Origin of the sequence: Nonomuraea sp. NPDC052116, assembly GCF_040680035.1 — a bacterium.
GTDB lineage: Bacteria > Actinomycetota > Actinomycetes > Streptosporangiales > Streptosporangiaceae > Nonomuraea > Nonomuraea angiospora_A.
This window is the reverse complement of the sequence record NZ_JBFAWA010000007.1, coordinates 280,250-336,575: the sequence shown is the minus strand read 5'-3', so window position 1 is coordinate 336,575 and position 56,326 is coordinate 280,250. Positions and strand designations below refer to the sequence as shown.

Genomic DNA, 56,326 nt, shown 5'->3' with positions numbered 1-56,326 from the left:
CACCCAATACGCCGGACCACAGGAGCGCCTGATGCGGGGTGTCGAAAATCTCGGCCGCCCCGCTTCCGGTCCTCGGCCTGGCGGCCCTGCGGTCTGGGTGGGGTTGCCACCGGTCATGGGGGTTTGTGCGCTCTCAAGCGCGCCCCGACGAGTCAATGGCGCTTCGCGTGCGCCGGGCGAGCAGGGCCAGCAGGGCGGTCATGACGAGTCCGAGCGCGGCCAGCGACAGGCGGTCGGTGGTGTTCTCGCCGTTGGCGATCACCCCGAACACGGTGTGCGCCACGAGCGCCCCACCGGCCAGCGCCAGGCTGTGCCGGTCGTGCCATCCGCCGTGTGCCGTCCATCGGCGCAGCAGTACCGCTGCCACCACCGCCAGGAGTGCCGCAGCCACCATCGGGATCGCCACCCAGCCGCCTTGGGTGAAGGCCGGGTGCCGGGCGCCGCCGAAGGGGAACAGGAGCGCGAGATATCCGAACGCCACCACCCCGGCCAGGCACGCGACGGCCGGCGGCGCGGGAACCGTCCGGGGCGCGGCGGGCGGTACGTCCGTCGGGCGGGGGACGAACCGCAGCCCGATCACCGCGAGCACCGCGATGGCCAGCACGAACGCCGCCAGCACCGCCGGCGGCGCCTGGTAACCGGGGTCGATGAAGGCCGTCGTCCACCGCAGCAGCAGGGCGCCCAGCACGAACACCACCCCCGCCACGACCAGCCCGGTTCGCCCCAGATAGGGACGATGGCGGAGATCCGGGATGATGAGATCCACCAACAGGATCGGCAGCGCCACGCTGAAGACCGCGTGGTAGGGGATGTTCAGCTCGGTGTAGGCGCTGTTGAGGCCGAGGATCCTGGGTGCCCAGTCGGCCACGCCGTAGATGGTCGGGCTGGTGAGCGCCTGCAGCGCCAGCCCTTCCTCCACGATCCCGTACGCCGCCCCGAGCAGCAGGATGGCGAGCCAGCCCCGGCCGGTACGGCGTACCAGCTCGCGGATCAGTACGGTGCCGGCGCCGTAGATCGGCACCCACAGCAGCAGCAGCCACGCCTGGCGGAGGGGCGGATTGCCGAGCGTGAGCTCGGCGACGACCGGGGTGAGCCCGGCCAGCAGGAGCGCGGCCCACCGGCCGCGTGCTCGTGAAGTGACCATGCGCCTACCGTCTCCTGCGGCGGGCGCGGGGCGCTGCTGCCGCCAGGCCGGTCCATGGCCTCTTCGGTCGCTTCCGGGTGGTGACTTTGGTTGCCATGGCGGGGCGGCGATGGTGACGTTGGTTGCTTACCAGGTGTAAGGGCGGCGGATACGATCTGCGGTTGTGTTCGCAGCACAGGGCCAGGACGGGGGCCGCCGGGACGGCGAACCCTGGAGGCATGGAGAAGCCGCAGACGATGGCGGCTCGGGACGGGACCGCGCAGCCGGGAGTGGCTGGGGATCGGGGGCGGGTGAGCGGCCGAGGGCGGGGCGGTCGCCGCGTGATTGGGCGGTCGGGGCCGGTGGCATCGTGCTCGCCGTGGCCGGGGCCGGGGCGGTGGTCTGGGGGGATCTGGTCCCCGGGACGCCCGGCTGGTACCAGTGGGCCGACGTGGCCGGCGGGGCTCTGGCGTGCGTGGGGCTGTGGCTGTGCCGGCGGTGGCCGGTGGCCGCCTCGCTGGTCGTCATCGCGCTGTCCGTCCCGGCCGCGGCCGCGTCGGTGGCCGCGGGGATCGCCGCGCTCGTCGCGGCGCTGTACCGGCGACCGCCCGTGGCCGTCGCGGTGGGGGTGGCGTGGGTGGCGGCGACGCTGGTCAGGTTCGCCTGGCGGCCGCCGGGGCTGGCGCCGTACCCGGTGTGGGCGCTGGTCGGCGTGCTGTTCGGCGGGGCGATCACGGGCTGGGGCATCCTGGCCAGGACCCGGCGGGAGCTGCTGGCGTCACTGGCGGAACGGGCCCGCCGCGCCGAGGCCGACCAGCGGCTGCGCGCGGAGGAGGCCCGCCGCGCCGAACGCCTCGGCATCGCCCGCGAGATGCACGACGTGCTCGCCCACCGGCTGTCGCTGCTGGCGGTGCACGCCGGGGCGCTGGAGTTCAATGCCGGTGCCAGGCCGGACGAGGTCGCCGAGGCGGCCGGGGTGATCCGGACCAGCGCCCACCAGGCCCTGCAGGAGCTGCGCGCGGTCATCTCCGTGCTGCGCGAGAGCCCGTCGGCCGAGCTCCCGCTGACCGGGCTCGCGCCGCTGGTGGAGGAGTCGCGGCGGGCCGGGATGCGCATCGAGCTGCATGAGCACGACGTACGCTTCGCCGACCTGCCGGAGACGACGCGGCGCACGGCGTACCGCGTCGTGCAGGAGGGGCTGACCAACGCGCGCAAGCACGCGCCCGGCCGGCCCGTCACCGTCGTGGTCTCCGGCGCGGCCGGTGAGGAGCTGACGGTCGAGGTGCGCAACCCGCCGGCCGCCGGGCAGGCGGCGGCGGAGCTGGCCACGACCGGGGGCGGAGCTGGGCTGGCCGGGCTGGAGGAACGGGTATCGCTGGCGGGCGGGCGTCTGGAGCGGGGACGTACCGAAGGCGGCGGGTTCCGGCTGGCGGCGCGGCTACCATGGCCACGTGAGCGGCCCCATGAGTGAGCCGGTGAGCGGGTCTGCGGGTCCGCCCGTGAGTGGGTCCGCGAGCGCGCCCGGGGGTGCGTCCGCCGCGATCCGGGTGCTCATCGTCGACGACGACGCGCTCGTCCGTACCGGGCTGACGTTGATGCTCAAGGGCGCGCCCGCCCTCCAGGTGGTGGGCGCGGTGGCGGACGGCGCGCAGGTCCAGGCCGCGGTCGGCGAGTACTCTCCCGACGTGGTGCTGATGGACATCCGGATGGCCGGCCTCGACGGCATCGACGCGACCCGCAGGCTGCGCGCCCGCCAGGACGCGCCGGAGGTCATCATCCTGACCACGTTCGACGCCGACGAGCACGTGTTCCGGGCGCTGCGCGCGGGAGCCAGCGGGTTCCTGTTGAAGGACACGCCGCCCGAGGGGATCGTCGAGGCGATCCGGCGCGTCGCCGCCGGCGAGCCCAGCCTGTCGCCGAGCGTCACCCGGCGGTTGATCGCCCACCTGGTGCCCGAGGAGGACAACCGGCGGCGGGCAGACGCCCGGCGGGTGCTGTCGGCGCTCAGCGAGCGCGAACGGGAGGTGGCGCTCGCGGTCGGGCAGGGCAAGACCAACGCCGTCATCGCCGGCGAGCTGCACATGAGCGTGGGCACGGTCAAGGGCTACATCTCCCGCATCCTCACCAAGGCGGGCCTGGACAACCGGGTTCAGCTGGCTCTGGTCGTCCACGACGCCTCGTAGGACAGCCGGCTCGTGCCGCCCTGGCGGTCGCAGGTCTTGCCGTCCCCAAGGCGGCTCCAGGCCAACGGGTGCCTGTTGTCGAAGATCTCTCGTAGGGCATCATGGCGCGATGAGCGTGCGCTACGACGACGTGATCGGCCCCCTCCGAACGGCATATGACGGTGGCGCCGAGCGACGTGAGGTCGGCGGCAAAGCCCCGTGGAAGCTGGCGGAGCGGGAGGCGTTCCTGAGCCGTCTGCGGGGCGACCGTCGCGGGCGACTGCTGGAGGTCGGCGCCGGAACGGGCCAGGACAGTGCGTACTTTCAGGAAAACGGCCTGGAGGTCGTGGCCGTCGATCTGTCGCCCGCCATGGTGGCTCTCTGCCGGGAGAAGGGCGTCGAAGCCCATGTCATGGACTTTCTGAGCCTCGATTTCGCGCCGTGTTCGTTCGACGCGGTGTACGCGCTGAACTGCTTGCTGCATGTGCCCAACAGCGACCTTCCAGCGGTACTGGATGCGATCCACACGCTGATGCGGCCCGGTGGCCTCTTCTTTCTCGGCGTTTATGGCGGAGGCAGCGTGACGGGTGAGGGTCCCTTCGAGGAGGATGATCATCATCCTCCTCGGTTCTTCTCTTTCCGCAGCGATGAGCAGCTCCAGGAGTACGCACGCAGGACTTTCGAGGTGGTGGATTTCCACGTCGTGGGATCTGACGAACTCCGGTTCCAGTCGCTGACGTTGCGGCGATCTGGATGATCAGCTTTGGGACTATGAGAGGAATCCGCAGCGTGTTGGCCAGAGCGATCGCAATAGGCGCGTTGGTGATCGCCGGATTGTCTGATCCGGCAGTGGGAAGCGACTTCCGCCTCGCGTCCGGCGAGCAGGCCGGTACGGCTGCTGCCGCCTTGTCGCGGGTAAATGTCCCTTCCCTCGGCACGCCCGTCGGCAAGCCTCTCAAAGGGCACACAGCCCAGGTGGAGGCGGTGGCGGTGGGCAAGCGCAGTGACGGCACTCCGGTCATCGTCTCCGCCGGCTACGACAAGACCGTGCGGATCTGGGACTTGGACACCGGAAAGGCCCTTGGTAAGCCCCTCAAGGGCCACAAGGGCGAGATCTACGATGTCGCCGTCGGCAGGCGCAGCGACGGGACCCCGGTCATCGTCTCCGGTGCGGCCGATGACATACGGATCTGGAACCTGAACACCGGCAAGCCGATCGGCAAGCCCCTCAAGGCCCGGAACGGGCTTGTCTGGGCGGTGACGACCGGCAGGCGCGGCGATGGCACCCCGGTCATCATCTCCAGCGGTGACGCCCTGACCAGGGACGTCGAAATCTGGAACCTGGACACGGGAAAACTCATCGGCAAGCCGTCCGTCAACCCCTTCGCGTTCACGGTCACCCAACTGGTGACCGGCAATCGCAGCGACGGCACCCCTGTGTTCGTCACGGGCGCGACCAACGGCAGGGCGCGCATCTGGAACATGAACACGGGCAAGCCCCTCAGCAAATCTCTCAGCCGATGCGGCACCTGCCTGGTGGAAGGGCTGGCCGTAGGCAAGCGGGGCGACGGCACTCCGGTGGCCGTCACCGTTGACGTCCCGGGCTCTCCGGCCGAGGAGGACAGCACTCCCAAGAGCTCGATCCGGATCTGGAACCTGGACACCGGCAAGCCCATCGGAGAATCCATCACTGCCCAGAGCGACACCACCATGGAGGTCGCGGTCGGGCAGCGAGGCGACGGCTCCCCGGTCATCGTTTCCGGTGACGGCGGCGGCCTGTCGGTGTGGGACCTGGACACGGGAGCTCGCGTCGGCGGGCCCTTCACCGGGCACACTCGCGCGATATTCGCGTTGGCGATCGGGAAACGCAGCGACGGCACCCCTGTCGCCATTTCGAGCGGCGCCGACAGGACCATCCGGATGTGGAGTCTGGGCGCTTGAGGATCCACGGCACAGCGATGAAGGGCATGTGATGGATGGTCAGCGGTTCGCCGAGATCGCGCGAGCGGCCTTCGGGAAGGGGCGCCGACCGGCAGGGGTCGAGCGGCTCAGGGGCGGGAGCAAGAAGGGTGTTTACCGGCTCGCGTTCGACGACGACGGGCCCGGCGCGATCGTCTACGTCTGGTCCCAGGAGGAGGACTTCTGGCCCGCCGCGGCGAACGCCGACGCGGAGACCCCGTTCGGCCATGCGTCCGGGCTGCGGTTCTTCGAGGTCGCCCATGGGCGGTTGAGCGGCCTCGGGGTGCGGGTGCCTGAGGTCTACCTGGTGGACCGTCCGGGCGACGTCGTGGTGGTCGAGGACGTGCGCGGCGGGACGCTGGAGGCATTGCTGCGCGACGACCCGGCGCGGGCGGGCCGGGTGATGGATCGGCTGGCGGAGAGCCTTGAGGTCATGGGGCGGGAGCGGGCCCCGTGGGTGGGGAAGATCGAGGGGACCCGGCGGCGATCCGCGGTCGAGGTCGTGCTGGAGCACGCGCTGCGGGACCTGGACGAGGCGGCCGTCCGGGTCGGGCGGATCGGCGCGGTCCGGGAGGACTTCGAGAGCGCGCTGCGGGAGATGGCCGCGGGCGTGCGGCCGCGGGCGGATCACGGGCTCATCCACGGGGAGCTCGGGCCCGATCACGTGCTGGTGGACGACCACGACGCGCCGGTGCTGATCGACATCGAAGGCACGATGTTCTTCGACGTCGAATGGGAGCACGTCTTCCTGCGGATCCGGTTCCACGAGCATTACGAACGGCTGCGCGTCCACGGGCTGGACGAGGGCCGGATGAGGCTGTACGAGCTGGCCCAGCATCTGTCGCTCACCGCCGGGCCGCTCCGGCTGCTCGACGGCGACTTCCCGGACCGGGAGTTCATGCTGGGGATCTCGAAGTTCCACAGCGGGGAGGCGCTGGAGTTCCTCGCGAGAAGGCGATGAGTTCCGCGGTCCGGAGCAGTCTTAAGGGCATGCGGAAAATCATCTACTCGATGCTGATCTCCCTCGACGGCTACGTGGAGTCCCCGAACGGCGACATCGGCTGGTCCGCGCCCGATGAGGAGGTCCACGCGTTCATCAACGACATGTCCCGCGAAATGGGCGGATCCCTGTACGGCCGGCGCCTCTACGAGAACATGTCCGCCTACTGGCCCACCGCCGACCAGAGCCCCGACGCCCACGCGCTCGAGGTCGACTTCGCCAGGATCTGGCGGGCCATGCCCAAGTACGTCTTCTCCAAGACCCTCGACCAGGTCGGCTGGAACAGCACGCTCGTCACCGGCGACCTCGAGGAGGAGGTGACCAGGCTCAAGCGGCAGGACGGCGGCGACCTCGACCTGGGCGGGGCCACGCTGGCGGCCGGCGTGCTGCGGCTCGGGCTGGTGGACGAGTTCCGCATCTTCGTCCACCCGCTCGTGCTGGGCGCGGGCAAGCCGTTCTTCCCCCAGCTCGACGCCTCCATCAGGACCCGGCTGCTGGAAACCCGGGCGTTCCCCTCGGGGATCGTTTACCTTCGCTACGAAGTCACGTAGCCTGACAGGAAACCCTTAGGAAGGTTTCCTATCGATTATGCGCGCGCTGCCCGCCTTAGCGGCCCTGCTGCTGATCACGGCCTGCGGCCCGGCCCCGACCCAGGAGGCCCCGGTCAACGCCGAGGACGTGATGTTCGTGCAGATGATGGTGCCGCACCACCGGCAGGGCATCGAGATCGCCAAGGTCGGGGCGGAGCGCGCCACCACGCCGGAGCTCCGGACGCTGGTCGCGGCCATCGCCGGCACGCAGCAGAGCGAGGTCGAGCGGATGCTGCGCTGGCTGCACTCCTGGGACCAGCCGCTCTCGCCCCCGAGCGGCGCGCACGACCACCACGGAGGCATGCCCGAGACCGACGTCAAGCGGATCCAGGCGCTGCGGAAGTCCAAGAGCTTCGAGCACGACCTGCTCAACCTGCTCATCGCGCATCAGGACGACGCCGTGCAGCTGGCCGCCGCCGAGGTGGCGGGCGGGGCCAACCCGGCCGTTCAGCAGTGGGCCGGGCAGGTGCGGACCTCGCGCAAGGGGCAGATCGAGATCATGATGAAGCTGCTGAAGCGGTGAGGAAGTCCCGGAGGGCTCGCTCGTAGCGAGCCTGGTCGACGTTCCAGGAGCCCACGTGGCCGCCGCCTTTCGTGCGTACGAGCGTCACCAGGTCCGGCCTGAGCTCCGCGAACCGCAGCGAGGGCTCGACGGGCACGCTGGTGTCGTCGTCGTCCACGAAGAGCAGGATCGGCTGCCTGAACTCCTTCGCGTGCCGCACGTGGTCGAGATCGTCGAGCGAGATCCCCGTACGCCGCTCCACCACGAACTTGCCCACCGAGGCCAGCCAGCCCGGCACCCCTCGCTGCCGCGCCCCCAGGTCGATGGGCGCGTTCCAGTCCATGACCGGGCTGTCCAGGATCAGGCCCTTGATCGGCTCGCCGGGTAACATCCTGGCCGCCATCGGAGCGATGCCCCCGCCCATCGAGAACCCGTACAGCACCACTCCGGTCGCCCCCTGGCCGCGGGCGTAGGAGATGGCCGCGGCGACCTCGCGCCACTCGGTCGCGCCGAGGTGGAACGTGCCGTCCTCGCTCGCCGGCGCGCCCTCGTCGTTGCGGTAGCTGATCGCCAGCACCGGGATCCCCAGAGAATGGAGGACGGGTAGGAAGCGCAGGGTCTCGGAGGCGTTCGCGTTGCGGCCGTGCACGGCGATCACCCAGGTCCTGGAGGTGCCGGGGGTCCGCCAGGCGGGGAAGTCGCCTAACTCGCCGCGGATCGACACCTTCTCGTACGGCAGGCCGAGCGCCGAGCGCGGGTCCTCGTGACCCCAGATCCAGCGGTCGAGGTACGCGTGGACGCCCGGCGCGAGCGTGCCCCGCCGCACGCGGGTCACCTCCCTGACGACCGTGGCGCCGGCGACGGAGACCACCCGCCCCAGCGTGGCGTTGGCGTCGCGCCAGGTCAGCCCGTACGTGCCGGGCGCCGCGGTGTCGGAGCCGCCCTTCAGCGTGACCTTCGAGCCGTCGAAGGCCACCACCTCCAGCGGGTACGATCCCCCGTGCGAGGGGTCGATCACCAGCCCGGAGTAATACCAGCCCGCGCCACCCAGCCCCACCAGCGCCAGGACCGCCAAGACGGCCGCGATCCACGCCAGCACACGTCTCATGACGAAATCATAGACGCCCACACGAATAAGTGATTAGATCACTTGATATGTCCGAGGTAACGCGGCCGACGCTGTCCGACGCTCTGACCGAGCGCATGCTGGAGCTCATCCGTACGGGAGGGCACCGGCCGGGCGACAGGCTGCCCTCGACCAGGGAGCTCTCCCAGCGTTTCGCCGTCACCACCCCGACACTGCGTGAGGCGCTGCGCAGGCTCGAGGCCACCGGGGCCATCGAGATGCGGCACGGCTCCGGCATCTACGTCGGAACCGACATCGAGCGGGTCGTCCTGCCCAACCCCAACATGCGCGAGATGCACGCCGCCCAGCTCCTGGAGCTGCTCGGCGCGCGGATCGTGATCGAGCCGCCGCTCGCCGCGATGGCCGCGCACAACGCGGACTCCGAGGAGCTGGCCCCGCTCAAGCGGGTGCTCGAAGAGGCGGGCAGGCACCTGCGCGGCCACGACGCCCTCCTGCACGACGCGAACATGTCCTTCCACCGGGCGACGGCCCGGCTGGCCGGCAACAGCGTGCTGCACGAGGTCGTCGACTCGCTGCTCACCGTCCACGGACCCGAGCAGCAGGAGATCCTGCAGATCTTCGACGACCGGCGCCGCGACTACGACGAGCACCTGGCGATCCTGGAGGCCATCGAAGCACGCGACGCGGCGCAGGCCGAGGAGCGCATGCGGGCCCACTTGGTGGACGTCAAGACGGTTATAGAGCACAGGTTGCAATCCCCCTGAAGAAACAAGGAGGCCGGTCCATGTTCCGGTCACGTGTGGTCACGCTCGGCGTGGCGGCGCTCGTCCTGACCGCCTGCGGCGGAAACGGCGCCGAGACGCAGAAGAAGAGCGAGCTGACCCTGTACAACGACAAGGGCGCCTGGACGAAGTACTTCGACCAGATGGGCGCCCTGTCCAAGCAGAGCATCGGCCTGGGCATGAAGCCGACGGGATATACGGACTCGGCCCAATACCAGGCGTTCATCAAGGCGTCGTTCCGCACGAACGTCAAGCCTGACCTGTTCACCTGGCAGACCGGGGGGATGCTCGAAGAGATCGTCAAGCAGAAGCAGGTGGCCGACACCACGGACATCTGGCAGCAGGCGATCCAGGCCGGCGACCTGTCGAAGGACCTCGCGCCGTACTACACGATCGACGGCAAGCAGTACTGCGTGCCGATGAACGTCGCGTACTGGGGCATGTTCTACAACAAAAAGATCTTCGACAAGTACGGGCTCACCGCGCCGAAGACGTGGGACGACCTGGTCAAGGTGGCCGACACGCTGAAGAAGAACGGCGTCAAGGCCTTCTACCACACCAGCGTGCTGTTCTCCTTCGTCTGGTTCGAGCAGCTCATGGCCGGTTCCGACCCCGACCTGTACGACCGCCTGTCCACCGGCAAGGCCAAGTACACGGACCCGGGCGTGGTCCAGGTGATGGAGAAGTGGAAGTCCCTCATCGACGCCGGATATTTCATCAACCCTGGCGATAAAACGGACCCGGGTGACGTGCTGAAGAACGGCAAGGCGGCGATGGTCTCCTTCGGCACCTGGTTCAACACCAGCATGACCCAGCGCGACATGAAGGCCGGCGAGGACTACGACTTCTTCGTCATCCCCAACGTCAACCCCTCGCTGCCCAAGACCTCGATGATCTTCGAGAGCGGCCCGCTCTGCTCGCTGACCAAGGGCGCCGACCCCGCCGCCAACCAGAAGTACCTCAAGTGGTGGACCACGTCGGAGGCGCAGGAGAAGTGGGCGAGCAGCAGGGGAGACGTGAGCGCCAACCCCAAGGTGAGCATCTCGGACAAGGCGCTCGGCACCGTCACGAAGGACGCGGGCAGCGGCCAGTACCGCCTGGTCAACCGGTACTTCGAGGCCACGCCGCCGCCGGTCCTGACGGCCGCACTGGACGGGTTCGGCAAGTTCGTGACGGAGCCCGGCAGCTACAAGGAAGTCCTGGAGACCATCCAGAAGGCCGCTGACGAGTACTGGAGCACCCATCAGTGAGCGAGGGAGCGCCGCCGCCTGGACTGAGGAGCGGCGGGAGCGAAGCGACCAGAGCGACGAGGGAAGGCGGCGGCTCCGGAGCGACCGAGCCCGCCTCCGCGGAGTGGAGGCCATGAACACGCGTGCTCCCATACTCGGGCGGTTCGGTTACGGCTATGTGGCGCCCGCGGTCCTGCTGGTCGCGGGGCTGCTCTACGCGCCGTTCGTGTGGACGGCCTACCTCAGCCTCACCCGCTATGACGGCCTGGAGCCGGCCCAGTGGATCGGCGCGCACAACTTCGGCAAGCTGCTCGACGACCCCGCCCTGCTCACCTCGATCCGCAACACGCTGCTCTGGGTCATCGGCACCATGGTGCTGCCCGTCGGGCTCGGCCTGCTGGTCGCGGTGCTGTCGTACGACATCAAGGGCGGCGTGTGGTTCCGGGTGCCGTTCCTGCTGCCGTACGCGCTGAGCGGCGCCGGCCTGGCCATGGTGTGGAGCCCGATCCTTTCGCACGACGGCATCGCCAACAAGCTGCTCGGCGTGGACACCGCGTTCCTGCAGGACGCGCCGGTCAACACGCTGGCGATGCTGCTGGTCTGGACGTGGCAGCAGCTCGGCGTCAACATGCTGCTGTTCGTGGTGGGGCTGCAGTCGATCCCGAAGGAGCCGATCGAGGCCGCCCGGCTCGACGGGGCCGGCGGGTGGCGGCTGTTCAGGTACGTCATCTGGCCGCTCATGAGGCCGCTGACCGCGGTCGTGGTCGGGCTCGCGCTGGTGGCCAGCCTGAAGACGTTCGACATCGTGTGGGTGCTGACGCAGGGCGGGCCGGGGCGCAACTCGGAGACGCTGGCGGTGACCATGTACAAGGAGACGTTCGTGGCCAGCGACTACGGTTACGGCTCGGCCGTGGCGGTGATGCTAACCGTCGTCACGGGGCTGGCGTCCTACCTCTATCTCAAGCGGCAGGTGTCCCAGTGATCCGGCGTGCCGTCCTGGTCGTGCTCGGGCTGGTCTGGCTCGGGCCGACGTACCTGCTGCTCGTGAACGCCGCGCGCCCGGCCGCCTCGTACGATCCGGGCCGGGCGTGGGCACCCTCGTCCGACTTCGCGCTGTTCGAGAACTTCGCGCGGGCGCTCGACAGCGCCAACCTGACGCAGAGCCTGGCCAGCACCGCGCTCTACGCCGTCGTCTCGCCGCTGCTCGGCGTGCTCATCGGGGCACTGGCCGGGTACACGATCGTGGTGCTGCGGCTCCGGCACGGGTTCTTCTGGTTCATCCTGATCTTCGGCGGCACGGTCTTCCCGTCGCAGATGCTGCTGGTGCCGCTGTTCGTCGGCTACAGCGACGCCGGCCTGTACGACAGCCGCCTCGGCATGATCCTCATCTACACGGCGATCAGCGTGCCGTTGGCCGCCTTCGTGCTGCGCAACTTCTACACCGGCGTAGCGTTCTCGATCTTCGAGGCGGCCAGGATGGACGGCGCCTCCACCTGGCGCATCTTCTGGGGCATCTACCTGCCGATCTCGCTCAGCGCGCTGACGGCGGTGTTCATCCTGGAGTTCACCTTCGTCTGGAACGACCTCATCTTCGGTCTGACCCTGTCCCAGACCGAGGACGTGCGGCCGGTGATGACCGCCATCGCCGGCCTCATGACCGACGTGTACGCCGGGACGCCCGTGCCCGTCGGCCTGGCCGCGGGCCTCGTGGTCTCGGTGCCGACCGTCGTGCTGTTCCTCGCCACCCAGCGCCTCTTCGCCAGGGGCCTGTCTCTAGGGAGTGTTTGATGACGAGCCGGTTGCTCCAGCGGAGCCTGGGCAGTCCCGACTATGACGGGATCAGGCAGGCGCTGCGCGACGACACCTCGACACCGGTGATCAGCGTGCGCGGGCTGGAGGTTCGGGTCGCGGTGCTGCCGCTGTTCACCCATGACGGCCGCCAGGCGGTCAGGGTATCGAGCACCGAGCCGCTGACCCACGTGCTGGTGGGCGTGGACAGCGCGTCGGGCAGCGACGTGACGCTGCTGGTGCCCGAGGTGGACGCGCCGCGCGCGTTCACGCTGGAGTGCCGCGACGACGCGGGGGTGGTCGGCACCGCGCAGGTCACGGTGACCCCGCAGCGCAAGTGGAGCGTGTTCGTCGTCCACCACTCGCACCTGGACATCGGCTACACCGACCCGCAGGGCACCGTGCTCCGCCACCACCTCGACTACTTGGACGCGGCGCTGCGGCTGGCCGAGGAGACCGCGTCCTGGCCGGACGACGCGAAGTTCCGGTGGTCGGTCGAGTCGTCGATGCCGGCGTTGAAGTGGCTGGCCGCGCGGCCCGCCGAGATGGTGGAGTCCTTCGCGCAGAAGGCCCGCGAGGGCGTGATCGAGGTGACCGCGCTGCCGTTCCAGCTCCATACGGAGGCGTGCTCGACCGAGGAACTGCACCGCCAGCTCCGCTTCACCACCCAGCTGGAGCAGAAGTACGGCTTCGCCACCAAGTCCGCCATGCACACCGACGTGCCGGGCGCGGTCGTCGGCCTGGTGGACGCGCTGCACTCGCACGGCGTGCGTTACCTGGCCGCGGCGCACAACTGGGCCGGTCGCTCCGTGCCCTACCTGCACGGCGGCGACAAGCTGACCAGGCCGTTCCGCTGGCGGGCGCCGAGCGGCAACGAGATCATCGTCTGGTTCACGGACACGCCGCACGGCATGGCGTACATGGAGGGCAACACGGTCGGGCTGACCGACTCCTACGAGCTGGCCGACGACCTGCTGCCGCGTTACCTGTCGGCGCTGGCCACGCGCGGTTACCCGTACGGGCCGGGGACGTTCGGCTGGCAGGGGCCGGACGCGCCGAAGGAGCCGTACGAGCTGGACGTGCTGCACCTGCGGGTGCAGGGAGCGCACGCCGACAACGCCGGGCCGTCGATCGTGCCCGCGTCGATCGCGCGCCGGTGGAACGAGGAGTGGGCCTACCCGCGCCTGCGCTCGGCCGTGAACAGCGACTTCTTCGAGCACGTCGAGGAGCGCTACCACGACCGGCTGTCCGTGCACGAGGGCGACTGGACCGACTGGTGGGCCGACGGGCTCGGCTCGGGCGCGCGCCCGCTCGGCTACGTGCGCCGGGCGCAGTCGGCCCTGCGGGTCGCCGAGACGCTGCACACGCTGGCCGGGGTGGACGCGACCGAGCAGGTGGACGCGGCCTACGACAAGGTCGCCCTGTTCAACGAGCACACCTGGGGCGCGGCCAACCCGTGGGAGGACGCCGAGGAGGCGGGCGACTCGGGCGGCCTGCAGTGGACGCGCAAGTCGTCCGGCGCCTACGACGCCCAGGACGACGCGGCCGACCTGCTGCACGCCGCGGTCCGCAGGTTCGGCGCCGCGCTGTCGGAGGCGGGCACCGAGGGCGGCGCGCTGGCCTCGTTCGCCGTCTTCAACCCCGGCACCTGGACGCGGACCGACGTGGTCCGCGCGTTCCTGCCGAGGGACGTGGTGGGCGTGGACGTGCCGATCGCGCTGGTGGACTCGCGGACCGGGGAGACGCTTCCGCACCACGAGGAGCTGGTGCACCCGGACGATTGGCCGACCCGGCCCATCGGGCGGCACGTCCACGCGGTCGTCCCCAACGTGCCCGGCTACAGCTACGCCCGCCTCGACGTCGTGCCCGGCGTGAACCAGGCCCCCGAGCTGGTCGAGCTGGACCCGAGCGGGGTGATCGAGAACGAGTTCTACCGGGTGGCCTACGACGTCCGCGAGGGCTACGTCGGCTCGATCTTCGACAAGCGGGCCGGCCGCGAGCTGGTCAACGGCGACGCGGCGGCCGGCTTCGGCCAGTACGTCTACGACCAGTACGCCACCGCCCCGCATTTCAACCATTTGTCGGGACACGTCGGAGCGCACGACCGCACGCTCCTCGGCGACCGGGCCATCGGCAGGGGCGCCACGATCACCAAGGTCCAGCGCACGGCCGTCGGCGAGAAGCTGGTCGTCGAGCTGCACGGCAAGGGCGTCGACTGGATCCGCACGACGATCGAGCTGCACGCCGGCGTGCCCAGGGTCGACCTGACCTACCAGCTCGCCAAGCAGGGCACCCCCGCCAAGGAGGCCGTCTTCCTGGCCTTCCCGTTCGCCACCGGGCCGGCCACCGCCTGGGAGCTGACCGGCGGCGTCGGCGGTCCTGACGTGCCGCGCGTGCCCGGCTCGGCCGAGTACATGCTGCCGATCAGGCACTGGATCGCTTTCGAGGACCCCGAGCTGACCGTCGCGTGGGCCACGCTGGAAGCGCCGCTGGTGCAGCTCGGCACCATCCACATGCCGTACGCGCCGTTCCCGCCGACCCTCGACCAGGAGGACGGCACGGTCTATTCGTGGGCGCTCAACAACATCTGGGACACCAACTTCCCGGCCCAGCAGCAGGGCGAGACCACGTTCCGCTACGCCGTGACCTCGGAGGCCGGGGCCCAGGGGCGGCGGCTCGGCGCGGCGGCGGCCTCGGGGCTGACCGAGCCGTTCGTCGGCGCGCTCGTCACCGACAGCCCCGACGCCACCGAGACGTACGTGTCCGTCGACCACCCCGACGTGCTCGTCACGTCCCTCGGCCGGGCAGGTGAGGAGCGCGTGGTGCGGCTGCAGTCGCTGGCCGCCGAGCCGGTCGAGGTGACGGTCGGCCTGCCGGGCCTGCGCTCGGCCCGCGGGCTCGACGTGCCAGATGAGGTGGTCAACGAGACGGTCAAGGTACGGCTGCCCGCGTGCGGGGTGGCCGTTGTTTGGGGGACGTGTTCGTGAAGATCGTTGACATCAGGGCCACGACGGTCGCGGTCCCGCTGGAGGCGCCGCTGCGGCACAGCAACGGCGCCCACTGGGGCCGGTTCGTGCGCACGATCGTCGAGGTCGAGGCCGACAACGGGCTGGTCGGGCTGGGCGAGATGGGCGGCGGGGGCGAGAGCGCGGAAGCGGCGTTCCGGGCGCTCGTGCCGTACCTGAAGGACCATGATCCCTTTCAGCTGGAGGCGCTGCGCTTCAAGATCGCCAACCCGACGGCCTCGCTCTACAACAACAGGACGCAGCTCCTGGCGGCCATCGAGTTCGCCTGCGTCGACCTCATCGGGCAGCACCTGGGCGTGCCCGCGTACGACCTGCTCGGGGGGCGGATCCGCGACGCCGTGCCGTTCGCCTCGTACCTGTTCTTCCGGTACGCGGCCAAGGGGTACGGCGAGATCCGCACGCCCGACCAGCTCGTCGAGCACACCAGGCAGCTCAAGGCCGACCACGGGTTCACCGTGCACAAGCTCAAGGGCGGCGTGTTCCCGCCGGACCACGAGCTGGAGTGCTACCGGGCGCTGGCCGAGGCGTTCCCCGACGACCGCCTCAGGTACGACCCGAACGCCGTGCTGTCGGTGGCCGAGGGGCTGCGCTTCGGCCGGGCCATCGAGGGGCTGAACAACGACTACCTGGAGGACCCGGTCTGGGGGCTCGAAGGGCTCAGGGCCATCCGCGAGCAGGTCAGGGTGCCGCTGGCGACGAACACCGTCGTCGTCAACTTCGAGCAGCTCGCCTCCAACGTCATGCGCAGGGCCGCCGACGTGGTGCTGCTGGACACGACGTTCTGGGGCGGCATCAGGCCGTGCGTGAAGGCGGCGGGGGTGTGCGAGACGTTCCAGCTCGGGGTGGCCGTGCACTCCTCGGGCGAGCTGGGCATCCAGCTGGCGACCATGCTGCACCTCGGCGCCGTGCTGCCGAACCTCACCTACGCCGCCGATGCGCACTACCACCAGCTCAGGGACGACGTGATCGAGGGCGGGAAGCTGGCGTACTCGGAGGGCGCCATCGCGGTGCCGTCCGGCCCCGGGCTGGGGGTGCGCCTGGATCCCGAGCGGGTCGCCCAGTACGCCGAGTTCTACCGGGAGACGGGCGGCTACCCGTACGACCGGGACCCCGGGCGGCCCGGCTGGTATGCCACTGTGCCGAACGAACGGTTCGCCGACCCCACCGTGTCCCTTGATATAGCTCCATAATTGGGCGATATGTCGGAAGAAACCCAGCCGGCCCCGCCGGCTGACAATCTCGTCACCACCTCGCACACGCTGCCGTCCGGGCAGGCGTACACCGCCACCACCGGCACCATGGTGCTGCGCGAGGAGGTGATCGACGACGGCAAGTTCGGGGGCCTGCGGCCCAAGGCCGAGATGTTCGTCACCTCGTACACGCTCGACGGGGCCGAGCCGCTGAGCCGGCCGGTCACGTTCGCGTTCAACGGCGGCCCGGGATCGTCGAGCGTGTGGCTGCACCTGGGCGTGCTCGGGCCGCGCCGGGTCGTGATGGGGGACGCGGGCGCGCTCCTGCCTCCCCCTTACGGGCTGGCCGACAACGAGGAGAGCCTGCTGAGCGTGAGCGACCTGGTCTTCATCGACCCGGTCTCGACGGGCTACTCGCGGGCGGCCGAGGGCGAGAAGCCGGAGCCGTACCACGGCTTCACCGGCGACATCGAGTCCGTCGGGGAGATCATCCGGTTGTGGACCACCAGGAACGGGCGGTGGATGTCGCCGAAGTTCCTGGCGGGGGAGTCGTACGGGACGGTCAGGGCGGCCGGGCTGGCGGACCACCTGCAGTCGCGGTACGGCATGTACCTCAACGGCGTGATGCTGATCTCCTCGGTGCTCGACTTCATCACCGGGGATTTCAACCAGGGCAACGACCTGTCCTACGCCCTCTATTTGCCGACTTATGCCGCTATTGCGCACTATCACGGGCTGCACGGTGACCGGCCGCTGCCCGATGTGCTGCGCGCGGCCGAGGCGTACGCCGCGCGCGACTACCCGTGGGCGCTGGCCCGCGGCAACCGCCTCACCGGCGAGGAGCGCTCGGCCGCCGTCTCCACGGTCGCCGCGCTGACCGGGCTGAGCGAGGACTACGTCGACCGCGTGGACCTGCGGATCGAGCACATCAGGTTCTTCACCGAGGTGCTGCGCTCGCGCCGCCAGGTCGCCGGCCGCCTCGACGGCCGGTTCACCGGCTGGGACCCCGACTCGGGGCGCGAGCACTTCTCCGCCGACCCCAGCATGAACGCGATCATGGGCCCCTACAGCGCCGCGCTCAACCACTACCTGCGCGCCGAGCTGGGCTACGCCAACGACCTGCCGTACGAGGTGCTCACGTCGCGGGTGCACCCGTGGTCGTTCAAGGAGTTCGAGGGCGCCCACGTCGCGGTGGTCGACAAGCTGGCCGACGCGATGCGCGCCAACCCGCACCTGCGCGTGCACGTGGCCTGCGGCTACCACGACGGCGCGACGCCGTACTACGCCGCCGAGCACGCGTTCGCGCACCTGCCCGTGCCCGCGGAGCTGGCCGCCAACGTCGAGTTCAGGTACTACGAGGCCGGCCACATGATGTACGTCCACGAGCCGAGCAGGCTCCGGCAGTCAGCCGACCTGGCCGCCATCGTGCTCGGTCAGCAGGGCTGAGGCCCGGGCCAGGCGCTGTTTGAGGTTGTCGCGGAGCGCGGCGAAGCGGTCGGGGTTGTCCCGGACGACCGCCCGCTGGAGCTCCGCGTCGGCCGTGAACCAGGCCGCCACCAGGCCTGACGACCACTTGCAGGTCGTGTCGGCGGTCGCGGTCTGCTTCTCGTCCTCGCTGACGGCAGGCTTGTCCAGATCCCAGCGGCTGTCGGCGATGGCGGCCTCGGGAGCCGGGTAGGACTCGCCCGCCTGGCCCATGCACGTCTCCCAGCGCTTGGCGGCCGCCGTCACGGACGGATCCTTGGCGGCCTGCTCCAGCGTGAGCGAGTCCTGGAGAGCCAGCCATGGCCAGTCGGCCTTCGTCGAGCCCTTGTCCAGGGTGAGCGTGGCCCGGTCCAGGCAGCCGCGGTCGGCGGCGGTGCCGTACAGGCGGTGCCGGGCGGGTTTGGGGAGCTTGCCGGCCCAGGCGCCCGTGGTGTCGGGCGAGGGCGGCCGGGCGAGGTGGTAGCCGTAGGTCCTGGCCGCCTCGATGTCGGCCACGCCGTAACGGCGGGAGTTGCCGGGGTCCACCGCGGCGATGGCGGCGGCGTCCTCCGCGGGTGGGTCGATCGTGATGCCCTGCTTGCGCATGCACTGCACGACGAGTTGGTTGTGGGCGTTGCCCAGGACGGCCCGCTGCTCGGGAGTGGTCTTGTAGGCGTCGAACGGCAGCACCAGCTCCGACACCGAGGAGACGCCTTTCACCGGCGCTCGCGGCGCGGGCTCGTCGGCGGCGCAGGCCGTGACCGTGGTCAGCAGCAGTGCGCCCGCGAGGAGTCCGCGACAGCCGGTTTCCGGCGGCCAAGCCCGGAAACCGGCACTCCCGTTACTGCTCAGCGGCACCAGATGTCGAGCGCGCTGGCGCGGTTGTTGCCGATGGCGTTGTTCGCCAGGAAGCCGTCGTTCGAGTTGTGCATGAACGTGCTGTGGGCTCCCGTGTACCCCGGGTGCTGCCAGAGGGTGGCGCTGCAGCCGATGCGGTTCCTGACAGAGCTGGTCTCGTTGTCCATGGTCTCCCAGGAGTTGCTGAAGTCCCAGTTCAGCCAGTTGTTGTCGGCGAAGTCCGAGTCGTCCTCGATGAAGTCACGCCAGTGGTCGACCTGACCGCGGTTGTAGTCGAAGCTGGCGTACAGGCAGACTCGACCGCCGTAGCAGGTCGAGCGGGGGCTGGCCACCGCTGCGGTGGCCGGCACGACCGCGGTGAACAGCGCGGCCGCGGCGACGATGCCGGCGGCCTTTCTCGATAGCCTCACAGGTCTCTCCTCGGTGAGTCGTTTCGACCTCGTAACCTAGCGTGCAAGATCGAACACGAGCCGCTATGACTCGCCGCACGATCAAGGGCTCCGCGCCCGGATCGGGTCGCGTGCCCGGCACGCCGAGGACCACTGGTATCAGTGGTACGACCTGCAAGTTCGTCGCGTTGACACAACACTTGCCAGCTTTGGTACGCCCCCAGGGGAACCTGTGGGCTATTCGGGAAGGGCGGCCGGATTCTGCGCGAGCAGGCCGCCGTCCACCCGGTGCTCGGCCCCGGTGATGAACGACGAGCGCGGCCCCGCCAGGAACGCCACCAGCTCGGCCACCTCCTCAGGGCGGCCCACCCGGCCCAGCGGGTGGGAGCGGCCCCACTGCGCGACCTGCTCCTCCTGCGACAGGTCGCCCCGCCACAGGTCCGCCGCCCAGCGCAGCATCGGGGTGTCCACCGAGCCCGGGCAGACCACGTTCACCCGGATGCCGTCGGCGGCGTGGTCGAGCGCCATGGCCCTGGTCAGGCCGTTGAGCGCGGCCTTGCTCGCGGTGTAGGCGGCCACCTGCGCCTGCGAGGAGAACGCCTGCACCGACGACATGATCACGATCGAGCCGCCGCCGCGGGCCCTCAGCTTGGGGACGGCCGCCTTGCAGGTGAGGTAGACGCCCTTGAGGTTGATGTCGAGCACCTCGTCCCAGACCTCCTCCGGGGTGTCCTCGACCGTGCCGTAGCGCTGCACGCCCGCGCAGGTGACGACGACGTCGAGCCCGCCGTACCTGGTCACGGCCAGGTCCACCAGGTCGCGCATGTCGTCGGCCCGGCGCACGTCGGCGACCACGCCGGTGACGCTCTCGGTGTCCAGCGCCGCGTCCTTGTCGACCCCGCAGAACACCACGGACGCCCCGCCGTCGGCCAGCCGGTCCACCACGGCCCGCCCGATGCCCATCGAACCGCCCGTGACCAGCGCGACCTTCCCGCTGAACTCACTCATGCCAGAACCTCCGCGCGCAACCTCAACACCTTCGTCTCGTGCGGGCCCAGGACGAGGGCCGTGCCGTTGTCCACCGCGGCGGCCAGGCCGTCGGTCGGCATGCTGGAGAACGGTTCGAGCCCCAGCGTGTACGCCCGTCCCCACCAGGGATAGCCGGTGGACGCGCCGAGCTCCTGCCACATCCACAGGTACGGCAGGAGAGTCGCATCCCACTCCACCCGCATACCGATATCCCCCGAAATTTCGTACCAACCCTCGTCGAAGCCCGTCAGGTAGACGATGTCGCTCGGCGACCCCGGCTCCTGCACCACGCTCAGGTCGGTCTCACCACCGCCGTCGGCCGGGACGACGGGCCACTCCCATGGCCCGCCTGCCCGGACCCGGCGGCCCGCCGGATTTATCGCGCTTTCGTGGGGGATCACCTTGACGCCTTCCGGCAGCCTGATCCGGGCGCCGGGACGCAGGAACGGCAGGCCGTACACGATGTGCTGCCCCCACATGGCGTGCAGCGGGAGCTCGGCCTCATTGGTGGCCCGGCCCTCGATCTCCAGCGCCGCCGTTCCCGACCTGAGCCTGAAGACCTTCTCCATCCGGTACGGCAGCCGCCGTGTCCGTACGCTGAGCCGTACCGCGACCTCCTCCTCGGAGTCGGCCACGACCTCGCAGCGCCACGGCAGCCCGGAGACCTCCCCGTGCTGCGCCAGCCGCGCGCCACGATACTCGCTGGGCGCGCCGCCGTTCGGGAAGATCTCCTGCCAGCCGCCCTCATAGTGGTCGATGAACTGGGCGACGTCGTCGGCCGCACCCTGGAGGTGGTCGTGCGGGTTGCGCAGGCCCTGCGGGGAGAGCCAGACGAAGTCCGTGTCGGTGGGCTTGTGCAGAAATTCCAGCACATCGCCGCCTTTGTCCGGCAGGACGGTCACGCGCAGCCGCTCGTTCTCCAGCACGACCGCCCGCAGCCCGTCGATCGTGACGGGCCGCAGGCGGGCCGCCCAGTTACGCCTCACTGGAAGGTCACATCCAGGAATCTCGGCCGGTAGATGGTCACGTCCCGGTAGTGGTCGGTGTTCACGAAGCTGTTGACGTTATAGGAGATCACGAGACCGTTGCCCGCGACCTCGGGATGAGCGTGGGCGTTGTAGGTGAAGATGTTCCCCTTGGTCTCGGGGGTCGTGTAGACGTGCTGCTTGCCGGTGAACGGGCCGAAGGGGGAGCACGAGGTGTAGGCCACGATGTTGGGGCTCAGCACTTCGGTCGTGTCATGCGTGATCAGGACATATCCGGATCCGACCTTGGTGACGCTGTACTCGTTCGCGACGCCGCTCATGACGCGCGCCGAGTCGGCCTCGTTCGGTGACCAGGTGCCGTCCGCCTTCAGGAACTCCCACGTGCCCAGCAGGCTCTGCCCGCTGACCCTGGCGACGTGCATGTACTTGGGCGAGCCGAGGTCCTCGACGCCGTACACGTAGGTGTATCCGCCGTCCTTGAGGATCGCGGAGGCCCACGCCACGCCGTGCCCGGACGGCAGGTCGGTGACGCTGACGGGCGCGTTCAGCCGGCCCGGGGCGAACCTGGCCACCACGTTCCGGTACCAGCGCCAGTCCCACGCGCCGGTGCCGTAGCGCTCGTACTCCTGGTAGGTGACCTCCACGAGCCCGCCGGCCACCGTCGCGTCGCCGGCCCAGTACCAGTGGTTCTGGTCACGCGGAGGCATGACGGCGGTCGGCGCGGCGGCGGTGCCGTCGTGGATCGTGGACAGCTTGCCGTCGCGCTCGACGGCGAAGGAGTTGTTCAGGAAGACCGTGTCCCCGCCCTCCCCGACCACGGGCGGGCGCGAGCCGTCGGTGTTCACCCGGCCGAGGAACGTGTCGGAGAAGATCCACAGCTCCTTGCCGTTCGGCAGCTTGACCGAGTAGGTGCCGTCGGCGCCCGTCCAGTCGTCAAGCCGGCTGTTGTCGTTGCCGTAGTTGGTGAAAAGGCTGGTCAGGCGGGCGTCGGTCGTGGTTGCCTTGACGGTCGGGCCGCACGCGGCCTTCGGTGCGGCCGGCGGCTGCTGTTGCTGGACCACCGAGGGGACGGGTTTGGGCGGGGCGGCCCAGGCTTGCTGCGGTACGGCCGTCAGGCCGGCCAACGCGATGGCGAGGGGTGCTAAGGCGGAGCGGAATCGCGTCATCACTCGTCCTTGGGGAGGGAAGTTCCCTACAGTTCTAGTCATTAGATCACTTACTGTCTAGGGCCCTCTCACACTCGGCCGAATCGGATCGTTGGAGTTCGGAGGTGATCCTCAGCGAGCTGCACTAGGGTGAGTCACTTCCTGAAATATCCGTAAATATCCGTTATGGAGGTCGTATGCCGGTCACTCGCCGAGATCTGCTCAAGGTCGGCGCCGGAGCCGCGGCGGCGGCTCTGGCAGGCACGGAGACGGCGGCCGCCGCCTCCGCAGCGGGCCGGTTCGACCTGGCGGCGCCCGCCGGCCAGCTGATCTGGAAGAAGGCGCTGTACGACGAGACCGTGCTGCAGTCGTTCGCCTTCGACAACACCCACGGGCACATCTACCTGGCCCAGCTGAAGAACGGCTCGGGTTCGGCGGCGGCCGGGGATCTCTGCGTGACCAAGCTGAGCCTGTCCGGATCGGTGCTCGGCCACATGTACCTCAAGGGCTTCGGCCACGGCGTGCAGATCGGCGTGGAGCCGTCGGGCAGTTCCGCCTACCTGTGGACGGAGACCGACGCGGTCGCCGACGGCTCGGGGAACGCGTGGGGGCGGCGGCTGGCGAGGTTCAAGTTCGTCAACGGCCAGACGCTCACGCCGTCGTCCTCGGCGCTCACCAAGTACACCCTGATCTCGGGCGCGACCAGCACCACCTGCGCCATCGACCCGTCCACCAACCGGCTGATCATGCGCTGCCGGGTCGGCGGCCAGGCGCGGTTCGTGGCATACTCGCTGGCGGCGGTCAAGGCGGGCACGGCCAAGAAGCTGTACGACGTGGCGCAGCCGTCCGGCCTGGGCGTCTTCCAGGGCTACACGGCTTACGGCAACTACCTCTACCTGCTCGACGGCACGGCGTACGGCGCCTCCAACCCCGCGCCGGGCAACACGTACATCACCTGCGTCGACCTGCGCACGGGCGCCAAGGTGCAGCGCTCGCTCAGCCAGGCGGGCAAGTCCCTGGACTACCGCGAGCCGGAGGGCATGGCGATCCAGATCGTCTCGGGACGGCCCAGGCTGTGCCTCGGCCTCGCCTCGGGCGCCGCGGGAGCCCGCAAGGCCAGCATCTTCTACAAGTCCACCCTCGTCTGAGCAACAGACCGCCTCCGCGGCGGCGGAAACCGAATGGCGCGACAGCAGGCGGACATACACTGCGTGTATGAGCGCGATGCGTGAAGAACTTCACTCGCTGGTCGATCAGCTTCCCGATGATCGGGTGCAGCCGATGATCGCGCTCGTCCGTGAAAATCTTCTGGCGAGCCGCCGGATTCAGGCGGCCGCGGCCTTGGAGCGGATCCGGGCCAGGATGCGCGGTGTGACAGGTGTCGACGAAGAACTGGACCAGCTCCGGGAAGGGTCTAGTGGCTGACGCCTACCTCGTCGACACCGGAGTGTTCCTGCGCTGGTTCGTCGATCAGCCTGGCTACGAGCATGCCCGCGAGATTCAGGACGCGTTTCTCCGCGGACAGGTCGCGGTGGAGACGGCGGATTTCGCGCGAATCGAGGTAGCTGGGGTTCTTCGAAAAAAGGGACTGCTCTCCGGTCGGCTCACACCCGAAGAATTCGTGGCGGCCGTGCGCCTGATCGACGAATTCGGGGTGAAGGTCCACGCGGTGGACGCCGACGTGCTGGAACGGGCGGCGGATCTCGCGGTGCGGCTCACCCTTCGCATGTACGACGCGGTCTTCGCGCAACTGGCCGTCGATCAAGGCATTCCCCTTCTCACCACCGACGTCAAGCTCTGTCATGCCGTGGAGGGCGTCGTGGAGACGACCATTCTGCGCGGTGTCGCGGCCGGCTGAGCGGCGGAAAATGTGGTGACCGCGCCGGAAGGGGCCCGGTAACCTGCCGGGATGGGCCACGTCGAAGTAGGACATCTCACGTACGTGCTGCCCGACGGGCGGCCCCTGCTCAACGACGTGTCCTTCCGGATCGGCGAAGGCGTCAAAGCGGCGCTCGTCGGGCCCAACGGCGCGGGCAAGACCACGCTCATGCGGCTGATCGCCGGCGACCTCCAGCCGGTCGACGGCAGCGTGGCGAGCTCCGGCGGGCTGGGCGTGATGCGGCAGTTCATCGGCAGCGTGCGCGACGGGAGCAGCGTGCGCGACCTGCTGCTCGGCGTCGCCCCGCCGGCGGTGCGCAAGGCGGCCGAGCGGCTCGACGCGGCCGAGCTGGTCATGATGGAGCGCGACGACGAGAAGACGCAGATGCGTTACGCGCAGGCCATCAGCGACTACACCGACGCGGGTGGCTACGACATCGAGGTGTTGTGGGACACGTGTACGGTGGCCGCGCTCGGCGTCCCGTACGAAAGAGTGAAATATCGGGACGTGTCCACGCTGTCCGGCGGCGAGCAGAAGCGGCTCGTCCTGGAGGCGCTGCTGCGCGGCCCCGACCAGACGCTGCTGCTCGACGAGCCCGACAACTACCTCGACGTCCCCGGCAAGGAGTGGCTGGAGCAGCAGCTCAGGGAGACGCCCAAGACCGTGCTGCTGGTCAGCCACGACCGCCAGCTGCTGGCGAACGCGGCCGACCGCATCGTGACCGTCGAGTCCGGCAACATCTGGATCCACGGCGGCGGGTTCGGCACCTACGCCGAGGCCCGCAAGGCCCGCAACGAACGCCTCGACGAGCTGCGCAGGCGCTGGGACGAAGAGCACGCCAAGCTCAAGGCCCTGGTCAACATGCTCAAGAACAAGGCGAGATACAACGACGGCATGGCCGCCCCCTACCACGCCGCCCAGACCCGGCTGCGCAAGTTCGTGGAGGCGGGCCCGCCCGAGACGCCCCCCAACGACCAGAACATCAAGATGCGCCTCAGGGGCGGCCGCACCGGCAAGCGCGCGATCACCTGCGAGGTGCTCGAGCTCACCGGTCTCATGAGCCCGTTCGACCTGGAGGTCTGGTACGGCGAGCGCGTCGCGGTCCTCGGCTCCAACGGCTCGGGCAAGTCCCACTTCCTGCGCCTGCTGGCCGGAGAGCCGGTCAACCACGAGGGGGTCGCCAAGCTCGGCGCCCGCGTGGTCTCCGGCCACTTCGCCCAGACGCACGCCAGGCCCGACCTGCTCGGCCGCACCCCGGTCGAGATCGTCATGACCGAGCACGCCAAGCTCAAGAACGAGGCCATGAAGACGCTGGCCCGCTACGAGCTGGCGGGGCTGATCGCCGAGCAGCGGTTCGACACGCTCTCCGGCGGGCAGCAGGCCCGGCTGCAGATCCTGCTGCTCGAACTGTCCGGGGCCACGTTGCTGCTGCTCGACGAGCCGACCGACAACCTCGACCTGGCCAGCGCGGAGGCGCTGCAGGCCGGCCTCGACGCGTTCGACGGCACGGTCGTGGCGGTCACGCACGACCGCTGGTTCGCCGCCGACTTCGACCGCTACCTGGTCTTCGGCTCCGACGGCACGGTCTACGAGTCGTCCGAGCCGGTTTGGGACGAGGCCAGGGTCGTACGTCCCCGTTAAAGAGTTGGTACGCCTGGCGCGTGTCCTCTGCCAGCCGTGCCCATGCACGGGTTATCACGGCAAAGTGATCCCGCGCAGCCGAACCGTCAGCCTGCTCGCACTCTGCGCACTCGGGGCGATCTGCCTCTCCGGGTGCGCGAGCGAGAAGCGACCCGTGCAAGAGCTCAAGCCCCTTGCGCTCAAGGAGCAGGTCTCCAATATCGTCAAATCCGCCGATGGGTACGCCGTCACCTGGGCGGGCGTGCTCAGCAACGCCAACCCGTGGCACTTCGGCGAGCACGTGGTGGCCACGATCGTCGGACACGACGCCAAGGGCACCGAGGTGGTCAGGATGGACCAGCCGCTCGACGCCGTGCCGCCGGGCGGTTCGCTGGCCTTCACCGGCCAGGCCACCGCATCCGAGAAGCCGGCGAAGGTGACGATCCAGTACCGTCCCGCGCGCTGGCGGGCGGCGGCGCGGATTCCCTCCGCGTTCCAGCGGTTCCCTGTGAGCCGAGTCCAGACATTGCCCCAGAAAGACGGCTCATACCTTATTACTGGATATGTCGGCAATCCCTATCAAATGTCGGCCAGCAGTCTCGTCGTGAACGCGTTGCTGCGCGACAAAGCGGGCAAACTCCTCGGCGGCGGGAGCACATTCGTGGACGATGTCAAAACCGGAAGTCCGCCGCGATTCATCCTCACCGTGTCGGGGCTGCCCCAAGGGACGAAGGTCGCGAGGACCGACATCACAGCCAGGACCTGGGGCTCGACCGGCCGTCCCTACGAGGAACTGGCGCTCGCCGGAGCCGCGCCGGTCCATACCGTCAAGCCGGTGACCGAGCCGTTCTCGGTAGACCGGAGCACACAGGTCGTGTCGGAGCATAAACAATGAATTGGGTAAAATCCAAAGGCGTTGTTATACCGACACCCCGAAAGCGGTAGAACTACTAGTTACCAATCAATTACCTTCGGTCATATGAATGACCGCGTCCTGGTCGAAGCACTCCGCGCCCGTGACCCGGGCGCGCTCGCCGCGCTCTATGACACGTACGCGGAGAGCGTCTACCGCTACTGCTGGTCCCTCCTGCTGAACGCGGACAGCGCCCAGGTGGCGCTCCGCGACACCCTCATCGCGGCGGAGGCGCACGCGGGCGCGCTGGCCGACCCGGACAGGCTGCGCACCTGGCTGTACGCGCTGGCCCGCGCCGAGTGCCTGCGCCGCCGGGCCGCCGCGCCGCCGGGGTCCGCCGAGGCGCTGGCCAAGGCGCCGCCGCCGCATGACGCGGCCGACGCCGACCTGCGGGTCATGGCCTGGAACGCCGTCCAGAGCCTGCCCGTCGCCGACCGCGAGGCCCTGGAGCTCACGTACCGGCACTCGCTGCCCGCGCCGGAGCTGGCCCAGGTGCTGGGGACGCGGCAGGTCGAGCAGGTCCTGGAGGGGGCGCGCGAGCGACTGCGCGACGCGATCACCGCCGAGATCCTCGCCTTGAAGGGCCCGTACGACTGCCCGCAGCGGGCCGCGATCCTGGCCGGGTTCTCCGGCGAGCTGACCCAGGAGATGCGCGAGCGCCTGGTCCGGCACCTGCGGCGCTGCGAGACCTGCGCGCCGCACCGCACCCGCGAGGTGTCGCCCGCCAAGGTCCTCGGGCTGCTGCCCCAGCAGACCCTGCCCGACACGCTCCGGCTGCGGGTGATGAGCTGCTTCGTCGACCCCGAACTCCTGCCGTACCGCCGTTACGTCGCCAGGCGTACGGGCAACCTGGGCGCCGCCGGATTTCCCGTTCCCGCGGACAGGAACGCTCGAGGGTGGCCTAAGGCGCTGGCAGGCGCGCTGGCGGCGGTCGCGGCCGTGGTGGCGATAGCGCTGATCTTCCATCAGCTCGAGACCGAGGAGGGCGGGGTGTCGGGGGTGGCGACGGCCGCGTTCCCGGCCACGGGCGAGCCGCCCGCCATCCGCCTGCCCTGGCGCTCCTCCGACCCCCCGGACGTGGCGGTGACGGGCGATCCCGTCCTGGACAGCAGGACCACCCGTCCGATCGGCGTCACCGGCGTCCCGATGCTGGTGCCGTCCGTCGCGCCGGTCCGCGACACCGTACGCTCCTCGTCGGAGGCCGACGTGCCCGCGTCCCACGATCCCTCCGACCCTCCTCCGCCGTCGGACTGGCAACCCCCGACGTACGTCCCCCCGCTTCCACCGTCCCCGCCGACGCACCGGCCACCGGCGGGCGGCCCGCCCCATGAGGACGACCCGCCACCCTCCACCCCCGGCACCCGCACCCCCTGCCCCACGCCGACCCCCACCCCGGTCCAAACCCCCACCCAGACCCCCACCCCACCCACCACGACCACTCCCACCGAAGCCCCCTCACCCACCACCACTGGCTGACCGGTCCGCTGGGGGCTTGATGCCGCCCTCGCCTGAAACCGCGAGCCGCGATCACGTTACGTGAGTGAATTGCCGGGAACTGTGTGCATAGAGTAACCATGTGTTTCCGGGGGGACCAATGCGCGCATTCCGGGCCGGGCTCCTCGTGTGCTGCCTGGTCGTCGCTCTGTGCCCGCCTGTCGTGGCCGATCCCGTCCCCTCCTCGCGGGAGGTGCGCAAGGCCCGGCAGGCCGCGCAGGACCGTTCGCGGGAGCTGGGGGCGGCCAGCGCCCACCTGGCCACCGCGCAGGCGCGGTTGGACGGGATGGCAGCCGCGGTGGAGCGGCTGGTGGAGGCGTACAACGGCGAGCTGGTCAGGCTGCGGCAGGCCGACCAGACCTACGCGCAGGCCAGGGCGCGGCTGGCGTCGGCGGACGCGGAGGTAGAGCGGGCCAGGCAGGCCGTCGCGCTGCTGGCGGCGCAGAGCTACGGCGGGCTGGGGCTGATGACCCCGGTCGTCAGCATGATCGTCGATCAGGGCGACAGGGAGGGCGTCCTGCGCAGAGCGGGCCTGCTGGCGCAGATGAGGAGCGAACAGTCGGCGATCCTCGGCAGTGTGCGCGACGCGCAGGAGGTGGCCGCCATCCTGCGTACGCAGGCCGCGAACGCCTACGCCGCCCACCGGGTCCTCTCGGAGCGGGTCGCGCTGGCCAAGACCGTGGCCGAGCAGGCGGTGGCCCGGCAGCGGCAGGAGACGACGGAGCTGCAGGCCCGTACGGTGGTCCTCCAGCGCCGGGTGGACGCGGCGCGCACCCGCGCGGAGCTGCTGGCCAGGCAGCGGGCCGCGGCACTGCAGAGCATGGCCACCGGGGGCTCGGCCATGGGGGACGTGGCGGCCGACTGGGCGCTGACCCAGCTGGGCAAGGCGTACGTGTGGGCGGCCGCGGGCCCGGACACGTACGACTGCTCAGGGCTCGTGATGCGGGCCTGGGAGAAGGTGGGCATACAGCTGGACCACTGGACGGGCACCCAGTGGACGTCGGGCCCGCACGTGCCGCTGGACCAGCTCAGACGGGGCGACCTGCTGTTCTTCGGCTATGTGAGCAGCGACCCGGGCACCATCCACCACGTCGGGATCTACGTCGGCAACGGTCAGATGGTGCACGCGCCGCAGACCGGCGACGTCGTACGGGTCGCCTCGATCTGGCGCGGGGACCTGGTGGGCGCCACCAGGCCCCGCTGAGGGGGTCAGTGGTGACCCTCCTCCTTGGCCCGGCGGAAGGAACGCTCGATCTCGGCCTCGGCCTCGATGCGGCCGACCCAGTTGGCGCCCTCGACGGACTTGCCCGGCTCCAGGTCCTTGTAGACCTCGAAGAAGTGCTGGATCTCCAGGCGGTCGAACTCCGACACGTGATGGATGTCCTGGATGTGGTGCATCCGCGGGTCGGTCGAGGGGACGCAGAGGACCTTGTCGTCCCCGCCCTTCTCGTCCGTCATCCTGAACATGCCGACCGCCCGGCAGGTGATGTAGCACCCGGGGAAGGTCGGCTCCTGCAGCAGCACCAGCGCGTCCAGCGGGTCGCCGTCCTCGCCGAGGGTGTGCTCGATGAAGCCGTAGTCGGCGGGGTACTGCGTGGAGGTGAACAGGAGCCTGTCGAGCCTGATCTTCCCGGTCTCGTGGTCCACTTCGTACTTGTTCCGATTCCCCTTCGGAATCTCAACGACGACGTCGAACTCCACCGCGGTCCTTTCTCATGGGCCGATTCCGCTTCACCGGGCAGTGCCTGGTTCGGCTTCGTCTCCCGCACTCAAGCCCCCGGGGACCCCCGGTTGGGCGTTAATGTCTCGTAGGCGAACACAGGAGAGAGGCAGACGACGTGGCGCGGCACGACCGGTGGGTGATGTTGACCACTCTCGCCGTGCTGCAGGCCCTGACGATCGTCATCGGCGTTTACGCGATGACCACCGACTTCAGCCTGGGCGCGTTGACGAGGCAGTCTCCACCGACCAAGCCGACGGCGTCCCCGCCGGAAGGGTCTTCCTCCGTCCCCGTGGTCACCTCAGGGCCTGTGCTGGCCCAGCTTTCGGTGAAGTCAGGGGGCGGACCTCTCCCGACTAAGGGTACTTTGACGCGCCAGCTCACCAGTGCCCTGGGTGACGAAGCGCTCGGCTCTCACGTGGGCGCGGTGGTGCTCGACGCGGCCACCGGCGAACGGATTTTCGCCGCCAACGCCGACGTCCCCATCGTCCCGGCCTCGACCACGAAGATCGTCACGTGCTCCGCGGCCCTCGCCTCCCTCGGCCCGGACACGCGTCTGTCCACCAGGGTCGTCCAGGGCGCGAAGCCGGGCACGGCCATCCTGGTCGGGGGCGGCGACCCGATGCTGGCCGGCCCGTCGGCGAAACCGACGTACCCGAAACAGGCGAGCCTGGCCACCCTGGCGGCCCGCACGGCCGCCACCCTCAAGTCGCAAAACGTTCGAAAAATCACCCTTTCGTACGACACCTCGTTGTTCGTCGGTTCGGCGATCGCGCCCGGCTGGAAGCCGAACTACGTTCCGGACGGCGAGGTCGCGCCCGTCTACGCCTTGACCATCGACGAAGGCCGCCAGAATCCCCGTTTCCATCAGCCCCGGGTCTCCAACCCGCCCCAGTACGCCGCCGCGGCCTTCGCCAAGTTGCTGGCCAAGCAGGGGATCACGGTCTCCAGGTCCGTGAAGCCCGACAAGGCCCCGGCGGGCGCCCCCGAGCTGGGCCGGGTGGACTCCGCCCCGATCTACTCCCTCGTCGAGCACACGCTCACCCGAAGTGACAACGACATGGCCGAGGCCCTGGCCAGGCACGTGGCCATCAAGGAAGGCCAGGAGGCGTCGTCCGAAGGGGGCACCAAGGCGGTTGTGGCGGTGCTCCAGCGGCTTGGGGCCGCGCAGGGGATCTCGCTCTCCGACGGCAGCGGCCTGTCCACCCGCAACCGCATCAGCCCCAGCGCCCTGGCCAAGCTGATCGCCATGGCCGGCTCCACGAGCCAGCCCAACCTGCACGCCATCGCCTCCGGCATGCCGATCGCGGGCTTCTCCGGCACGCTGGGGAACGGCCGGCGGTTCACGGGCAGCGACAGCAGGGGGCAGGTGGGGCTCGTACGCGCCAAGACCGGCACGCTGAACAACGTCAACACGCTGGCGGGCATGGCGACCACGAAGGACGGGCGGCTGGTGACCTTCGCGTTCATGGCGGACCGCGTCCCGGTCACGGCCGAACCCGTACTCGACCGCCTCGCCGCCATCGTGGCAAGGTCCTGATCGCCCTCCTTCGCGTGCTTACGGCGATCCTTCGGATCGCGGCTCAGTCGCTGGGGTCCGGTGTCTTCCCTCGTCGCTCGGTCGCTTCGCTCCCTCCCTCCTCAGTCCAGACACCGGCGCTCCTTCGCAGGTTGGGCATCGAGCACGTACGGTGGACGGTATGCAGGTGATCGACTGGGATCTGGCTGTCTCGACCGGCACGCGCCTGGTGCGCCCCGGTCCTCAAGTGAGCCGGGAGGAGGCCAGGCAGGCCGTCACCGAGCTCCGTACCCTGTCGCGTGAGGCCGAGGGCCACGTGCGCGAGTTCACCAAGATCCACGCGGAGGCCGCGCCGCAGGCCGCGACCATCGTCGACCGGCCCGGTTGGATCAAGGCGAACGTCGAGGGCTTCCGCGTGGTGCTCGAGCCGTTGACGGAGCGCATGGGCAGCGGCGACAACCAGCCGCCCGCCATCGTCACCGCCGTGGGCTCCCGCATCACGGGCGTCGAGGTCGGGGCCGTCCTGGCCTTCCTCGCCTCGCGGGTCCTCGGGCAGTACGAGCTGTTCCTCCCGCCCGACCCCACGGGCCAGGAGCCCGCGGGCCGGCTGACGCTCGTCGCCCCCAACATCGTCCACGCCGAGCGCGAGATGGGCGTCGACCCGCACGACTTCCGCCTGTGGGTGTGCCTGCACGAGGAGACGCACCGGGTGCAGTTCACGGGCGTGCCGTGGCTGCGCGAATACGTCCGGTCGCAGATGACCGAGTTCCTGCTCGCCTCCGACCTCGACCTGCCCACGCTGCTCGAACGCCTCCGCAGCGCCGCCGACACGGTGGCCGACGTGGTGCGCGGCGGGGAGGGCAACCTCATCGACGCCATCCAGTCGCCGGGGCAGAAGGAGATCCTCGACCGCCTGACGGCCGTGATGACCCTGGTGGAGGGGCACGGCGACTACGTCATGGACGCGGTGGGCCCGTCCGTGGTGCCCTCGGTGGGCGACATCCGCGCCAAGTTCGCCCAGCGCCGGGAGGGCGGCTCCCGCCTCGACCGTACGGTGCGGCGGCTGCTGGGGATCGACCTCAAGATGAAGCAGTACGCGGAGGGGTCGGCGTTCGTGCGGAAGGTGGTGGACCGGGTGGGGATGGATGGCTTCAACAAGATCTGGACCTCTCCCGAGACGCTTCCGACGACGTCGGAGATCTCCGACCCGGACGCCTGGATCAGCCGCGTCATCGGCACCCCGGCCCTCCCGGCCTGACCCTCCCACCCCGGCCCCTTACGCCAGCGACCGCCCAGCGGACTGCGAAAGCGGCCGGCGGTGGGCGGGTGGCGCAAGTGCCTCGTGATGCAGGTGCGTGAGGCCGACGTCCCGTGCCCTTGGGGTGCCGCGCCGGCAGGGCGTGGCGCAATGAAGCTCGGAGCCCTGCGACGGCGGGTGGCATGGCACAGGCGGCGGACGGCAGGTGGCGTAGGCAACGGGCAGCGCGAGCGGCATGGCGCAGGCGGGCGTCGGTGGGCAGCGGGCGGTTGGCGGCCTGGTGTGGTGTGGGTGGCGGTGGCGGGGGGTGAGAATGGCACCCGTGGGTCCACATCCAGCCGTTGCCGACGTGCGCCGGGCAGTGCGTGAGGCGCTGGCCGACGTCGAGCAAGGCGCGCTCGTGCTGGCCGCCTGCAGCGGCGGGGCCGACTCCCTGGCGCTGGCGGCGGCGCTGGCGTTCGTGGCGCCCAGGACGGGCCTCAGGGCAGGGCTGCTCACCGTGGATCACCAGCTACAGCCCGGCTCGGCCGAGCGGGCCCGGACGGTCGCGGACATCGGGGTCCGCCGGCTGGACCTGAGCCCGGCCGAGGTTCTCACCGTCACGGTCGGCACCGAGGGCGGCCCCGAGGCGGCGGCGCGGGACGCGAGGTACGCTGCGCTGGCCCAGGCGGCCGACCGGCTCCAGGCGGAGGCGGTCCTGCTCGGGCACACCCGCGACGACCAGGCGGAGACGGTGCTCCTGGGCCTGGCCAGGGGGAGCGGCGTCAGGTCCCTGTCCGGGATGGCGGCACGCAGCGGGCGCTACCGCAGGCCGTTCCTGAACATCCCCAGGGCCACCACCGTCAAGGCCTGCGCGGCCATGGGGCTCGACCCCTGGGACGATCCCCACAACGAGGACCCCCGCTACACGAGGGTCCGCGTGCGAAGGAGGGTCCTGCCCGTCCTCGAGGCGGAATTGGGCCCGGGGGTGGCCGAGGCGCTCGCGAGGACCGCGGGGATGGCGCGGGAGGACGCCGACGCCCTCGATCAATGGGCCGAATCGGCGTACCAAAATTGCGCTCTTAGCGATATTCCGGGATCGGTGACACTGGCCTTGCCAGAGCTGGAGAAGCTCCCCGACGCCGTCAGGCGGCGGGTGCTGCGGCGGGCGGCCATCGCGGCGGGAGCGCCGTCAGGGGCCCTCTCGGCCACGCACGTGCTGGCCGTGGATCGGCTGGTCACGAACTGGCGCGGGCAGAAGGCCGTGGACCTGCCCGGGGGTCTGTCCGCTGTCCGGCGGTATGGCACCCTGATACTCGCCATCAGTCCCATCGCATAAGGAACCACAGGTGGACGCTGCCGACATGGGCCATGACCTGGAAAATGTCCTCATTCCCGAGGACGAGCTCCAGGCCAAGATCAAAGAGCTTGCCGGGCGGATCGACGAGGACTACGCGGGTAAAGACTTGCTGCTCGTTGGCGTGCTGAAGGGCGCCGTCATGGTGATGGCCGACCTGGCCAGATCCCTGCACGTGCCCGTGCAAATGGATTGGATGGCGGTGTCGTCGTACGGCGCGGGCACGAAGTCATCCGGCGTCGTACGCGTGCTGAAAGACCTCGACACCGACATCTTGGGCCGCGACGTGCTGATAGTCGAGGACATCATCGACTCCGGCCTGACCCTGCACTGGCTGTTGGAAAACCTGAAGTCGCGTAATCCCGCCTCACTTGAGATCTGCACCGCGCTGCGGAAACCCGACGCGGTGAAGGTGCCGATCGATGTGAAATACGTGGGGTTCGACATTCCCAACGAGTTCGTCATCGGTTACGGCCTCGACTACGCCGAGCGATACCGGAATCTGCCGTTCATCGGCACACTGGCCCCACACGTTTACAAGTAGCAATCTGGACCTCGGCCGGGAACACCGCGCACCGTGACGTACGTTGATAGGGCAAGACCGGTGCAGCGGGCGGGTCCCCCCGTGCGCTCTGCCGGTGTACCTTCAGACTCCTGGAGGGTGACCGCGTGTCCCCCTCGGGTAGTCAGAAGTCGCGGTGCCGGATGCCGCGGCCCCGGGCCAGCCCGGGGTTCCAGGCCATGGTCAGGAAGGGACGGGCCCGCAAGGGGTTCCGCATCGGATGGATCTCAAGCGATTTACACGTGGGCCACTGCTGTGGATCCTGGGCATCGTCGTGCTGCTCCTACTCGTCACTCAGCTTTGGAGTGGCGGCGGAAATTACAAGCAGGCCGACACGTCCCTGGTTCTCCAGCAGATTCGCGCCGGAAACGTCAGCAACGCCAAGATTGTCGACAAGGACAACCGGATCGAGGTGACGCTGACCAACCCGATCACGGTCAAGGCCGGCGACTCCCCGACGAGGCTGATCCAGTCCGACTGGGTCACGGGCTACGGCAGCAAACTGACCGACGAGCTCCAGGCTCAGGTCGACGCCGGCAAGACCAAGAGCTTCAACACCGAGGTGCCCCAGGAAAACTTCCTGGTCAGCATCCTGGTGAGCTTCCTGCCGATCGTCTTCATCGTGCTGATCTTCCTGTTCATCATGAACCAGATGCAGGGTGGCGGCTCGCGAGTGATGAACTTCGGCAAGTCGAAGGCCAAGCTCATCACCAAAGACACCCCCAAGACGACTTTCGCCGACGTCGCAGGTGCCGACGAGGCCATCGAGGAGCTCCAGGAGATCAAGGAGTTCCTGCAGGCCCCGGCCAAGTTCCAGGCGATCGGCGCCAAGATCCCCAAGGGCGTGCTGCTGTACGGCCCGCCCGGCACCGGTAAGACCCTGCTGGCCCGTGCCGTGGCCGGCGAGGCGGGCGTGCCGTTCTACTCGATCTCCGGTTCCGACTTCGTCGAGATGTTCGTCGGTGTCGGCGCCTCGCGGGTGCGCGACCTGTTCGAGCAGGCGAAGGCCAACGCCCCGGCGATCATCTTCATCGACGAGATCGACGCCGTCGGCCGCCACCGCGGCGCCGGCCTGGGCGGCGGTCACGACGAGCGCGAGCAGACGCTCAACCAGCTGCTCGTCGAGATGGACGGCTTCGACGTCAAGGGCGGCGTGATCCTCATCGCCGCGACCAACCGGCCCGACATCCTCGACCCGGCGCTGCTGCGCCCGGGCCGTTTCGACCGGCAGGTCACCGTCGACCGCCCCGACCTCGAGGGCCGCAAGGGCATCCTCAAGGTCCACGGCCGCGGCAAGCCGTTCGCCCCCAACGTCGACCTCGACGTCATCGCGCGCCGCACCCCCGGGTTCACCGGCGCCGACCTGGCCAACGTGATCAACGAGGCCGCCCTGCTCACCGCGCGGGCCGACCAGAAGCTGATCACGATGGACGTCCTCGAGGAGTCGATCGACCGCGTCATGGCAGGGCCCGAGCGCAAGTCGCGGGTCATGTCCGACAAGGAAAAGAAGATGATCGCCTACCACGAGGGCGGTCACGCGCTGGTGGCGCACGCGCTGCCCAACTCCGACCCGGTCCACAAGATCACGATCCTGTCCCGCGGGCGCGCACTCGGTTACACGATGACGCTGCCGATGGAGGACAAGTTCCTGGCCACCAGGTCGGAGATGATGGACCAGCTCGCGATGCTGCTCGGCGGCCGCGCGGCGGAGGAGCTCGTCTTCCACGAGCCCACCACCGGCGCCTCCAACGACATCGAGAAGGCCACGGCGGTCGCCCGCCGCATGGTGACCGAGTACGGCATGAGCGAGCAGCTCGGCGCCCGTAAGTTCGGCACCGGCCAGGCCGAGGTGTTCCTGGGCCGCGAGATGGGCCACGAGCGCGACTACTCCGAGAAGATCGCCTCCACGATCGACGAGGAGGTCCGCCGGATGATCGAGACGGCGCACGACCAGGCGTGGGACATCCTGGTCGAATACCGCGACGTGCTCGACAACCTGGTGCTCGAGCTCATGGAGAAGGAGACGCTCTCCCGCGAGCAGGTGCTGGAGATCTTCGCCTCGGTCGTGGTCAGGGCACACCGCCCGTCCTACGCGGGCTACGGCAAGCGGCTCCCCTCCGACCGTCCGCCGATCCTGACCCCCAAGGAGCAGTCGGCCAACGGCTCGCTCACCGCGGGCCACCAGGACGCCCTCCCGTCCGGGGACAGTGTGTGACTCAGTACGACGTCGACCTGGGCCGGATCGAGAAGGCCGTACGCGAGATCCTCTACGCCATCGGCGAGGATCCCGACCGTGACGGCCTCCTCGACACGCCGGCCCGGGTCGCCCGCGCCATGGCCGAGCAGTACTCAGGGCTCGGCCAGAAGCCCGAAGACGTCCTGACCAAGGTCTTCGACGTCGATCACGACGAGATGGTGCTCGTCCGGGACATCGAGGTCTACTCGACCTGCGAGCACCACCTGGTCCCGTTCCACGGTGTGGCCCACGTGGGCTACATCCCCAACGACCGCGGCCAGGTGACGGGCCTGTCGAAGCTGGCCCGGCTGGTGGACGTGTTCGCCCGCCGCCCCCAGGTCCAGGAGCGCATGACGTCCCAGATCGCCGACGCTCTCATGCGGGTTCTGGAGCCGCGCGGAGTCATCGTGGTGGTCGAGGCCGAGCATCTGTGCATGACGATGCGCGGCGTACGCAAACCGGGCGCCAAGACCGTCACCTCGGCGGTTCGCGGCGATTTCCGCACGAGCGACAAGACCCGATCTGAGGCGATGGCGCTGATCCTGGGTCGTTGATGACCGAACGGGGACCCACGATGTCAACATGTGTGGGGGAGCGCCTAGGCTTGGCCCATGACTAGCGTGCCCATCAGCGTGCCGGGAGGTGCGGATCGGTGCCTTGTCATGGGTGTGGTCAATGTGACCCCCGATTCGTTCTCCGACGGCGGCCTGTGGTTCGACGAGGCGGCCGCCATCCAGCATGGCCTTGAGCTGGTTCAGGAGGGGGCCGACCTGGTCGACGTGGGCGGCGAGTCCACCCGTCCGGGCGCGGCCAGGGTGTCCCTGGAGGAGGAGCTGGCCAGGGTCGTCCCCGTGATCAGGGCACTCCACGCCGAGGGAGTGGCGGTCAGCGTCGACACGATGCGGGCCGAGGTGGCCAAGGCCGCGGTCGAGGCGGGGGCGCGGCTGGTCAACGACGTGAGCGGTGGTCTCGCCGACCCGGAGATGCCGCGCGTGGTGGCCGCGACCGGCGTCCCGTACGTCGTGATGCACTGGCGCGGCCACAGTCATGACATGGACAACCGCGCGGTCTACGCCGACGTGGTCACCGAGGTCCGCGAAGAGCTCGGCAAGCGGGTCGACCTGGTCCTGGCCGAAGGCGTCACGGAGCAGCAGATCGTGCTCGACCCCGGCCTGGGCTTCGCCAAGAACGCCGAGCACAACTGGGCACTGCTGGCCGGGATCCCCCAGCTGGCCGAGCTCGGCTACCCATTGCTCATCGGAGCGTCGCGCAAGCGCTTCCTCGGGCGCCTGCTGGCGGGTCCTGACGGCACACCCCGGCCGTTCAGCCGCAGCGACGCCGCGACGCTGGCCGTGACCGCACTGGCCGCCCAGGCGGGCGCCTGGTGCGTACGCGTCCACGAGGTGGGTCCCAACGCCGATGCCGTACGCGTGGCAGCCGCATGGAAGAGAGCCGGAGCCAACACATGAGCGTCGACACCGTCGCGATCGAGACGATCAACCAGGAGTTCTACGCCGCGATCGAGAACGCGGATCTCGACAAGATGACCGAGATCTGGGCCGAGGACACCGCCGACGACCAGGTGAGCTGCGTGCACCCGGGCTGGACCCTGCTCAGCGGCCGGTCCGAGGTGCTGCGGTCGTGGGCCCTGATCATGGCCAACACCACCTACATCCAGTTCGTGCTGACCGACGTCGACACGACCGTGCTGGGCGATGTGGCCGTGCTCACCTGCGTCGAGAACATCCTCACCGCCGGCGAGGAGGGTGAGTCCAGCTTCGCCGCGGGCAAGGTGGTGGCCAGCAACGTCTACATCCGCACCTCGCAGGGCTGGCGGCTGTGGATGCACCACGGTTCGCCGGTGCTCCAGGGAGATGACGACGAGGAGGAGGAAGGCGAGCTTGAGCCCTGATCGCATCGCTCTCAAGGGCCTGCGGGCCAGGGGGAGGCACGGCGTGCTCCCTGCCGAGCGGGAGCTCGGGCAGGAGTTCGTCGTGGACGCGACGTTGTTCCTCGACACCGCGCCGGCCGCGGCCGGCGACGACCTCACCAAGACCGTCCATTACGGAGAGCTGGCCGAGGCGCTGGTCAAGGTCGTGGAGGGCGAGCCGGTCGCGTTGATAGAGACGCTCGCGCAGCGGCTGGCCGACGTGTGCCTGGCCAGTGAGCTGGTGCGTAGGGTCGAGGTGAGCGTGCACAAACCGGCGGCGCCCATCCCGCTGCCGTTCGACGACGTGGTCGTGACCATTGAGCGGAGCCGCGTATGAAAGTCGTCCTCGCTCTCGGCAGCAACCTGGGGCCCCGGTTCCAGACGCTGCAAGGCGCCGTGGACACCCTGTTCGACGCCCCTGGGCTGGAGTTCGTCCAGGCGTCGCCGGTCTACGAGACCGACCCTGTGGGCGGTCCGCCGGGACAGAAGCCGTATCTCAACGCGATCGTGATCGCGGAGACCACCCTGCAGCCGCGCACGCTCCTGGAGCGGGCACAGAGCGTGGAGAACGCCTTCGGGCGGGTGCGCGCCGAGCGCTGGGGGCCGCGGACGCTCGACGTCGACCTGATCGTGGTGGGCGACACGATCTGCGACGAGCCGGAGCTGACGCTGCCGCATCCGCTCGCTCACGAGCGCGCGTTCGTGCTCGTGCCGTGGGCGAAGGCCGACCCCGACGCGGTGGTGCCCGGGCGCGGCCGGGTGGCGGAGCTGCTGGCGGGCATCGACCAGCAGGGGGTACGCCTGCGCGACGACCTGAAACTGCAGAGGCCCGATTGAAGCCCACCCATCCGGGCCGCCTGGTCGGCATCATCGCTGTTGTCGCGCTGATCGCGTGGGCGGCGGTCAGGCCCTTCTATTCAGACCTGCCCCTGATGCCGTGGACGGCGATCCCGACCGTGCTGCTGCTGGCCATCGGCGAGGGTTACAGCGCCTGGGTGACCAAGGCCAGGATCGCCAGGAAGCCGGGCACCAAGCCGGTGGAGCCGCTGTCGGTGGCCCGGCTGGCCGCGCTGGCCAAGGCGTCGGCGTACGCGGGAGCGGTGTTCGGCGGGTTGTTCGCCGGGTTCGGGCTCTACACGGTGCAGATCCTGGACCGGGAGACGCCACGGGCGGAGTTCTTCGTCGCGGCGGGGTCGTTCGTGGCCTGCGTGGCGCTGATCTGCGCCGCCCTCTACCTGGAGCACGCCTGCCGGATCCCCAAGGACTCGGACAACCACAAACCAGACTAAGAACGCCCACGCCGGCCGAAGACGTAGATGACCGGGGCGGTGCAGATCAGCGGGCCGAGGATGGCGATCGGGCGTTCCAGCCACCATTTCAGGTCCGGCGGGATCTCGGTGCCCAGGCTGCCGAAGAGCCACCACGACAGGCCCAGCGCGATGGCCATCCCGGTCGTGTGGAAGAGGAAGAGCGGCAGCGAGTACCGGTTGATGAACCCGTTCACCCGGCGCCAGCCCGGACGCTCCAGCACCCGCTCCATCGACGGCCGCAGCACCTCCACCAGCCCGACCTGGAACAGCAGCAGGGCGACGATCACGAACGTGGGCGGCGCCATGTTCGACCACTTGTCGCCCGGCACGCCCACCATCGAGCCCGGGTAGATGCCCGAATAGACCAGGCCGAACAGGGCGAACAGCCCCGTCCAGAGCACCGCGATGTCATAGCGCCTGGGCAGGATGACGATCCGGTCGTAGAAGAACCCGGCCTGGTGGGCGAGCCCCCAGACGATGATCATGTTGAGCCAGCCGACCCAGTCGACCCCGTACCGGAAGCGGACCACGTCCACCACCAGCGACGCGCCGCCGAGCCAGATCAGCGTCAGCACGTCGTAGCGGCGGTGCAGCCAGAGCGCCACGGGCAGCAGCGCGATCAGGACGAGGTAGACGCCCAGGAACCACAGCGGGCTGAGCACCAGCAGCACCACCCGCCACATCCAGTCGACCTGGAACGTGTACGTCACGACCGCCCCGATGGCGATCCACACCCCGGACAGGAACAGGGCGGGTAAAGCCAGCGCGCGGATGCGCCGCCAGACGAACGAGCCGATGCCGACGCCGCGTTCCTTGGCCCGCTCCCAGGACAGCAGGTGCACGTGGCCGCCGACGTAGAAGAACAGCGGCAGCACCTGCAGCAGCCAGGTCAGGATCCACAGCCCCGAGGTGAAGCCCAGCGGGCTGGTGGGCTCGGGGCCGCTCGGCTTCCACTCCAGGATGGTGAACGCCCAGTGCCAGACCACCACGACGCACAGGCTCAGGGCTCGGAGCCAGTCGACGTACTTGTCGCGCTCGACTTTCACTTGTCGATGTCACCCACGACGAAGAACATCGAGCCGAGGATGGCCACCATGTCGGCGACCAGGTGGCCGGGCAGCATCTCCCGCAGCACCTGGACGTTGCTGTACGAGGCCGAGCGCAGCTTGAGCCGCCACGGGGTCTTGTCGCCCTTGGAGACCAGGTAGTAGCCGTTGATGCCGAGGGGGTTCTCGGTCCACGCGTACGTGTGGCCCTCCGGCACCTTGAGCACCTTCGGCAGGCGCTGGTTGATCGGCCCGGGAGGCAGCGAGCGCAGCCGCGAGACGCAGGCGTCGGCCAGGTCGAGCGAGACCTTGAGCTGGTCGAACAGCACCTCGAACCGGGAGTGGCAGTCGCCGGCCTGCCGCGTGACGACCTTCACGGGCAGCTCGGGGTAGGCGAGGTAGGGATCGTCGCGGCGCAGGTCGAAGTCCACGCCGGAGGCCCTGGCGATGGGGCCGCTGACGCCGTACTGCGTGATCTGCTCGCGGGAGAGCACGCCGACGCCCCTGGTGCGGGCGATGAAGATCTCGTTGTGCAGGATGAGGTTCTCGATGTCGGGCACCCGGCGGCGGGTCTCCGCGACGGCCTCCGACACCCGGTCGAGCCAGCCGAGCGGCAGGTCCTCCTTGAGGCCCCCGACCCGGTTGAACATGTAGTGCATGCGGCCGCCGGAGATCTCCTCCATGACCGCCTGGATGCGCTCGCGCTCGTTGAACGAGTAGAACAGCGGCGTGATCGCGCCGAGCTCCAGCGGATAGGAGCCGAGGAACATCAGGTGGTTGAGCACCCGGTTGAGCTCGGCCAGCAGCGTGCGCGCCCACACGGCCCGGACCGGGGGCTCCATGCCGAGCAGACGTTCGGCGGCCAGCACCACGCCCAGCTCGTTCGCGAACCCCGACAGCCAGTCGTGCCTGTTGGCCAGCATGATGATCTGACGGTAGTCGCGGACCTCGAACAGCTTCTCCGCGCCCCGGTGCATGTAGCCGATGATCGGCTCGGCGGCGGTGATGCGTTCGCCGTCGAGCGTCAGCCTGAGCCGGAGCACCCCGTGGGTGGACGGGTGCTGCGGGCCGATGTTGAGGATCATGTCCTCGGTGGCCAGCTCTTTTGCGCCCGCGCCGATCCCGACCACACGTTCCGTCATATGGCAATGCTGCCACCGCGCCGGTTGCTGGGCCAGGGCAGGGCCGGGTCAAGGAATAGTACGGAACCGCATCCCTAACTCGGACACGGGGAGGAATACCAGGAACCGGGGGGAGATAACACCATGAAGAAAGTTGTGTTTGATGTCGCGGCGTTGATCGCACGGGTGGTGACCGGCGTGATCTTCTTGGTCCACGGCTCGCAGAAGTGGGATGGCGGCCTTGCGGCCACGGGACAGGCGTTCAAGGGGATGGGGATCCCGATGCCGGAGCTCGCCGCCATGTTCTCGACCGTCGTCGAGATGGCGGGCGGCATTTTCCTGATCCTGGGCCTGCTGGTGCGCCTGGTGGGGCTGCTGTTGCTGATCAACATGCTGGGCGCCATCACGTACGTGCACGCGGGGCACGGGGTGCTGTCCAGCGCCGGCGGCTGGGAGCTGCCCGGCGCGCTCGGGGCACTGGCCCTGTTGTTCCTGGCGCTGGGGGGCGGCCGGATCGGGATCGACGGGATCTTCGCCGCGATGTTCCGCCGGCGCTCGGAACGCCGGGCCGCCGAGGAGGAAAGCACCGCGCGGCCACAGCGTCCGGAGCCGTCGAACGTCACGACCAGGCCCGCCGGCCTCACGACGCCCGCCGAGGCGCCTCGGGTGCCCAGGCAGCCGACCGAGCACCGGGCCGGCGTGGTCAACGACGACGACATGAGGGACATCGACGCCCTGGTCTCCGACGAGCCGCCGCCGCACCGCAAGCCGCCGAACCGCTCCGACGCCGTCTAGCGGCCGACTCAGCGATTCACGAGGTCCCGCACGGCCTCGACCAGCCGGTCCACGTGCTCCTGCGTGGAGCCGATGCCGATGGAGGCCCGCACCGCGGAAGCGGTGCCGTCCTCACACCCGCCGTCGGCCTCTCCGAGAAGATGCCGGACGAACGGGTGCGCGCAGAACTTGCCGTCGCGCACCCCGATGCCGTACTCGCCGGACAGCACCTCGGCCACCTCGCGGGCCGAGTAGCCGGCCACGGTGAACGACACGATGCCGACGCGCGGGTGGTCATCCCCCCACAGCGACAGCTCCCGTACGCCCTCGATCGAGGCCAGCCCCGACCGCAGGCGCGCGATCAGCCGCTCCTCCTCCCGCACCAGCGCGGTCCAGCCGGTGGCCGTGAGCGCGTCGCAGGCGGCGGCCAGGGCGATGGCGCCCAGCACGTTCGGGGTGCCCGCCTCGTGCCGCGGCTCCGGGTCGTCGTGCCACTCGGTGTCGTCGCCCACGGAGCGCACCGCGCCGCCGCCCTTGAGGTACGGGTCGCCGTCCGCGAGCCAGTCCCGCCGCCCGACCAGCACCCCGGCGCCGAACGGCGCGTACAGCTTGTGCCCGGAGAAGGCCACGTAGTCCAGGTCGAGCGCGGTCAGGTTGAGCCGCCGGTGCGGTACGAGCTGGGCGGCGTCCACCAGGATGCGGGCGCCGTGCCGGTGCGCGACGTGGGCCAGGGCGGCGATGGGCCAGAGCTCGCCGGTGACGTTGGAGGCGGCGGTGACCACGAGCAGCTTGGGGCCGTCGATGCCGGCCAGGGCCGCGTCGGCGGCGCGGACGGCCTCGCCGGGGAAGGCGGGCGGCGCCAGCCGTACGGACTTCTCCCAGGGGAGGAGAGAGGCGTGGTGCTCGGTGTCGAAGACCACGGTGGTGGTGCCGGCGGGCAGGCAGCGGGCCAGGAGGTTCGTGGCGTCGGTGGTGTTGCGGGTGAAGATCACGGCGTCGTCCGGGCGGGCCCCGACGAACGCCCGCACCGTGTGGCGGGCCTGCTCATAGCGGGCGGTGGTGAGCTGCGAGGCGTAGCCCGCGCCCCGGTGGACGCTGGAGTAGGCCGGGAGCGCGGCGGTGACGGCGGCGCTGACCGGCTCGAGACAGGGGGCGCTGGCGGCGTAGTCGAGGTTGGCGTAGCCGACGAGCCTGCCGCCCTTGACCGGCACCTCGAGATCGGCACCGAGCACGGCGGGGATCGGCCTGCCCGTGGCGACCGGAACGGCCTCGGCCTCGGCGGCGCGAGCGGGGACGGAGCTGAAGATCGTCAACGTGGACACGGCACATCTCCCTCAGGGTCATCGGACCCCTGGAAGCAGCCACGGAGCCCGCGCTTGCCCGCCACACTTCGTGACGGACCAGGTCTTCACCCGGGGCACCCCGCCGCGGACGCGAGGGTTGCCGGCCAGCTAGCCGGGGCTTGTCGCTGGCACTCATGACCTACGGCGGAGACTATAACCCAATCCCCTCCATCGATCGCAAGTCGGTGAACTTATCCGGCGGCTGACTCGTTGCTACCGGAAATCCCGCTCATGTCATGGAGGTGCGTAAATGTTGGACTGGGTGACCGACCCGCAGATCTGGATCGGTTTCTTCACCCTGGTCGCCCTGGAGATCGTGCTGGGGATCGACAACATCATCTTCATCTCCATCCTGGCCGGGAAACTACCTCCCGAACAACGGGACAGAGCCCGGGTGCTGGGTCTGGGAGCGGCCCTGATCACCAGGCTGCTCCTGCTGCTCGCCCTGTCGTGGGTGGTGCAGCTCACCGAGCCGCTGTTCGCCGTCTTCGGTCACCAAATATCGGGACGCGACCTGATCCTGCTGCTCGGCGGCCTGTTCCTGCTGGGCAAGAGTGTCACCGAGATCGGCCACAGCATGGACGGCCCCGTGGGCAAGGACGGCAAGAAGGCCGCGGCCGCCTCCTTCGCCTCGGTGATCATCCAAATCATGGTGCTGGACATCGTGTTCTCGCTCGACTCCGTCATCACCGCCGTCGGCATGGTCGACACGCTCGGCGTGATGATCGCGGCGGTCGTGGTGGCGGTGCTGGTGATGCTGTTCGCCTCGGGACCGATCAGCAGGTTCGTGGACCGGCACCCGAGCATCAAGATGCTGGCGCTGTCGTTCCTCGTGCTGATCGGCGTGGTGCTCATCGCCGAGGGCTTCGGCCAGCACATCCCCAAGGGCTACATCTACTTCGCGATGGCGTTCTCGCTGATCGTCGAGCTGCTGAACATCCGGATGCGGAGCAAGCGGACGGCGCCACAGGAGGACCCCACTCCTTAAGATGAAATAGTGCGATTTGACCCTTGGGATCCGGATTTCGTGGCGCACCCGTACCGGGTGTACGACGAGCTGAGGCGCGAGGCGCCGGTCAGCTACTTCGAGCCGACGAACCAGTGGCTGATCTCACGTCATGCCGACGTGAACGCCCTGCTCAGGGACCGCCGCCTGGGGCGGTCCCACCTCCACGTGGCCACCAACGAGGAGTTCGGGAGGCCGGCGGAGCCGGAGTTCCAGGAGCCGTTCTGGCGGGTGATCAGGGCGGGCATGCTCGACGTGGAGCCGCCGGTGCACACCAGGCTGCGCCGGCTGGTCTCCAAGGCGTTCACGCCGCGCATGGTCGAGTCGCTGCGTCCCCGGGTGCGCGCCATCGCCGCGGGCCTGGTGGACGCGTTCGTGGAGAAGGGCGGCGGCGACCTGCTCGCCGAGGTCGCCGAGCCGCTCCCGGTGACGGTGATCGCGGAGATGCTCGGCATCCCCCACGCCGACCGTCACCTGCTGCGCCCCTGGTCGGCGGAGATCTGCGGCATGTACGAGCTCAACCCGAGCCTCGAGGCCCAGCACACGGCGGTACGGGCGGCGTCGGAGTTCGCCGACTACCTCAAGACCCTGGCCGCGGAGCGCCGCCGGGCTCCCGGCGACGACCTGATCAGCGCGCTGGCGCAGATCGACGAGCTGACCGAGGACGAGCTGGTCGGCACGTGCGTGCTGCTGCTCAACGCCGGCCACGAGGCCACCGTGAACGTGACGGGCAACGGCTGGTGGTCCCTGTTCCGCAACCCCTCCGAACTGGCCCGGCTGCGCGAGGACCGCTCGTTGCTGCCCACGGCGGTCGAGGAGGTGATGCGCTGGGACACGCCGCTGCAGATGTTCGAACGCTGGGTGCTGGAGGACATCGAGGTGCACGGGGTGGAGATCCCGCGCGGGTCGGAGGTGGCGTTGCTGTTCGGCTCGGCCAACCGCGACCCGGCGGTCTTCGAGGACCCGGACCGGCTCGACGTGGGGCGGGCCGACAATCCGCACATCTCGTTCGGGGCCGGGATCCACTTCTGCCTGGGCGCACCGCTGGCCCGCATCGAGCTCATCGAGTCGTACGGCGCGCTCCTGGACCGGGCGGCCAAGCTCGAGCTGCGGGAGGAGCCGAGCTGGAAGCCCGGCTACATCATCAGGGGGCTGCGGTCGCTGGAGGTCACCGCCGCTGGCTGAGCCAGCCGAACCCGCCGAGCCCCGCCGGGTCGATCAGCTCACCCTCCTCCGACGCCCTGGCCAGCGCCCGGATGTAAGCGCGCGGCTCGGTGCGGGCCAGGTCGATCGGGGGCCTGGTGCCGGTGATCCCCAAAGCCCTCAGCGCGTCGCGCTGTGTGGACAAGGCTGTGGATATCGCGCCGGCCCGGCGCCCGGCCTCGGCGCACGCGTCAAGCGCGACATGAGCCGTGATATCGCAGGTCCCATCGGGGATCGGGGCAACGACCGCGCCGTCGCGGTAACCGGTCAACGTGCCACAGAGCGGCCGGTTATCCACAGGGTGTGCATAATCCACGGCAATCGCTCGGCCCCTTGTGAGGCGTCCCAGGACGGAGGCCCACGCCTCGTCGCGGGGGCGGCCGATCTCCGCGCGCGAGCCCACCCGGGTCAGCGGCCACCACCGGTCGAGCCAGGCGCAGTCGTCCGGTCGCGGCGGGCCGCCGAGGCGCTCCTCGCCGGTGCGGACGTTCACCATGATGAGGCGTGGCCCGGCGGAGGTCTGCTCCACCACGTCGAGCGGCACGTTGTCGAGCCACTCGTTGGCGATGGCCAGGCCCGTGATGCCGGTGGGCACGCTCGGCCGCCAGGCGATCCGCTCGGGCAGGCCGTCCGGCCTGGGGGAGAGGTCGACGGCGGTGACGCGGAGCCGGTCGCGCAGCGCGGGCTCGGCGGCCTCCAGCACCTGGGCGACCAGCATGCCCTCGCCCGCGCCGATGTCGACCAGGTCGAGCACGTCAGGACCGCCGAGCTCGGCGTCCACCTCCGACAGCAACGCCAGCACCGCGTCGGCGAACGCCGGGGAGGCGCTGACCGAGGTCCGGAAGTGGCCTGAAGGGCGTTCGCGAAGGTAGAAGCCCTCCTCGCCGTACAGCGCGCGCTCCATTGCGGCGCGCCAGGTGAGCCACATGTCAGGACTATCTCATGACTTTCGGGTGACACGCATCGTCATCATTTGGCTACTCATTGTCGCCGACTTGCGGTACGTTTACCTAATGTCATCGAGCGTTCGCTCTGCGTCACCCTCATTTGGCGCGACCGACCGCTCCCGAGCAAGCACCAGCGGCCCCAGGCCGCGAAACCGAGAGGAGCCCTCGTGCTGAAGAAGGTCATGGTCGTCACAGGAGCCGTCGCCATGCTGTCGCTCGCGGCCCCGGCGCAGGCCGACACGACCAGCGGCAACGGCAGTGTGCTCGGCGGCAACCAGCTGCACCTTCCGATCGCGATCCCGATCAACATCTGTGGCAACGCCGTGGCCGTCATCGGCGCCGCGTTCGCCGGCTGCCAGGGCGGTGCCACCGCCTACGTGCCGAGCCACCACTGAAAGAAGAGAGAGCCCGGGCCGGCACTCGTCCGGCCCGGGCTCCGACTCCGGCTGGTCGGTCGGCGAGCGGCCGGCCGGTCGCACCTCCAAGAGGTCACATCCTGCGGGCGTCGGGTCCTGGATGAGGGGACTCGGCGCCCGCTGCCATGCGATGAAACCCCTCTCCTCATCTCTTCCGACAGGGGGTGCACGTTTTGTATGCCCTTGTCGCTTTTGTCGTTAACTCAACGGACGGCAAAACCGCGGTCACGTAGGAGCCCTCGGGCGAGTCGCGAGACGCGCCCGACAGTCCGCAGCCCTTGAGAGGCCGTTACGCTGGTCGGCAGTGCCACAACAGAAGCCTGCTCGTCGGACCGGAGTCCTGCTCGTCGTGCCTGGTTGAGGCCAGGCCGGCAGTCCGGCCGGCAGGCTTCTCATCAGCAGGTCGACAGGGGTGTGACGTCATGGACGCAGGGGATCGCCCGGCACGGCTGACTGTCGGCGTACTCGGGGCGGGCAAGGTCGGCTCGGCCCTCGGTGCCGCACTGGCTCAGGCGGGCCACCGGATCGCGGCCGCGAGCGGCGTTTCGGACAATTCACAGCGATGGGCGGCCGACCGGCTCGGCGTCAAGCCGTCCAGGCCCGACGAGGTGGTCGCGCAGGCCCAGCTCATCCTGCTCACCGTGCCCGACGACGCGCTGCCCGACCTCGTCAACGGGCTGGCCACGACGGGCGCCGACCTCCACGGCAAGCTGCTGGTCCACACCAGCGGGGCGTACGGGCTGTCCGTGCTGGAGCCGGCGGCCAAGGCCGGCGCGCTGCCGCTCGCGCTGCACCCGGTGATGACCTTCACGGGCAGGGACGACGACCTCAACAAGCTCACCGGCATCTCGTACGGCGTGACCGCCCCCGACGTGCTGCGGCCGATCGCCGAGGCCCTGGTGATCGAGATGGGCGGCGAGCCGGTCTGGATCGCCGACGCCGACCGCGCGCTCTACCACGCGGCGCTGGCCGGGGCCGCCAACCACATGGTCACCCTCATCGCCGAGTCGCAGGAGCTGCTGGGGCGCATCGGCGTCGAGCACCCGGGGCGGATGCTGGGCCCGCTGCTCGGGGCCGCGCTCGACAACGTGCTGCGGCTGGGCATCACGGGGCTGACCGGCCCGGTCGTCCGCGGCGACGCCGGCACCGTGCGCAGGCACGTGGACGCGCTGATCCTGGCGGCACCCGAGGCGGCGGACGCCTACATCGCGCTGGCCCGCCTCACGGCCGACCGCGCGCTGGCCGCGGGGCTGCTCAAACCGGAGGAGGCGGAGCGGCTCCTCGACGCGCTGGGGGGCAATATATGGACCTGACGGTAAGGGGCATCTTATGGAGCTGATCGTTGCCAGGGGCCGGGAAGACCTGGTCAAGGCGCGTCGGGGTGGTGCGGTGGCTCTGGTGCCAACCATGGGTGCGCTGCACGAGGGGCACAGGTCGCTGATCAGGCAGGCCCGCGTCCGCGCCGATCAGGTCGTGGTCAGCATCTTCGTCAACCCCCTGCAATTCGGCCCAAGCGAGGATTTTTCGCGCTATCCCCGTACATTCGACGCCGACCTGGACGTGTGCCGGGCCGAGGGCGTGGACGTCGTCTTCCATCCGGACGCCGCGGAGATGTACGCGTCCGACCGCCAGGTGAGCGTCTCCGCGGGCCACATGGGCTCGATCGTCGAGGGCGCCTTCCGGCCAGGCCACTTCGACGGCGTGCTGACGGTCGTGCTCAAGCTGTTCAACCTGGTCCAGCCCGACCTGGCGGTCTTCGGGCAGAAGGACGCCCAGCAGCTCGCCCTCATCCGCCGCATGGTCGCCGACCTCGACCTGCCCATCGAGATCCTGGGGGCGCCGACCGTACGCGAGCCCGACGGCCTGGCCCTGTCGAGCCGCAACCGCTACCTGTCCGACGACGACCGCCAGGTGGCGCTGGCGCTCTCCCGCGCGCTGCGGGCGGGCGCGGCCGAGCTCACCCCGGCCCGGGTCCGCACGGTGGCCCAGGAGGTGCTGGACGCGGCCGGGCCCCGGCTCACGACCGACTATCTGGCGCTGGTCGATCCGGCGACGTTCGCCGAGGTGGACGAGTCGTACGCGGGGATGGCCGTGCTCGCGGTCGCCGCCACGGTGGGCACCACCCGGTTGATCGACAACGTCACCCTCACCTTGAATCCCGCCTGAGGCGGATTACCGTCGGGTCATGACCGACGAGGAGCTGCGGGACGAGTTGCTCCGGCGCGCCGCTGGTCTCGCAGGTCGGGCACCGGGCCGCGCGGGCGGCCTGGCTGCCGGCCCAGCACGCCACCTCCCATCGGGCGCAGCGGGTCTTCCATGAGGGGATGGCCGACGCGGTCGAGCGCGAGGAGGCCTCACCGCGCGACTTCGCGTACCTGGAGGACCGGGTACGCGTCCGCTCGGGCCGTCCCCAGCTCTACGGGACGCAGTTCCACGACGGCGTAGGCGGTCTGGAGCCCATGCCGATCGAGGACCCCGGCCTGCTCGACGAGCGCCGCGCGGCCGTGGGGCTGGAGCCGTTCGCCGAGTACGAGGCCTTCATCCGGAAAACAGAGGGCCGCTGACATCTCACTCCGCACGAGGCGTTATCGTCATATTGACGAAATCCCTCAGTGAGGAGACCCCTGATGAGTGCACCGGCGATTCCCCTGCGGCTGACCGCGCCCGCGGCCGGCTGGACCGTCGAGGCGGACGTGGTCGTCATCGGCTCCGGCGTCGCGGGCCTGACCGTGGCCCTGCGCCACGCGGAGCTGGAACCGTCCGCCAAGGTGCTGGTCGTCACCAAGGACGTGCTGTCGGCGGGCTCCACCCGGTGGGCCCAGGGCGGCATCGCGGCCGTGCTCGACCCCCGCGACACCCCTGACGAGCACCTGAACGACACGTTGATCGCCGGCGTCGGGCTGTGCGACGCGCGGGCGGTGCGCACGCTCGTCACGGAGGGGCCCGGCGCGCTGCGGCGGCTCATCGGCCGCGGCGCCCGTTTCGACCGCACCCCCGACGGGGAGCTCCAGCTCACCAGGGAAGGCGGGCACCGGCGCGACCGGATCGTGCACGCGGGCGGCGACGCCACGGGAGCCGAGGTGCAGCGGGCGCTCGTCGAGGCCGTGCGCGCCGCGGAGATCGAGGTGATCGAGCACGCGCTGGTGCTCGACCTGCTCAAGGACGCGAAGGGCCGGGCCAGGGGAGTGACGCTGCACGTCATGGGCGAGGGCGCCCGCGACGGGGTGGGCGCGGTGCGCGCCAGGGCGGTGGTGCTGGCCACCGGCGGCATGGGCCAGGTCTACTCGGCCACCACCAACCCCGCCGTCTCCACCGGCGACGGGGTCGCGCTCGCGCTGCGGGCCGGGGCCGTGGTGCGCGACATCGAGTTCGTCCAGTTCCATCCGACCGTGCTGTGGCTCGGCGAGGGCTCGACGGGGCAGCAGCCGCTGATCTCGGAGGCGGTCAGGGGCGAGGGCGCCTACCTGGTCGACCACGAGGGTGTCAGGTTCATGCAGGGCGCGCACGAACTGGCCGACCTGGCGCCGCGCGACATCGTGGCCAAGGCGATCATGCGGAGGATACGCGAGACGGGCCGCGACCACATGTACCTCGACGGCCGCCACTTCGGCCGCGAGAAGTGGGAGACCCGCTTCCCCACGATCTACGCCGTCTGCCGCGAGCACGGCATCGACCCGGTCACCGAGCCGATCCCCGTGGCCCCGGCCGCCCATTACGCGAGCGGCGGCGTCATGACGGACCTGCGCGGCCGTACCTCGATCGAGGGCCTGTACGCGTGCGGCGAGGTGGCCTGCACCGGCGTGCACGGCGCCAACCGGCTGGCCTCCAACTCCCTGCTCGAAGGGCTCGTCTTCGCCGAGCGCATCGCCGAGGACATCCAGGCGGTACGCCCTTCACCGGGAGAGCCGGTGGAGAGCGGCGCCGTCTCCGGCCTGGTGGACCCGAGGGTCAGGCCCAGGATCCAGGCGCACATGAGCACCGGGGCGAGCGTGCTGCGCAGCCGCGAGTCGCTGCTGGCCACGGCCAAGGCGCTGCGCGACGCCCGCTGGACGCCGGTCGAGGTGGCCGCCTGCACCGAGTCCTGGGAGGCCACCAACCTGCTCACCGTCGCCACCGTGCTCACCGGCGCGGCGGCGGCCAGGCTCGAGACCCGCGGCTCGCACTGGCGCGAGGACTACGACACCCGTGACGACAACGAATGGCTGGGCCACCTGGACGTGACCCTGACCGAGGAGGGCCCCCGTATGACGTACACGCCCCACCGCGACGCGATGCCGCCGCGCCTGGCGCAGGAGCTCACCGCCGCCGGGCTGGACCCGGCCGAGGTGGACGCGCTGATCGACCGGGCGCTGGCCGAGGACCTGCAGGAGGCCGGCGACGTGACGAGCCTGGCCACGATCCCGGCCGAGCAGCGCTCGGTGGCCGACGTGGTGGCCCGCAAGGACGGCGTCGTGGCCGGGCTGGCGGTCGCGGAGGCGGTGTTCGTCCGGCTGGGCGCCGCCCGTACCGAGAGAAGGGCCAAGGACGGCGAGCGGGTGCGGGCCGGAGACGTGCTGATGACGGTCGAGGGGCCGGTACGGGCCCTGCTGACGGCCGAGCGCACCGCGCTCAACCTGCTCACGCACCTGTCCGGGGTGGCCACGCTGACCGGCAGGTGGGTGGAGGCGATCAGCGGCACGGCGGCGCGCGTGCGGGACAGCCGCAAGACGCTGCCGGGGCTGCGGGCGCTGGAGAAGTACGCGGTGCGCTGCGGCGGCGGCGTGAACCACCGGATGTCGCTGTCGGACGCCGCGCTGATCAAGGACAACCACGTCGTGGCGGCCGGTGGGGTGGCCGAGGCGTTCAGGGCGGTCAGGGAGCGCTACCCCGACCTGCCGATCGAGGTGGAGATCGACCGGCTCGATCAACTGGAGGCCGTGTTGGACGAGGGAGCCGAGGAGATCCTGCTGGACAACTTCACGATCGAGGACACGGACCGCGCCGTACATGTCGTGAAAAATCGGGCAGGGAACAGGGTTGCGCTCGAAGCCAGCGGGGGATTGACCTTGGAATCGGCTCGTCGCGTGGCCGAAACTGGCGTTGACTATCTGGCGGTGGGAGCGCTGACGCACTCTGCGCCGGCTCTGGACATCGCATTGGATCTGCGGGGGTAATTGATGCTGCTCACGATCGACGTCGGCAACACGCACACCGTGCTCGGGCTGTTCGAGGGCGAGGACGTCATCGAGCATTGGCGGCTGGCCACCGACGCCCGCCGCACCGCCGACGAGATCGCCGTCGTCCTCCAGGGGCTGCTGGCGCAGTCGCCGCTGCTCAAGGGGGCCGACATTGACGGCATCGCCATCTGTTCGACCGTTCCGAGCGTGCTCAACGAGATGCGTGAGATGTGCCGCCGCTACTACGGCGACGTGACGGCGGTGATCGTGGAGCCGGGCATCCGCACCGGGGTGCCCGTACGCATGGACAACCCCAAAGAGGTCGGCAGCGACCGCATCGTGAACGCGCTGGCGGCCATCGACCAGTACGGCGGCCCCTGCGTCATCGTCGACTTCGGCACCGCGACCTCGTTCGACGCGGTGTCGGCCAAGGGCGAGTACGTCGGCGCGGTGACCGCTCCCGGCATCGAGATCTCGGTCGACGCGCTGGCCGCCGCCGGGGCCCAGCTGCACAAGGTGGAGCTGGTCAGGCCGCGCTCGGTGATCGCCAAGAACACCGTGGAGGCCCTGCAGGCCGGCATCATCTACGGCTTCGCGGGCCAGGTGGACGGGATCGTGGAGCGGATGGCGGCGGAGCTGGCCGATGACCCCGACGAGGTGACGGTGGTGGCCACGGGCGGGCACGCGGCGCTGGTGGTGGGCGAGTCGCGCTCCATCGACGTGCACGAGCCGTGGCTGACGCTCATGGGCCTGCGCCTGATCTACAAGCGGAACACGGCCTGAGCCTCAACAGGAAAAAGCGGCCTCCCGCCCGGGTGGGAGGCCGCTCGCACGTCCGGGGACGACTCGTCACTCGCTCTCGGCGGTGTAGATGTAGTCCCAGGGGCTGCACTTCGTGGGGTAGTTGCTGTACTGGCCGATCTGGCAGACCTTCACCCGCACGCTGAAGACGTCGTTCTCCGAGAAGGTGAACTTCTTGTAGCCGGGGAAGCCGCAGTACTTCTTGGAGTAGACCGGCGACCAGTCGTGGTCGAAGTCGCTGGCCTCGAACTTCACGAATGCGCACTTGCCGCCCTCGTCCTCGTCGCGGTTGTCCAGGTCGTAGAGCCGGCCCTTGACGGTGACCTCGTTCGACTCGCCGTCCTCGTCCCAGCTGACACCGATCCAGCCCTGCGACTTCGCGAGGCTGTTCTTGGCGTAGACAGGGCCCCAGTAGTCGGAGTAGTCGTCGTCGTGGCTCGGGGCGCCGGCCGTGGCGGCGTTGGCGGCGGCAGGCAGCGACAGGGCCAGAGCGCTGGTGGCGGCGACGGCGAGGAAGCCTGTCGCGATCTTCTTCAACATCTTCTCTCCTTGAGCTCCCCCTGGGACCGGCTCCCTACCGGTTCCCCCCTGAGCTCGTGAGACATTGATAGAAGAGGGCTCTTGCAGCGGTCCTGCAGCGTGCCGACGAACCCTTGCAGGTCGCCATATCCCCTACCCTTTGTTCTTGTGAGCGACGAACTTCCCGAGCAGATGCGCATCCGGAGGGAGAAGCTCGACCGCCTTCGCAGCGAAGGCGTCGACCCTTACCCGGTGAATTTCCCCCGTACGGCCACCAACGCCGAGGTCCGGGAGAAATACCAGGGCCTGGAGCCCGACACCGCCACCGGCGACACGGTCGCGGTCGCGGGGCGCGTCATGCTCAACCGCGTGGGCGGCAAGCTCTGCTTCGCCACGCTCCGCGACGGCGGCGCCGACCTCCAGGTCATGATCTCGCTCGACAAGGTGGGCGAGGACTCGCTGGCCGCGTGGAAGCGCGACGTCGACCTGGGAGACCACGTGGGCGTGACCGGCGAGGTCATCACCTCGCGGCGCGGCGAGCTGTCCATCCTCGCCGACAGCTGGCAGATCACCGCCAAGTGCCTGCGTCCGCTGCCGGAGAAGCACGTCGGGCTCACCGACCCGGAGGCGCGCGTCCGCCAGCGCTACGTCGACCTCATCGTCAACGACGAGTCGCGGAAGATGGCCCGCCTGCGCAGCGCCACGGTGCGCGCGGTGCGCGACTTCTGGCACGAGGAGGGCTACCTCGAGGTCGAGACGCCCATGCTGCAGCCCATCCACGGCGGCGCGGCGGCCCGGCCGTTCAAGACCCACATCAACGCCTACGACATGGAGCTCTACCTTCGCATCGCGATCGAGCTCTACCTCAAGCGGCTCGTGGTCGGGGGCATCGAGAAGGTCTTCGAGATCAACCGCAACTTCCGCAACGAAGGCGCCGACTCCACGCACAACCCCGAGTTCACGATGCTCGAGGCCTACGGCACCTACCTCGACTACAACGACATGGCCGACCTGACCCAGCGGATGTACCAGAAGGCCGTGGTGGCCGCCCTGGACACCACGGTGGTCGTCCACGACGGGGTGGAGGTCGACCTCGGGATCGCCCGGTGGCCGCGCATCACCCTGTACGGCGCGGTGTCGGAGGCCGTGGGCGAGGAGATCACCACCGCGACCGGCCTGGAGGAGCTCCGCAAGATCGCCGATCGGCGCGAGATCCACTGGGACCCGAAGTGGGGCCAGGGCAAGCTGGTGCAGGAGCTCTTCGAGGCCCTGGTGGAGCACACGCTCGTCCAGCCCACGTTCGTGATGGACTACCCGCTGGAGACCTCGCCGCTGACCCGCCAGCACCGGGACAACCCGCTGCTGACCGAGAAGTGGGACCTGATCGGCTTCGGCACGGAGCTGGGCACGGCCTACTCCGAGCTGATCGACCCGATCGAGCAGCGCCGCCGCCTGGTGGAGCAGTCCCTCCTGGCCGCCGGGGGCGACCTCGAGGCGATGCAGCTGGACGAGGACTTCCTGCAGGCCCTCGAGTACGCGATGCCGCCCACGGGGGGCATGGGCGCGGGGATCGACCGGATGATCATGGCCTTCACCGGCAAGAACATCCGCGAGACCATCCTGTTCCCGCTGGTCAAGCCCACCCACTGACCCGCGTCCCGCCGCCGTCGTAGAGCGCCCGCCCCGGGCGCTCTACCCTCTCCTGGTAAGCAGCGATCGGGAAGGGGTGCGCGGATGGCCACGAAGACGGCGGCGGAGCAGCGGGACGAGGCCAGGCAGGTCTTCGACGCGTACTTCGCCGAGTGCCCCTCCAGGAAGCTGCTCGACACCCTCAGCGACAAATGGGTCACCCTCCTGCTGACCGCGCTGGCGCCAGGCCCGCGCCGCTACAGCGACCTGTCCCGGCGC

The 56,326-nt window shown here is 69.8% G+C and carries 56 protein-coding genes and 1 riboswitch (1 of these 57 only partly in view); of the genes, 43 read left to right on the top strand and 13 right to left on the bottom strand.

Annotation, left to right across the window (positions count from 1 at the left end):
- Positions 1–133 precede the first annotated feature (133 nt).
- A complete protein-coding gene (locus tag AB0L65_RS16350; protein ID WP_364245582.1) occupies positions 134–1,144 on the bottom strand; it encodes a hypothetical protein in 1,011 nt (336 codons plus the stop codon).
- Positions 1,145–1,493: 349 nt separating this feature from the next.
- On the opposite strand from AB0L65_RS16350, the gene AB0L65_RS16345 reads away from it, so the two are divergent.
- The 7 genes from AB0L65_RS16345 to AB0L65_RS16315 all read left to right on the top strand — a co-directional run bounded on the left by AB0L65_RS16345 (position 1,494) and on the right by AB0L65_RS16315 (position 7,357).
- Positions 1,494–2,594, top strand: a complete 1,101-nt coding sequence (locus AB0L65_RS16345) for a histidine kinase (protein WP_364245579.1) — start codon at positions 1,494–1,496, stop codon at positions 2,592–2,594.
- A 28-nt stretch (positions 2,595–2,622) separates the two neighbouring features.
- Entirely contained in the window at positions 2,623–3,306 is a 684-nt protein-coding gene (locus tag AB0L65_RS16340) for a response regulator transcription factor (RefSeq protein ID WP_364245576.1), read from the top strand.
- Positions 3,307–3,415: 109 nt separating this feature from the next.
- Entirely contained in the window at positions 3,416–4,042 is a 627-nt protein-coding gene (locus AB0L65_RS16335) for a class I SAM-dependent methyltransferase (RefSeq protein WP_364245574.1), read from the top strand.
- Positions 4,043–4,056: 14 nt separating this feature from the next.
- The gene (locus AB0L65_RS16330) at positions 4,057–5,226 is read left to right on the top strand and encodes a hypothetical protein (protein WP_364245572.1); all 1,170 of its coding nucleotides are present in this window, start codon (positions 4,057–4,059) and stop codon (positions 5,224–5,226) included.
- 31 nt (positions 5,227–5,257) lie between these two features.
- Positions 5,258–6,205, top strand: a complete 948-nt coding sequence (locus tag AB0L65_RS16325) for a phosphotransferase (protein WP_364245569.1) — start codon at positions 5,258–5,260, stop codon at positions 6,203–6,205.
- Between the two features lie 29 nt (positions 6,206–6,234).
- Positions 6,235–6,795, top strand: coding sequence for a dihydrofolate reductase family protein (locus tag AB0L65_RS16320; protein ID WP_364245566.1), 561 nt, complete (start codon positions 6,235–6,237; stop codon positions 6,793–6,795).
- A 37-nt stretch (positions 6,796–6,832) separates the two neighbouring features.
- Positions 6,833–7,357 (top strand): DUF305 domain-containing protein, encoded by a 525-nt coding sequence (locus AB0L65_RS16315; RefSeq protein WP_364245563.1) that lies wholly within the window; start codon positions 6,833–6,835, stop codon positions 7,355–7,357.
- Here AB0L65_RS16315 and AB0L65_RS16310 read toward each other — a convergent pair.
- Positions 7,332–8,444 (bottom strand): alpha/beta hydrolase, encoded by a 1,113-nt coding sequence (locus AB0L65_RS16310; RefSeq protein WP_364245560.1) that lies wholly within the window; start codon positions 8,442–8,444, stop codon positions 7,332–7,334. The genes AB0L65_RS16315 and AB0L65_RS16310 overlap by 26 nt on opposite strands.
- A 47-nt stretch (positions 8,445–8,491) precedes the next feature.
- Between AB0L65_RS16310 and AB0L65_RS16305 the strand changes: the two genes are divergently transcribed.
- From AB0L65_RS16305 to AB0L65_RS16275, 7 genes are all read left to right on the top strand, one after another.
- Positions 8,492–9,187 carry a FadR/GntR family transcriptional regulator gene (locus AB0L65_RS16305; protein ID WP_350723811.1) on the top strand — a complete coding sequence of 232 codons (696 nt, stop codon included), beginning with the start codon at positions 8,492–8,494 and terminating at the stop codon, positions 9,185–9,187.
- Positions 9,188–9,207: 20 nt separating this feature from the next.
- A complete protein-coding gene (locus AB0L65_RS16300) occupies positions 9,208–10,455 on the top strand; it encodes an extracellular solute-binding protein (protein WP_364245556.1) in 1,248 nt (415 codons plus the stop codon).
- 112 nt (positions 10,456–10,567) lie between these two features.
- Positions 10,568–11,416: a sugar ABC transporter permease gene (locus AB0L65_RS16295; protein WP_364245553.1), complete on the top strand. Its 849-nt coding sequence runs from the start codon at positions 10,568–10,570 to the stop codon at positions 11,414–11,416.
- Positions 11,413–12,222, top strand: a complete 810-nt coding sequence (locus AB0L65_RS16290; protein ID WP_364245551.1) for a carbohydrate ABC transporter permease — start codon at positions 11,413–11,415, stop codon at positions 12,220–12,222. Before AB0L65_RS16295 ends, AB0L65_RS16290 begins: the two co-directional genes overlap by 4 nt.
- Positions 12,222–15,209 carry a glycoside hydrolase family 38 C-terminal domain-containing protein gene (locus AB0L65_RS16285; protein ID WP_364245548.1) on the top strand — a complete coding sequence of 996 codons (2,988 nt, stop codon included), beginning with the start codon at positions 12,222–12,224 and terminating at the stop codon, positions 15,207–15,209. Before AB0L65_RS16290 ends, AB0L65_RS16285 begins: the two co-directional genes overlap by 1 nt.
- On the top strand, positions 15,206–16,438 hold the full coding sequence (locus tag AB0L65_RS16280; protein WP_364245545.1) for an enolase C-terminal domain-like protein: 1,233 nt from the start codon (positions 15,206–15,208) through the stop codon (positions 16,436–16,438). The genes AB0L65_RS16285 and AB0L65_RS16280 overlap by 4 nt, the downstream gene beginning before the upstream one ends.
- Before the next feature lie 9 nt (positions 16,439–16,447).
- The gene (locus AB0L65_RS16275) at positions 16,448–17,884 is read left to right on the top strand and encodes a peptidase S10 (protein ID WP_364245542.1); all 1,437 of its coding nucleotides are present in this window, start codon (positions 16,448–16,450) and stop codon (positions 17,882–17,884) included.
- Here AB0L65_RS16275 and AB0L65_RS16270 read toward each other — a convergent pair.
- From AB0L65_RS16270 to AB0L65_RS16250, 5 genes are all read right to left on the bottom strand, one after another.
- A complete protein-coding gene (locus AB0L65_RS16270; protein WP_364245539.1) occupies positions 17,843–18,622 on the bottom strand; it encodes a hypothetical protein in 780 nt (259 codons plus the stop codon). The two genes, AB0L65_RS16275 and AB0L65_RS16270, sit on opposite strands and share 42 nt — an antisense overlap.
- Before the next feature lie 128 nt (positions 18,623–18,750).
- Positions 18,751–19,170, bottom strand: coding sequence for a peptidase inhibitor family I36 protein (locus AB0L65_RS16265; RefSeq protein WP_364245536.1), 420 nt, complete (start codon positions 19,168–19,170; stop codon positions 18,751–18,753).
- Positions 19,171–19,386: 216 nt separating this feature from the next.
- Entirely contained in the window at positions 19,387–20,157 is a 771-nt protein-coding gene (locus AB0L65_RS16260) for an SDR family oxidoreductase (RefSeq protein WP_364245533.1), read from the bottom strand.
- Positions 20,154–21,164 (bottom strand): DUF4432 family protein, encoded by a 1,011-nt coding sequence (locus AB0L65_RS16255; RefSeq protein ID WP_364245530.1) that lies wholly within the window; start codon positions 21,162–21,164, stop codon positions 20,154–20,156. The genes AB0L65_RS16260 and AB0L65_RS16255 overlap by 4 nt, the downstream gene beginning before the upstream one ends.
- On the bottom strand, positions 21,161–22,330 hold the full coding sequence (locus AB0L65_RS16250) for a DUF4185 domain-containing protein (protein ID WP_364245527.1): 1,170 nt from the start codon (positions 22,328–22,330) through the stop codon (positions 21,161–21,163). The genes AB0L65_RS16255 and AB0L65_RS16250 overlap by 4 nt, the downstream gene beginning before the upstream one ends.
- Before the next feature lie 176 nt (positions 22,331–22,506).
- Here AB0L65_RS16250 and AB0L65_RS16245 point away from each other — a divergent pair, with 176 nt between their 5' ends.
- The 7 genes from AB0L65_RS16245 (at position 22,507) to AB0L65_RS16215 (ending at position 29,419) form a co-directional block, all read left to right on the top strand.
- Entirely contained in the window at positions 22,507–23,457 is a 951-nt protein-coding gene (locus AB0L65_RS16245) for a teichoic acid biosynthesis protein C (RefSeq protein WP_364245524.1), read from the top strand.
- Positions 23,458–23,524: 67 nt separating this feature from the next.
- Positions 23,525–23,734: a hypothetical protein gene (locus AB0L65_RS16240; RefSeq protein ID WP_364245521.1), complete on the top strand. Its 210-nt coding sequence runs from the start codon at positions 23,525–23,527 to the stop codon at positions 23,732–23,734.
- The gene (locus AB0L65_RS16235) at positions 23,727–24,167 is read left to right on the top strand and encodes a type II toxin-antitoxin system VapC family toxin (RefSeq protein ID WP_364245519.1); all 441 of its coding nucleotides are present in this window, start codon (positions 23,727–23,729) and stop codon (positions 24,165–24,167) included. Before AB0L65_RS16240 ends, AB0L65_RS16235 begins: the two co-directional genes overlap by 8 nt.
- A 51-nt stretch (positions 24,168–24,218) precedes the next feature.
- Positions 24,219–25,829 (top strand): ATP-binding cassette domain-containing protein, encoded by a 1,611-nt coding sequence (locus tag AB0L65_RS16230; protein ID WP_364245516.1) that lies wholly within the window; start codon positions 24,219–24,221, stop codon positions 25,827–25,829.
- 154 nt (positions 25,830–25,983) lie between these two features.
- Positions 25,984–26,703 carry a hypothetical protein gene (locus tag AB0L65_RS16225; RefSeq protein ID WP_350723786.1) on the top strand — a complete coding sequence of 240 codons (720 nt, stop codon included), beginning with the start codon at positions 25,984–25,986 and terminating at the stop codon, positions 26,701–26,703.
- An 84-nt stretch (positions 26,704–26,787) separates the two neighbouring features.
- Positions 26,788–28,197 carry a sigma-70 family RNA polymerase sigma factor gene (locus tag AB0L65_RS16220; protein ID WP_364245513.1) on the top strand — a complete coding sequence of 470 codons (1,410 nt, stop codon included), beginning with the start codon at positions 26,788–26,790 and terminating at the stop codon, positions 28,195–28,197.
- Positions 28,198–28,315: 118 nt separating this feature from the next.
- On the top strand, positions 28,316–29,419 hold the full coding sequence (locus tag AB0L65_RS16215) for an NlpC/P60 family protein (RefSeq protein ID WP_364245511.1): 1,104 nt from the start codon (positions 28,316–28,318) through the stop codon (positions 29,417–29,419).
- A 5-nt stretch (positions 29,420–29,424) separates the two neighbouring features.
- Here the strand turns inward: AB0L65_RS16215 and AB0L65_RS16210 are convergent, their stop codons facing one another.
- On the bottom strand, positions 29,425–29,916 hold the full coding sequence (locus tag AB0L65_RS16210; protein WP_364245509.1) for an inorganic diphosphatase: 492 nt from the start codon (positions 29,914–29,916) through the stop codon (positions 29,425–29,427).
- A 137-nt stretch (positions 29,917–30,053) separates the two neighbouring features.
- On the opposite strand from AB0L65_RS16210, the gene dacB reads away from it, so the two are divergent.
- From dacB to AB0L65_RS16155, 11 genes are all read left to right on the top strand, one after another.
- A complete protein-coding gene (dacB, locus tag AB0L65_RS16205; RefSeq protein ID WP_364245507.1) occupies positions 30,054–31,475 on the top strand; it encodes a D-alanyl-D-alanine carboxypeptidase/D-alanyl-D-alanine-endopeptidase in 1,422 nt (473 codons plus the stop codon).
- 160 nt (positions 31,476–31,635) lie between these two features.
- Positions 31,636–32,712 (top strand): zinc-dependent metalloprotease, encoded by a 1,077-nt coding sequence (locus AB0L65_RS16200; RefSeq protein ID WP_364245504.1) that lies wholly within the window; start codon positions 31,636–31,638, stop codon positions 32,710–32,712.
- A 313-nt stretch (positions 32,713–33,025) separates the two neighbouring features.
- Positions 33,026–34,030 (top strand): tRNA lysidine(34) synthetase TilS, encoded by a 1,005-nt coding sequence (gene tilS, locus AB0L65_RS16195; RefSeq protein ID WP_364245502.1) that lies wholly within the window; start codon positions 33,026–33,028, stop codon positions 34,028–34,030.
- A 10-nt stretch (positions 34,031–34,040) separates the two neighbouring features.
- Positions 34,041–34,592: a hypoxanthine phosphoribosyltransferase gene (gene hpt / locus AB0L65_RS16190; RefSeq protein WP_357738103.1), complete on the top strand. Its 552-nt coding sequence runs from the start codon at positions 34,041–34,043 to the stop codon at positions 34,590–34,592.
- Positions 34,593–34,830: 238 nt separating this feature from the next.
- Positions 34,831–36,825 carry an ATP-dependent zinc metalloprotease FtsH gene (gene ftsH, locus AB0L65_RS16185; RefSeq protein WP_364245498.1) on the top strand — a complete coding sequence of 665 codons (1,995 nt, stop codon included), beginning with the start codon at positions 34,831–34,833 and terminating at the stop codon, positions 36,823–36,825.
- The gene (gene folE / locus AB0L65_RS16180) at positions 36,822–37,400 is read left to right on the top strand and encodes a GTP cyclohydrolase I FolE (RefSeq protein WP_192788835.1); all 579 of its coding nucleotides are present in this window, start codon (positions 36,822–36,824) and stop codon (positions 37,398–37,400) included. The genes ftsH and folE overlap by 4 nt, the downstream gene beginning before the upstream one ends.
- A 108-nt stretch (positions 37,401–37,508) precedes the next feature.
- On the top strand, positions 37,509–38,315 hold the full coding sequence (gene folP / locus AB0L65_RS16175) for a dihydropteroate synthase (RefSeq protein WP_364245495.1): 807 nt from the start codon (positions 37,509–37,511) through the stop codon (positions 38,313–38,315).
- Entirely contained in the window at positions 38,312–38,758 is a 447-nt protein-coding gene (locus AB0L65_RS16170; protein ID WP_364245492.1) for a nuclear transport factor 2 family protein, read from the top strand. Before folP ends, AB0L65_RS16170 begins: the two co-directional genes overlap by 4 nt.
- Positions 38,721–39,113, top strand: a complete 393-nt coding sequence (gene folB / locus AB0L65_RS16165) for a dihydroneopterin aldolase (protein WP_350723768.1) — start codon at positions 38,721–38,723, stop codon at positions 39,111–39,113. Before AB0L65_RS16170 ends, folB begins: the two co-directional genes overlap by 38 nt.
- Positions 39,110–39,613, top strand: a complete 504-nt coding sequence (gene folK, locus AB0L65_RS16160; RefSeq protein ID WP_350723766.1) for a 2-amino-4-hydroxy-6-hydroxymethyldihydropteridine diphosphokinase — start codon at positions 39,110–39,112, stop codon at positions 39,611–39,613. Before folB ends, folK begins: the two co-directional genes overlap by 4 nt.
- A complete protein-coding gene (locus tag AB0L65_RS16155) occupies positions 39,610–40,065 on the top strand; it encodes a DUF3180 domain-containing protein (RefSeq protein ID WP_364245489.1) in 456 nt (151 codons plus the stop codon). The genes folK and AB0L65_RS16155 overlap by 4 nt, the downstream gene beginning before the upstream one ends.
- Here AB0L65_RS16155 and AB0L65_RS16150 read toward each other — a convergent pair.
- Complete coding sequence (locus AB0L65_RS16150; RefSeq protein ID WP_364245487.1) at positions 40,062–41,132, bottom strand: acyltransferase; 1,071 nt, start codon at positions 41,130–41,132, stop codon at positions 40,062–40,064. The genes AB0L65_RS16155 and AB0L65_RS16150 overlap by 4 nt on opposite strands.
- Positions 41,129–42,274: an NADH-quinone oxidoreductase subunit D gene (locus tag AB0L65_RS16145; RefSeq protein ID WP_364245484.1), complete on the bottom strand. Its 1,146-nt coding sequence runs from the start codon at positions 42,272–42,274 to the stop codon at positions 41,129–41,131. Before AB0L65_RS16145 ends, AB0L65_RS16150 begins: the two co-directional genes overlap by 4 nt.
- Positions 42,275–42,397: 123 nt before the next feature.
- On the opposite strand from AB0L65_RS16145, the gene AB0L65_RS16140 reads away from it, so the two are divergent.
- A complete protein-coding gene (locus AB0L65_RS16140) occupies positions 42,398–43,048 on the top strand; it encodes a DoxX family protein (RefSeq protein ID WP_364245481.1) in 651 nt (216 codons plus the stop codon).
- Positions 43,049–43,056: 8 nt separating this feature from the next.
- Here the strand turns inward: AB0L65_RS16140 and AB0L65_RS16135 are convergent, their stop codons facing one another.
- Positions 43,057–44,268 carry an aminotransferase class V-fold PLP-dependent enzyme gene (locus tag AB0L65_RS16135; protein ID WP_364245795.1) on the bottom strand — a complete coding sequence of 404 codons (1,212 nt, stop codon included), beginning with the start codon at positions 44,266–44,268 and terminating at the stop codon, positions 43,057–43,059.
- A 126-nt stretch (positions 44,269–44,394) separates the two neighbouring features.
- Positions 44,395–44,510, bottom strand: a riboswitch (SAM riboswitch).
- Positions 44,511–44,620: 110 nt separating this feature from the next.
- Between AB0L65_RS16135 and AB0L65_RS16130 the strand changes: the two genes are divergently transcribed.
- Positions 44,621–45,358, top strand: a complete 738-nt coding sequence (locus tag AB0L65_RS16130; protein ID WP_364245478.1) for a TerC family protein — start codon at positions 44,621–44,623, stop codon at positions 45,356–45,358.
- 9 nt (positions 45,359–45,367) lie between these two features.
- Complete coding sequence (locus tag AB0L65_RS16125) at positions 45,368–46,561, top strand: cytochrome P450 (protein ID WP_350723759.1); 1,194 nt, start codon at positions 45,368–45,370, stop codon at positions 46,559–46,561.
- On the opposite strand, the gene AB0L65_RS16120 is transcribed toward AB0L65_RS16125, so the two are convergent.
- Positions 46,545–47,507 carry an SAM-dependent methyltransferase gene (locus tag AB0L65_RS16120; protein WP_364245474.1) on the bottom strand — a complete coding sequence of 321 codons (963 nt, stop codon included), beginning with the start codon at positions 47,505–47,507 and terminating at the stop codon, positions 46,545–46,547. The genes AB0L65_RS16125 and AB0L65_RS16120 overlap by 17 nt on opposite strands.
- A 186-nt stretch (positions 47,508–47,693) precedes the next feature.
- Between AB0L65_RS16120 and AB0L65_RS16115 the strand changes: the two genes are divergently transcribed.
- The 6 genes from AB0L65_RS16115 to AB0L65_RS16090 all read left to right on the top strand — a co-directional run bounded on the left by AB0L65_RS16115 (position 47,694) and on the right by AB0L65_RS16090 (position 53,881).
- Positions 47,694–47,921 carry a chaplin family protein gene (locus tag AB0L65_RS16115; RefSeq protein WP_364245471.1) on the top strand — a complete coding sequence of 76 codons (228 nt, stop codon included), beginning with the start codon at positions 47,694–47,696 and terminating at the stop codon, positions 47,919–47,921.
- A gap of 443 nt (positions 47,922–48,364) precedes the next feature.
- Positions 48,365–49,255 (top strand): DUF2520 domain-containing protein, encoded by an 891-nt coding sequence (locus AB0L65_RS16110; RefSeq protein ID WP_350723753.1) that lies wholly within the window; start codon positions 48,365–48,367, stop codon positions 49,253–49,255.
- 16 nt (positions 49,256–49,271) lie between these two features.
- Entirely contained in the window at positions 49,272–50,108 is an 837-nt protein-coding gene (gene panC / locus AB0L65_RS16105) for a pantoate--beta-alanine ligase (protein ID WP_364245467.1), read from the top strand.
- A gap of 62 nt (positions 50,109–50,170) precedes the next feature.
- Positions 50,171–50,506 (top strand): DUF6624 domain-containing protein, encoded by a 336-nt coding sequence (locus tag AB0L65_RS16100; protein WP_364245792.1) that lies wholly within the window; start codon positions 50,171–50,173, stop codon positions 50,504–50,506.
- Between the two features lie 63 nt (positions 50,507–50,569).
- Positions 50,570–53,095 (top strand): L-aspartate oxidase, encoded by a 2,526-nt coding sequence (locus AB0L65_RS16095; RefSeq protein ID WP_364245464.1) that lies wholly within the window; start codon positions 50,570–50,572, stop codon positions 53,093–53,095.
- Positions 53,096–53,098: 3 nt separating this feature from the next.
- Positions 53,099–53,881: a type III pantothenate kinase gene (locus tag AB0L65_RS16090; RefSeq protein ID WP_364245461.1), complete on the top strand. Its 783-nt coding sequence runs from the start codon at positions 53,099–53,101 to the stop codon at positions 53,879–53,881.
- A 66-nt stretch (positions 53,882–53,947) separates the two neighbouring features.
- Here the strand turns inward: AB0L65_RS16090 and AB0L65_RS16085 are convergent, their stop codons facing one another.
- Positions 53,948–54,439, bottom strand: coding sequence for a hypothetical protein (locus AB0L65_RS16085; RefSeq protein WP_364245458.1), 492 nt, complete (start codon positions 54,437–54,439; stop codon positions 53,948–53,950).
- A gap of 147 nt (positions 54,440–54,586) precedes the next feature.
- Here AB0L65_RS16085 and lysX point away from each other — a divergent pair, with 147 nt between their 5' ends.
- Both lysX and AB0L65_RS16075 read left to right on the top strand, forming a co-directional pair.
- Positions 54,587–56,068, top strand: coding sequence for a bifunctional lysylphosphatidylglycerol synthetase/lysine--tRNA ligase LysX (gene lysX / locus AB0L65_RS16080; RefSeq protein ID WP_350723744.1), 1,482 nt, complete (start codon positions 54,587–54,589; stop codon positions 56,066–56,068).
- A gap of 84 nt (positions 56,069–56,152) precedes the next feature.
- Positions 56,153–56,326 carry the beginning of a helix-turn-helix domain-containing protein gene (locus AB0L65_RS16075; RefSeq protein ID WP_364245455.1) on the top strand. It continues 228 nt past the right edge of the window, so only the first 174 of its 402 coding nucleotides appear in the window; its start codon is at positions 56,153–56,155; its stop codon lies off the right edge, out of view.

Excerpts from the sequence above, each read along its gene's own strand:
- AB0L65_RS16350 (WP_364245582.1), bottom strand. The coding sequence starts at position 1,144 with ATGGTCACTTCACGAGCACGCGGCCGGTGGGCCGCGCTCCTGCTGGCC.
- AB0L65_RS16335 (WP_364245574.1), top strand. The coding sequence starts at position 3,416 with ATGAGCGTGCGCTACGACGACGTGATCGGCCCCCTCCGAACGGCATAT.
- AB0L65_RS16330 (WP_364245572.1), top strand. The coding sequence starts at position 4,057 with ATGAGAGGAATCCGCAGCGTGTTGGCCAGAGCGATCGCAATAGGCGCG.
- AB0L65_RS16325 (WP_364245569.1), top strand. The coding sequence starts at position 5,258 with ATGGATGGTCAGCGGTTCGCCGAGATCGCGCGAGCGGCCTTCGGGAAG.
- AB0L65_RS16320 (WP_364245566.1), top strand. The coding sequence starts at position 6,235 with ATGCGGAAAATCATCTACTCGATGCTGATCTCCCTCGACGGCTACGTG.
- AB0L65_RS16315 (WP_364245563.1), top strand. The coding sequence starts at position 6,833 with ATGCGCGCGCTGCCCGCCTTAGCGGCCCTGCTGCTGATCACGGCCTGC.
- AB0L65_RS16310 (WP_364245560.1), bottom strand. The coding sequence starts at position 8,444 with ATGAGACGTGTGCTGGCGTGGATCGCGGCCGTCTTGGCGGTCCTGGCG.
- AB0L65_RS16305 (WP_350723811.1), top strand. The coding sequence starts at position 8,492 with ATGTCCGAGGTAACGCGGCCGACGCTGTCCGACGCTCTGACCGAGCGC.
- AB0L65_RS16300 (WP_364245556.1), top strand. The coding sequence starts at position 9,208 with ATGTTCCGGTCACGTGTGGTCACGCTCGGCGTGGCGGCGCTCGTCCTG.
- AB0L65_RS16295 (WP_364245553.1), top strand. The coding sequence starts at position 10,568 with ATGAACACGCGTGCTCCCATACTCGGGCGGTTCGGTTACGGCTATGTG.
- AB0L65_RS16285 (WP_364245548.1), top strand. The coding sequence starts at position 12,222 with ATGACGAGCCGGTTGCTCCAGCGGAGCCTGGGCAGTCCCGACTATGAC.
- AB0L65_RS16275 (WP_364245542.1), top strand. The coding sequence starts at position 16,448 with ATGTCGGAAGAAACCCAGCCGGCCCCGCCGGCTGACAATCTCGTCACC.
- AB0L65_RS16260 (WP_364245533.1), bottom strand. The coding sequence starts at position 20,157 with ATGAGTGAGTTCAGCGGGAAGGTCGCGCTGGTCACGGGCGGTTCGATG.
- AB0L65_RS16250 (WP_364245527.1), bottom strand. The coding sequence starts at position 22,330 with ATGACGCGATTCCGCTCCGCCTTAGCACCCCTCGCCATCGCGTTGGCC.
- AB0L65_RS16245 (WP_364245524.1), top strand. The coding sequence starts at position 22,507 with ATGCCGGTCACTCGCCGAGATCTGCTCAAGGTCGGCGCCGGAGCCGCG.
- AB0L65_RS16240 (WP_364245521.1), top strand. The coding sequence starts at position 23,525 with ATGAGCGCGATGCGTGAAGAACTTCACTCGCTGGTCGATCAGCTTCCC.
- AB0L65_RS16230 (WP_364245516.1), top strand. The coding sequence starts at position 24,219 with ATGGGCCACGTCGAAGTAGGACATCTCACGTACGTGCTGCCCGACGGG.
- AB0L65_RS16220 (WP_364245513.1), top strand. The coding sequence starts at position 26,788 with ATGAATGACCGCGTCCTGGTCGAAGCACTCCGCGCCCGTGACCCGGGC.
- AB0L65_RS16215 (WP_364245511.1), top strand. The coding sequence starts at position 28,316 with ATGCGCGCATTCCGGGCCGGGCTCCTCGTGTGCTGCCTGGTCGTCGCT.
- AB0L65_RS16200 (WP_364245504.1), top strand. The coding sequence starts at position 31,636 with ATGCAGGTGATCGACTGGGATCTGGCTGTCTCGACCGGCACGCGCCTG.
- tilS (WP_364245502.1), top strand. The coding sequence starts at position 33,026 with ATGGCACCCGTGGGTCCACATCCAGCCGTTGCCGACGTGCGCCGGGCA.
- ftsH (WP_364245498.1), top strand. The coding sequence starts at position 34,831 with ATGGATCTCAAGCGATTTACACGTGGGCCACTGCTGTGGATCCTGGGC.
- folP (WP_364245495.1), top strand. The coding sequence starts at position 37,509 with ATGGGTGTGGTCAATGTGACCCCCGATTCGTTCTCCGACGGCGGCCTG.
- AB0L65_RS16170 (WP_364245492.1), top strand. The coding sequence starts at position 38,312 with ATGAGCGTCGACACCGTCGCGATCGAGACGATCAACCAGGAGTTCTAC.
- folB (WP_350723768.1), top strand. The coding sequence starts at position 38,721 with ATGACGACGAGGAGGAGGAAGGCGAGCTTGAGCCCTGATCGCATCGCT.
- folK (WP_350723766.1), top strand. The coding sequence starts at position 39,110 with ATGAAAGTCGTCCTCGCTCTCGGCAGCAACCTGGGGCCCCGGTTCCAG.
- AB0L65_RS16145 (WP_364245484.1), bottom strand. The coding sequence starts at position 42,274 with ATGACGGAACGTGTGGTCGGGATCGGCGCGGGCGCAAAAGAGCTGGCC.
- AB0L65_RS16140 (WP_364245481.1), top strand. The coding sequence starts at position 42,398 with ATGAAGAAAGTTGTGTTTGATGTCGCGGCGTTGATCGCACGGGTGGTG.
- AB0L65_RS16130 (WP_364245478.1), top strand. The coding sequence starts at position 44,621 with ATGTTGGACTGGGTGACCGACCCGCAGATCTGGATCGGTTTCTTCACC.
- AB0L65_RS16120 (WP_364245474.1), bottom strand. The coding sequence starts at position 47,507 with ATGTGGCTCACCTGGCGCGCCGCAATGGAGCGCGCGCTGTACGGCGAG.
- AB0L65_RS16110 (WP_350723753.1), top strand. The coding sequence starts at position 48,365 with ATGGACGCAGGGGATCGCCCGGCACGGCTGACTGTCGGCGTACTCGGG.
- panC (WP_364245467.1), top strand. The coding sequence starts at position 49,272 with ATGGAGCTGATCGTTGCCAGGGGCCGGGAAGACCTGGTCAAGGCGCGT.
- AB0L65_RS16095 (WP_364245464.1), top strand. The coding sequence starts at position 50,570 with ATGAGTGCACCGGCGATTCCCCTGCGGCTGACCGCGCCCGCGGCCGGC.
- AB0L65_RS16090 (WP_364245461.1), top strand. The coding sequence starts at position 53,099 with ATGCTGCTCACGATCGACGTCGGCAACACGCACACCGTGCTCGGGCTG.
- AB0L65_RS16085 (WP_364245458.1), bottom strand. The coding sequence starts at position 54,439 with ATGTTGAAGAAGATCGCGACAGGCTTCCTCGCCGTCGCCGCCACCAGC.